The 57,671-nt window shown below is 69.5% G+C and carries 36 protein-coding genes (1 of these 36 running past the window's edge); 9 read left to right on the top strand and 27 right to left on the bottom strand.

The genetic code is table 11. From position 1 onward, the window contains the following. The 6 genes from ACFWP5_RS19940 to ACFWP5_RS19915 form a co-directional block, all read right to left on the bottom strand. Positions 1 to 3,147: the 5' portion of an alginate lyase family protein gene (locus tag ACFWP5_RS19940; protein WP_384157864.1), read on the bottom strand. The gene continues 96 nt to the left of window position 1, outside the view; 3,147 of the gene's 3,243 nt are visible here — the first part of the coding sequence; the start codon lies at positions 3,145 to 3,147; its stop codon lies off the left edge, out of view. Positions 3,148 to 3,476: 329 nt separating this feature from the next. Beyond that, positions 3,477 to 5,009: a glycosyl hydrolase family 28 protein gene (locus tag ACFWP5_RS19935; protein ID WP_384157834.1), complete on the bottom strand. Its 1,533-nt coding sequence runs from the start codon at positions 5,007 to 5,009 to the stop codon at positions 3,477 to 3,479. A 34-nt stretch (positions 5,010 to 5,043) separates the two neighbouring features. Continuing rightward, positions 5,044 to 5,901 carry a carbohydrate ABC transporter permease gene (locus ACFWP5_RS19930; RefSeq protein WP_384157831.1) on the bottom strand — a complete coding sequence of 286 codons (858 nt, stop codon included), beginning with the start codon at positions 5,899 to 5,901 and terminating at the stop codon, positions 5,044 to 5,046. After that, the gene (locus ACFWP5_RS19925) at positions 5,898 to 6,896 is read right to left on the bottom strand and encodes a carbohydrate ABC transporter permease (RefSeq protein WP_384157828.1); all 999 of its coding nucleotides are present in this window, start codon (positions 6,894 to 6,896) and stop codon (positions 5,898 to 5,900) included. The genes ACFWP5_RS19930 and ACFWP5_RS19925 overlap by 4 nt, the downstream gene beginning before the upstream one ends. After that, on the bottom strand, positions 6,893 to 8,242 hold the full coding sequence (locus ACFWP5_RS19920) for an extracellular solute-binding protein (RefSeq protein ID WP_384157825.1): 1,350 nt from the start codon (positions 8,240 to 8,242) through the stop codon (positions 6,893 to 6,895). Before ACFWP5_RS19920 ends, ACFWP5_RS19925 begins: the two co-directional genes overlap by 4 nt. 225 nt (positions 8,243 to 8,467) lie before the next feature. Then, a complete protein-coding gene (locus tag ACFWP5_RS19915; RefSeq protein ID WP_384157822.1) occupies positions 8,468 to 10,285 on the bottom strand; it encodes an ABC transporter ATP-binding protein in 1,818 nt (605 codons plus the stop codon). A gap of 143 nt (positions 10,286 to 10,428) precedes the next feature. Here ACFWP5_RS19915 and ACFWP5_RS19910 point away from each other — a divergent pair, with 143 nt between their 5' ends. Further along, on the top strand, positions 10,429 to 11,457 hold the full coding sequence (locus ACFWP5_RS19910; RefSeq protein WP_384157819.1) for a glycoside hydrolase family 43 protein: 1,029 nt from the start codon (positions 10,429 to 10,431) through the stop codon (positions 11,455 to 11,457). Between the two features lie 42 nt (positions 11,458 to 11,499). On the opposite strand, the gene ACFWP5_RS19905 is transcribed toward ACFWP5_RS19910, so the two are convergent. From ACFWP5_RS19905 to ACFWP5_RS19895, 3 genes are read right to left on the bottom strand one after another with little or no spacing between them, the layout of a single operon-like run. Beyond that, entirely contained in the window at positions 11,500 to 12,369 is an 870-nt protein-coding gene (locus ACFWP5_RS19905) for a carbohydrate ABC transporter permease (protein WP_384157816.1), read from the bottom strand. A 30-nt stretch (positions 12,370 to 12,399) separates the two neighbouring features. Further along, the gene (locus ACFWP5_RS19900; RefSeq protein WP_384157813.1) at positions 12,400 to 13,395 is read right to left on the bottom strand and encodes a carbohydrate ABC transporter permease; all 996 of its coding nucleotides are present in this window, start codon (positions 13,393 to 13,395) and stop codon (positions 12,400 to 12,402) included. Between the two features lie 9 nt (positions 13,396 to 13,404). Beyond that, complete coding sequence (locus tag ACFWP5_RS19895) at positions 13,405 to 14,895, bottom strand: ABC transporter substrate-binding protein (protein WP_384157810.1); 1,491 nt, start codon at positions 14,893 to 14,895, stop codon at positions 13,405 to 13,407. A gap of 323 nt (positions 14,896 to 15,218) precedes the next feature. Between ACFWP5_RS19895 and ACFWP5_RS19890 the strand changes: the two genes are divergently transcribed. Then, on the top strand, positions 15,219 to 16,256 hold the full coding sequence (locus ACFWP5_RS19890) for a LacI family DNA-binding transcriptional regulator (RefSeq protein WP_384157808.1): 1,038 nt from the start codon (positions 15,219 to 15,221) through the stop codon (positions 16,254 to 16,256). Next, the gene (locus ACFWP5_RS19885) at positions 16,253 to 18,214 is read left to right on the top strand and encodes a DUF2264 domain-containing protein (protein ID WP_384157805.1); all 1,962 of its coding nucleotides are present in this window, start codon (positions 16,253 to 16,255) and stop codon (positions 18,212 to 18,214) included. Before ACFWP5_RS19890 ends, ACFWP5_RS19885 begins: the two co-directional genes overlap by 4 nt. A 54-nt stretch (positions 18,215 to 18,268) precedes the next feature. On the opposite strand, the gene ACFWP5_RS19880 is transcribed toward ACFWP5_RS19885, so the two are convergent. Continuing rightward, entirely contained in the window at positions 18,269 to 19,288 is a 1,020-nt protein-coding gene (locus tag ACFWP5_RS19880; RefSeq protein WP_384157802.1) for a glycoside hydrolase family 6 protein, read from the bottom strand. A gap of 114 nt (positions 19,289 to 19,402) precedes the next feature. Further along, positions 19,403 to 21,703, bottom strand: coding sequence for a glycoside hydrolase family 9 protein (locus ACFWP5_RS19875; RefSeq protein WP_384157798.1), 2,301 nt, complete (start codon positions 21,701 to 21,703; stop codon positions 19,403 to 19,405). Positions 21,704 to 22,037: 334 nt separating this feature from the next. On the opposite strand from ACFWP5_RS19875, the gene ACFWP5_RS19870 reads away from it, so the two are divergent. From ACFWP5_RS19870 to ACFWP5_RS19860, 3 genes are all read left to right on the top strand, one after another. Next, positions 22,038 to 23,393, top strand: coding sequence for a GH1 family beta-glucosidase (locus ACFWP5_RS19870; RefSeq protein ID WP_384157795.1), 1,356 nt, complete (start codon positions 22,038 to 22,040; stop codon positions 23,391 to 23,393). 63 nt (positions 23,394 to 23,456) lie between these two features. Then, positions 23,457 to 24,458, top strand: a complete 1,002-nt coding sequence (locus ACFWP5_RS19865) for a LacI family DNA-binding transcriptional regulator (protein WP_384157792.1) — start codon at positions 23,457 to 23,459, stop codon at positions 24,456 to 24,458. A 122-nt stretch (positions 24,459 to 24,580) separates the two neighbouring features. Next, entirely contained in the window at positions 24,581 to 26,254 is a 1,674-nt protein-coding gene (locus ACFWP5_RS19860; protein ID WP_384157789.1) for a glycosyltransferase, read from the top strand. A 223-nt stretch (positions 26,255 to 26,477) separates the two neighbouring features. On the opposite strand, the gene ACFWP5_RS19855 is transcribed toward ACFWP5_RS19860, so the two are convergent. Then, a complete protein-coding gene (locus ACFWP5_RS19855; protein WP_384157786.1) occupies positions 26,478 to 28,655 on the bottom strand; it encodes an ArnT family glycosyltransferase in 2,178 nt (725 codons plus the stop codon). 117 nt (positions 28,656 to 28,772) lie between these two features. Continuing rightward, positions 28,773 to 29,603, bottom strand: a complete 831-nt coding sequence (locus ACFWP5_RS19850) for a transcriptional regulator (protein WP_384157783.1) — start codon at positions 29,601 to 29,603, stop codon at positions 28,773 to 28,775. 824 nt (positions 29,604 to 30,427) lie between these two features. Between ACFWP5_RS19850 and ACFWP5_RS19845 the strand changes: the two genes are divergently transcribed. Together ACFWP5_RS19845 and ACFWP5_RS19840 are read left to right on the top strand one after the other, a co-directional pair. After that, positions 30,428 to 30,829 (top strand): cold-shock protein, encoded by a 402-nt coding sequence (locus ACFWP5_RS19845; RefSeq protein WP_384157780.1) that lies wholly within the window; start codon positions 30,428 to 30,430, stop codon positions 30,827 to 30,829. Positions 30,830 to 30,838: 9 nt separating this feature from the next. Next, the gene (locus ACFWP5_RS19840) at positions 30,839 to 31,981 is read left to right on the top strand and encodes a prephenate dehydrogenase (RefSeq protein WP_384157777.1); all 1,143 of its coding nucleotides are present in this window, start codon (positions 30,839 to 30,841) and stop codon (positions 31,979 to 31,981) included. 162 nt (positions 31,982 to 32,143) lie between these two features. Here ACFWP5_RS19840 and dpgC read toward each other — a convergent pair whose 3' ends face one another. Genes dpgC through dpgA form a run of 3 tightly spaced genes read right to left on the bottom strand, consistent with a single transcriptional unit; the run spans position 32,144 to position 35,357 of the window. Beyond that, positions 32,144 to 33,478 (bottom strand): (3,5-dihydroxyphenyl)acetyl-CoA 1,2-dioxygenase DpgC, encoded by a 1,335-nt coding sequence (gene dpgC, locus ACFWP5_RS19835; protein WP_384157861.1) that lies wholly within the window; start codon positions 33,476 to 33,478, stop codon positions 32,144 to 32,146. Positions 33,479 to 33,495: 17 nt separating this feature from the next. Continuing rightward, entirely contained in the window at positions 33,496 to 34,188 is a 693-nt protein-coding gene (dpgB, locus tag ACFWP5_RS19830) for an enoyl-CoA-hydratase DpgB (RefSeq protein WP_384157774.1), read from the bottom strand. 11 nt (positions 34,189 to 34,199) lie between these two features. After that, positions 34,200 to 35,357 carry a 3,5-dihydroxyphenylacetyl-CoA synthase DpgA gene (gene dpgA / locus ACFWP5_RS19825; RefSeq protein WP_384157857.1) on the bottom strand — a complete coding sequence of 386 codons (1,158 nt, stop codon included), beginning with the start codon at positions 35,355 to 35,357 and terminating at the stop codon, positions 34,200 to 34,202. 202 nt (positions 35,358 to 35,559) lie between these two features. Here dpgA and ACFWP5_RS19820 point away from each other — a divergent pair, with 202 nt between their 5' ends. Further along, positions 35,560 to 36,102: a GNAT family N-acetyltransferase gene (locus tag ACFWP5_RS19820; RefSeq protein WP_384157771.1), complete on the top strand. Its 543-nt coding sequence runs from the start codon at positions 35,560 to 35,562 to the stop codon at positions 36,100 to 36,102. Positions 36,103 to 36,149: 47 nt separating this feature from the next. Here ACFWP5_RS19820 and ACFWP5_RS19815 read toward each other — a convergent pair whose 3' ends face one another. The 11 genes from ACFWP5_RS19815 to ACFWP5_RS19765 all read right to left on the bottom strand — a co-directional run. Then, positions 36,150 to 38,747, bottom strand: coding sequence for an aminotransferase class I/II-fold pyridoxal phosphate-dependent enzyme (locus ACFWP5_RS19815; RefSeq protein WP_384157768.1), 2,598 nt, complete (start codon positions 38,745 to 38,747; stop codon positions 36,150 to 36,152). Next, the gene (gene hppD, locus ACFWP5_RS19810) at positions 38,744 to 39,763 is read right to left on the bottom strand and encodes a 4-hydroxyphenylpyruvate dioxygenase (protein ID WP_384157765.1); all 1,020 of its coding nucleotides are present in this window, start codon (positions 39,761 to 39,763) and stop codon (positions 38,744 to 38,746) included. The genes ACFWP5_RS19815 and hppD overlap by 4 nt, the downstream gene beginning before the upstream one ends. 42 nt (positions 39,764 to 39,805) lie before the next feature. Further along, positions 39,806 to 41,389, bottom strand: a complete 1,584-nt coding sequence (locus ACFWP5_RS19805; RefSeq protein ID WP_384157762.1) for an MBL fold metallo-hydrolase — start codon at positions 41,387 to 41,389, stop codon at positions 39,806 to 39,808. Between the two features lie 106 nt (positions 41,390 to 41,495). Then, a complete protein-coding gene (locus tag ACFWP5_RS19800; protein ID WP_384157759.1) occupies positions 41,496 to 42,446 on the bottom strand; it encodes an ornithine carbamoyltransferase in 951 nt (316 codons plus the stop codon). Then, positions 42,364 to 43,515, bottom strand: a complete 1,152-nt coding sequence (locus tag ACFWP5_RS19795) for a pyridoxal-phosphate dependent enzyme (RefSeq protein WP_384157756.1) — start codon at positions 43,513 to 43,515, stop codon at positions 42,364 to 42,366. Before ACFWP5_RS19795 ends, ACFWP5_RS19800 begins: the two co-directional genes overlap by 83 nt. Before the next feature lie 77 nt (positions 43,516 to 43,592). Beyond that, positions 43,593 to 43,931, bottom strand: a complete 339-nt coding sequence (locus tag ACFWP5_RS19790; RefSeq protein WP_384157753.1) for a hypothetical protein — start codon at positions 43,929 to 43,931, stop codon at positions 43,593 to 43,595. A gap of 24 nt (positions 43,932 to 43,955) precedes the next feature. After that, positions 43,956 to 44,264, bottom strand: a complete 309-nt coding sequence (locus ACFWP5_RS19785) for a hypothetical protein (RefSeq protein WP_384157750.1) — start codon at positions 44,262 to 44,264, stop codon at positions 43,956 to 43,958. A 231-nt stretch (positions 44,265 to 44,495) separates the two neighbouring features. Further along, on the bottom strand, positions 44,496 to 45,272 hold the full coding sequence (locus tag ACFWP5_RS19780; protein ID WP_384157747.1) for an ABC transporter permease: 777 nt from the start codon (positions 45,270 to 45,272) through the stop codon (positions 44,496 to 44,498). Continuing rightward, entirely contained in the window at positions 45,269 to 46,822 is a 1,554-nt protein-coding gene (locus ACFWP5_RS19775) for an ABC transporter permease subunit (protein WP_384157744.1), read from the bottom strand. The genes ACFWP5_RS19780 and ACFWP5_RS19775 overlap by 4 nt, the downstream gene beginning before the upstream one ends. Beyond that, a complete protein-coding gene (locus ACFWP5_RS19770) occupies positions 46,819 to 47,772 on the bottom strand; it encodes an ATP-binding cassette domain-containing protein (RefSeq protein ID WP_384157742.1) in 954 nt (317 codons plus the stop codon). Before ACFWP5_RS19770 ends, ACFWP5_RS19775 begins: the two co-directional genes overlap by 4 nt. Before the next feature lie 136 nt (positions 47,773 to 47,908). Next, positions 47,909 to 57,671: amino acid adenylation domain-containing protein (locus tag ACFWP5_RS19765; RefSeq protein ID WP_384157738.1), on the bottom strand; the 9,763-nt coding region annotated here is incomplete at its 5' end.

Genomic DNA, 57,671 nt, shown 5'->3' with positions numbered 1-57,671 from the left:
ACCGAAGCCGGGGATCTCTCCGTCGGCGAGGAGGGTCCAGGTGACACCGTCATCGGTGGACTGGGCTGCGCTGAAGACGGTCCCGGCGCGCTTCAGCCGCAGCAGGACGGGGAGGGTGACGGCCGCGCCGCCGGTGAAGGCGGAGGCACCGGCCACGGTCTTGCGGAGCATGAGCTGGGCACTGGTCCCGCCGGTGACGATCGCTCCGGCGGCCTGGTCGAACGGCGACAGGGACTTCGCCATGAGCAGCCCCACCCGGTCGGTGGTCACGCCGCTACGGGAGACGATCCGGGCGACGACCTCGCAGTCACCGCTCACGGGCCGCCGTACGAACTGCCCGGTCATTCCCTGACCGTTGGTGTTCAGGTCGACGCCCGCGCCCCGCACGGTGAAGGTGCCGCCGTCGTACGACGTGTTGCCCGGGGTGGTGATCGCCACCACGCCCAGCGTCCCGAAGTCACGGTCGTCGAGCACGGTGTCGCCGAGATCGCCGTACGTCCACGGCGCGGGCGGCGCGGTGCCGACCGTGAGCGCGAGGGTGCCGGTCGCGGTTCCGGAGGCGTTGCCCGCGGTCGTCGCGACCGTGAACTCCCCTGTCTCCGTGGGGGTTCCGGAGACGAGGCCGGTACGCCGGTCGATGCGCAGACCGGCGGGCAGTCCGTCCGCGCTGAACCGCACGGGCTCGTGCGAGGCACGCAGCAGACGCCGGAACGCGGCCCCCTGGTTCGTGAACGCGGCGGTGGCCGAGGTGAGTCGGGGTTGCGCAGGGGTCGGCATCACCGCCTGCGCCCGCGCCGAACGCGGCCCGCGTCCACCGGCGTTGGTCTTCGCGACCGTGTAGTGGTACGTCGTTCCCGGCGTCCCCGTCGCGTCGGTGTACCGGACGCGGGTGCCGAAGCCGACCGGGCCGACACGGGTGGCGAGGGTCTCGTACGGTCCGCCGGTGCGCGTGGCGCGCAGCACCGTGTACTCGGCGGAGAGGTCCGGGTCGGTCCAGGCCAACTCGACGGCGTCGGCGCCGGTTTCGGCCCGTAGGTCGGTGGCAGTGCGGGCGGGGCGAGGCACACACCAGGCCGCGCCGGACGAGGAGGTCACGCTGACGTTGTCGAAGGCGCCGGTGCCGGTCTCGGCGTAGTCCTCGTCGACGCCGAGGCAGGAGGTGAGGGCGAGGCCCGCATACGCGGTACGCCCCAACTCGACCGCGGTGGAGCCGACTTCGGTCCAGTGGGTGCCGTCCGGCGAGATGGCGCCGGTGCAGCGCGCGCCCTTCCGGGTCACGCGCACCCAGTAGGGCGCCCGCAGTCGGTAGCCGTCGCCCGCGCCTTCGACGTACGGCGCCTCCAGCGGGGTCGCCGACTCGGGCAGCGTGCCGAGGTCGGAGATCGGGAAGGCGGCGGAGGTCGTGATCGCCTGCTGCTGGGAGGGCGGTACGGGTGTGCTGCCGGTCGCGGAGATCTCCGCGCCGGTCGACGAGCGTACCGTCCACACCCCGCTCCAGGTGTGCAGCGGCAGGCCCTGGATCAGCATCGAGGCGTGCGCCGCGTCCGCGTCGAGCGAGGCCCGGACGGTGACGCCGATCTTGGAGTACTGCGAGCTGAGCGGCCACACGATCCGCGCGGTGACCGTGCCGTCGCCGCGCAGCGGGACGTGGACGAGACGGTAGGTGTCGGCCGTGCCGCTCGCCTCCAGGACGAAGCGTTCGCCGTCGAAAGCGGCGGAACCGGGGATCTTCACGTCCCCCATGTCCCGGGTCGACCAGGGTCCGGGGAGACCGGCGGAGGCTGCTGCCCATGCCGAACTGCCGCTCCGGCCAAGGGTGTTGGAAGCGGCCACCGTGTAGTAGTACGTCCGTCCGGTGTGCACGTTCCGGTCGGTGTACGTCGGCCGGTCGACGCCGGAGGCGATCTTCTCGTAGCGGCCGTCCGCGTCGGTCGCCCGCAGCACCGTGTAGGAGTCGGCCCACGTCGACGGCAGCCAACTCACCGTGATGGAACGGTCGTTGCCGACCGCCGTGACACCGGCCGGTGGTGTCGGCACGGTCGGTGAGGGCGCCGTGGCGTCGGCGTAGGCGAAGGTGCCCCAGCTCGGCAGGTCGTCGTTGCTGCCCTCGACGACCCGGGTGCCGCCGGTGCCGCGGAAGACGGCGTTCTTCGTGTACGGGGTGTCCAGGCCGCGCACACCGGCGTAATGCGCGTACGCCATCTCGTAGATCGGCGGCAGGGTGCCGCGCGAAGTGGCCGAGACGGTCAGCTTGATGTACTTCCCGGTGCGGTCGAGGTCGGGGACGAAGGGGACGTCGCCGCCGAGGTTGTAGCGGGCGGCGTACTCGACGTTCGCGAGGATGCGGTTGCCGTCGTAGCCCCAGAGGTCGACGCCCTGGTTCCAGGCGACCTGTGCGGCGTCGGCGAGCAGGCCGACGGCGAGCTGTTCGTGGCCCTGGTCACGGCCACTCTCCTGGCCCTGGCCCGCGTCGGTGACGATGCGGTGGAGGACGCTGCCGTTGCCGGCGCCGGCCGCGGCGAAGCGGAGCGCGTCGTAGAAGAGGGTGGGTTCCTCGCAGAACACGCCTATGGCCAGGAGGGATTGAAGGGACGTCAGGTCCCAGTTGCCGTTGGCGTAGAGCGTGTAGCAGGACAGGGCCGGGTACCAGACGCGGAGGAAAGAGTCCTGGCAGCGTGCGATGTCGGCGGCGGTCCAGCCGTCGTAGCCGGTGTGGCGGAGGAGTTCGGCGGCGTTGACGAACTTGAACGCCTGGAGGCCCGCGCCGAGGGGGCCGTCGGCTCCGGTGATGGCGGTGAGCGAGGCGGACCAGGCGTTGAGGATGTCGCGGGCCTTGTCGGCGTGTGCGGTGTCGCCGGTGACGGACCAGATGAGGGCGTTCTGGTAGGCGGCGGCCGAGTCGGCGACGGCCTGGTTCTGGTAGTTGGCGGGGCCGCGTCCCCAGGTGGTGATCTGGCCCGTGTTCTGCACGGCGTACGACGACGAGGAGCGGGCGTGGGCCGCGAGCGCCAAGTAGCCGTCGTAGACCGGGGATTGCTTGGCGGCGACCGCCGCTTTCATGCGGGCGAGGTCGGCGGCGGTGTGCAGTAGGCCGGGGTGGGTGAAAGCCTCGGTGTGGTTCTCGGCGGCCCGGGCGGTGCCGGGCACGAGCAGTCCGCTCGCGCCCGATGCCAGGAGCAGGGCCGCGGTGCCGCCGAGGAAGCCCCGGCGGCTAGGGCCTGTCGTTCGGATCAGGTCGCAGGACAGTGGCGGCAACCCGTCAACACCGCTGAGCGGGGTCTGGTGCGTGCAGTTGCAAGGCGGAGGAGACGTTGTCATCAGCGGCTGCCGCCGCGGGCGACGCGGAGCGATGGGAGTCCCTCCCGGTTGAGCGAAGCCGAGACTGGGGGAGAGTGACGACAACGCGGCAGATGCGCGTGCCAGGCCCCGCGTCTGCGAAAGGATCCGAACGACAGGTCCGAGAGGTGCGGGGATGGTCATGACGCGGCGGCCGCCTCGGCTTCGGCGGTCGTGAGGAACTTCAGGTTCGTCACGTGCTCGTTGTAGAACCACTGGATCTCGTCGGTGGTGTAGTACCAGGAGGGCTTCTTCATCGAGTCGGCGACGACCAGCCCGTTGATCACCAGGTTCTCGAACGTGACGTTGTTGATGGCGTGTTCGGCGTCGTAGCCGAGGAAGAGGGACGGGTTGGCGCGGGTTCCCGTGTAGTTGAGGTTCTTGACGTACACGTCCTCGATGCCGCGGCCGACCGAGGTGTTGTACTTCGTGTTGAACATGACCTTCATGTAAATGACCTGGCCCCAGCGGAAGTCCTCGATCCGGACATCCTCGATGCGCACGTTCTTGATCAGGTTGGAGTCGCCGGGGTTGAGGGCGATGCAGCCCTGGTAGTTCATCTGGGGTTCGCGGTGGTCGAGGATGTCGATGTTCTTGATGACGAGGTTCTCGATCACCTCGGGGGCGTCGCTGTTGCCGTGCGTGCCCACGTTGATCGGGTGGGCGACGTCGGCCCACAGGGTGCAGTTCTTGACGGTGATGTCGCGGGTGTCCCCGTAGTAGTCCCAGCGGTGGCAGTAAATGGCGATGCAGTCGTCGGAGTTGCGCATGAAGCAGCCGTCGAAGGTGATCCCGGTCGAGGAGAAGACGTCGAAGCCGTCACCGTTGCCCTTCGAGCTGAACGCGCGCGCCTTGGTGACGTGGACGTTCTCGCTCTCGGCGAACGTGCCCGCGTAACCGGCCGGGTTGAGGATGATGACGTCCTCGATCCGGATGTCCTTGCTGCCCTCGCTGAGGATGGAGCCGCCGGGGTTGTTGTAGAGCACCCCGCGCCCGATCAGGCGGGACTTCTCGACGTTCTTGAAGTACACCTGCGCGGTCAGGACGGCGCCGCCCGCGAGGTAGACGGTCGTGCCGCTGGGGACGGTGAGGACGTTGCCGGTGACGGTGTGGACGCCTGGGCCGAAGTAGAGGACGTTCGGGTCGTCGGCGGACGGGACGTGGTGCTCGACGCGGTTGGTGATCAGGTGCAGGGCGTCGAACACCTCGTCGTTGATCTGGACGACGACGTCCTTCGGCTCGTCGAGGGTGAACCGCAGGGTGTCGCCGAGGAGTTCGGGCGTGATGCCCAGCGCGTCCGGTCTCACCCGGGCCTTGGTTGTGCCGCCCTTGAGGTAGGTCACCTCGATCTCGACCGAGCCGTTGAAGTCGAAGTACGCCATCGACGAGCTGTAGACCTTGCCCGACCCGGTGGACGCGTTGATCTCCTCGAACTGCGGCCGGTAGATGTCGAGGGTCTGCCAGGTGCCGTGCGCGGTGCTGCGCACCCGCACCTGGAAGCTGGTGTTGGTCGGCATGGTCGCGGGACGCGGATAAGTGACCAGCTTGGGGCGGGAGTTGTGGCCGCCGTCGGCGTGGGCCGCCGTGGCGGTGAGCCCGGACAGTCCGGCGGCGAGCGCCGTGGCACCGGCCGCCTGGAGGGCCGTACGACGGGACAGGGGGGTGTTGTTCACGGTGCGACTCCTTGCAACAGGTGGAGAAGAGGGCTTACTTGAGGCCGCTCGTCGACATCCCGGCGACGAACCCTCGCTGGGCGACGAGGAAGATCAGGAGGATCGGGACGACGTACATCACGGAGGCCGCGGCCTGGAGGTCGGCGACCGGGGTGCCGGCCGAGGTGACGTAGGTGGACATGACGGCGACCGCGAGGGTGGTGCGGTCGGTGGACAGCAGGAGTTGCGGGGCTATGTAGTCGCCCCAGGTCCAGGTGAAGGCGATCACGAAGCTCGCGCTGAGGACCGGCCAGGACTGTGGCAGGAAGATCCGCCAGAAGATGGTGGCGTAGCCGCAGCCGTCGACGATCGCCGCCTCCTCCAACTCCCTTGGCAGGCCCGCGAAGAACTGCCGGAAGAGGAAGACGAGATACGGCGTGGCGGCCAGTCCCCACAGCACCCACGGCCAGTAGGTGTCGACCATGCCGAGCTTCGCGAAGATGAGGTAGGTCGGCAGCAGGGTGATCATCTGGGGCAGCATCATCGACCCGAGCAGGATGCCGAACAGGGTCTTCTTGCCCGGGGCGGAGAGGCGGGCGAAGCCGAAGCCGACCCAGGCGGAGCTGAGGGTGACGAGGGTCGCGTAAGTCGTCGCGATGATCAAAGAGTTGCGGGCGTAGCCGAGGAAGTCGATGAGCCGGTAGGCGTCGGTGAAGTCGTGCCACTGGATGTGCTGGGGCAGCCAGTGCACGGGCGAGGCGGCGAGTTCGGCGGGGGTCTTCAGTCCGGCGAGGACGAGCCAGCCGAAGGGGCCGAGGAACAGGCCCGTGATGGCGACGAGGACGGTGTAGAGGACCAGGCGGCCCGCCCGCAGGCGGACCCGGGGCTTCGCGAACGGGCTGGTGGCGCTCACTTGTTGGCCTCCGGGTCGACGTTGTAGAAGACCACGCCGGACGTGAACCTGAAGATGAGTCCCGTCACGACGAGGATCAGGACGAAGAGCACCCACAGCAGTGCGGAGGCGTAGCCGTAGCGGCCGAGCGCGAAGTACTCCGCGAACACATGCATCATGTAGAGGTAGTTGGACTGCGGGATCGCGGTGACGCCGCCCGTGGTGCCGTCGGGCGCCAGCAGCAGCGGCATGATGGTCTGCACCGAGGCGATCACGCCGGTAACGGTCTGGAAGAGCAGCACCGGTGACAGCAACGGCACGGTGATGCTGCGGAAGGTCCGCCAGGCGCTCGCCCCGTCGATGCGGGCCGCCTCGTGGAGTTCGCGGGGGACGTCCTGGAGCCCCGCCAGCGAGATGATCATGATGTTTCCGGCGGTCCACAACACGCTCATCAGCAACACGTAGCGGGCGTACGGATCGGCCAGCCAGCCCAGGGCGTTGACGCCGAAGACGTTCAACACCCCGTTGGCGGCACCGGAGTTCTGGTCGAAGAGCTGCTTGAAGGCGATGCCCGCGCCCACCGGCGGGACCACGGCGGGCAGATAGAGCAGGGTGCGGAACAGACCGCGCACCTTGAGCGGCCGGTTGACCAGGACCGCGAGCCCGAGCCCCGCCGCGATCGACAACGGCACGGAGGTCACCGCGAAGAGGCCTGTGCGACCGAGCGCGGCCCAGGTCACCGAGTCGGAGAACAACTCGCGGTAGTTGCCGAGGCCGACATAGCGCCAGTGCGGCGAGATGCCGTCGAACGTGGTGAAGCTCAGCCACAGCGCGTACGCCATGGGGACGACGGTCAGCAGCAGGAAGCCGACGATCCAGGGCGAGGTGAACATGTAGAACGCGCGGTGCCTGCGCCCGGTCGCGGTGGTCCGCGGCTGCCGCACAGCCCGCGCCCGCTCGCCGCTCGTGGTCGCGCCGGACCGGCCCGCGACCGAGGTGATCTGATCGGCCGTCATCCCACTTGCTCCTTACCGCGCTTGAGCTGCTCGTTCATGGACGAGTTCAGCCGGCCCGCGAGGGTGTCGACCGAGATCCCGCCCGACATGGCGGCGGGGGCGGCCCGGTTGAAGAGGGCGGCGAGCGCGTCCGCCGAGGCATAGGGCGTGAAGGCGGTCACGGAGAAGTGCGTCAGCTCGGCTTCCTGCACCCTCAACGCCCTCTTCTGGTACGGCTCCTGAGCGGGCATCAGCGGACGCAGGGACTTCAGGCTCGGGATGCCCCAGCCGCTCGACGCGCGCGCCTTGGCCGGCGCCTCCCCGAAGAACCACTCGAAGACCCGCCACGCGGCGTCCTTGTTCTGTGCCTTCTTCGGCATCCACAGGCCGGTGCCGCCCTGGCAGGGGCTGCGTCGCGGGCCGCCCGCGAAGACCGGGGCCTGAGCGAGCCGGGACACCTGTGCCAGCTTCCTGTCGGTGTCGATCATGCCGCCGAGCCAGTAGCCGTCGCCCGCCATGGCCATCCGGCCGGCCTGGTAGGTGGGCCCGTCCCACGTGTTGGGGTCGGGCTGGATCAGGCTCGGGCCGACCTTGGCCCGGCAGTAGTCGATGTACCAGGCCAGCGCCCTGCGGGCCTCGGGGGTGGTGAAGTCGACGCGGGAGAAGTCGCCGCTGAACAGGCTGCCTCCGGCGGCAGCCGTCAACCCGGCGAGCAGACCAGGGGCGTTGAGACCGTTGTAGCTGCCGCCGAAGACCGTCGTCTGCCCGTTCTTGCGTTGGGTGAGCCGCTTGGCGTCCTCCAACCACTGTTCATAGGTGACCGGTTGGGTCTCCGGCGGGTAGGCGACACCCGCCTTGTCGAAGTGTGCGGTGTTGTACCAGTACATGGAGTCCTGGGAGAAGTCCTTCGCCATGCCGTAGCGCGGGCCCTTGCCCTGGGTGTGGCCGTCGTAGCGCCACAGGTCGTTGACCGGATCCAGGTCGCCGGCCTTGAGGACGCCGCTGCCGGCGAAGTAGGGGTCGAGGTTCTCGGCGACGTCCCGGGCCACGAAGTACGGGGCGTCCACGGCGCCGACCCCGCGCACCAGATCCGGTGGAGCGCCGGTGGTCATCATCGCGATCAGTTTGGTGAGGTCGTAGCGCACCAGGTGGATCTTGATGCCGAGGTCCTTGTGGGCCTGCGTGACCTGGTCGGTGGTGATGTCCCCGTCCTTGACCATCACCGTGACGGTCTCGCCCGCTCCGCTGACTCCGGTGGAGACCTGGAGGGCGCAGCCGTTGAGCGCCGCCGCGCCGGCCGCCGTACCGGTGGCCGAGAGGGCGAGAAATCGTCGGCGACTCAGGGGCGCACCAGCACGTGGGCGCATGACCGCACCACCTCCCATAGAAACCGGTTGTCACGCGTTGGGGCAGAGCTTCTTCCGGCTCGGAAACGGCGTCAAGACCTTGGGCGAACTTTCGAAAAGACTGGGTAACCTCGGCGAGACGGCTCTGGAACGCGGTCTGCCAGAAACCGGTTGTCCGCCAAGCATGGCCGAAGTCCCGGGAATCCGATCGCTGAACTCCCGGGAACCCGGCCGCTGTTCGGGCCGTCAGTGCAGGTCGGCGGCCTGCTCGGGGCTTTCGTCGAGGAAGCCGCCCGACTGGTGCCGCCAGAGCTTCGCGTAGGCGCCGTCCGTGGCGAGCAGTTCCTGGTGCGCGCCCTGTTCGACGATCCGGCCGCGGTCGAGGACGACGAGCCGGTCCATGCCGGCGACGGTGCTCAGCCGGTGCGCGACCACGAGTGCGGTACGGCCCTCCATGAGCCGCCACAGCGCTTCCTGGACGAGGATCTCGCTCTCGGAGTCGAGGGCGCTGGTGGCCTCGTCGAGCAGCAGGATCGGGGCGTCGCGCAGGATCGCCCGGGCGAGGGCGACCCGTTGGCGCTGTCCGCCGGAGAGTTTGATCCCGCGCTCCCCCACCATCGTGTCGAAGCCGTCCGGCAGCGCGTCGGCGAACTCGGTGACGTGCGCCGCCTCGGCCGCGCGACGGACCTCGGCCTCGGTGGCGTCGGGCCGGGCGAAGGTGAGGTTCTCCCGCAGGGTGCGGTGGAACATCGCCGGGTCCTGCGGTACGTAGGCGATCAGGCTGCGCAGGTCGGCCTGGCGCAGCTTGCTGATGTCCTGGCCGCCGATCAGGATGCGGCCGGCGTCGATGTCCGTCATCCGCAGCAGCAGCCGGCTGAGCGTGGTCTTGCCGCCGCCGGACCGGCCGACGAGGCCGATCTTCGTGCCGCTGGGCACGGCCAGGTCGAGCCCGTCGAAGAGGGTGTCCGCGCCGGCGTGGGCGAAGGTCACGTTCTCGAAGCGGACGTCGGTGGCGCGGGCGCGCAGCGGCTCGGGCGAGGCCGGGTCGACCACGGTGGGGGGTGCCATCAACAGCTCGGTGAACTGGGCGGCTTCGGTCATCGAGCTTTCCAGGCGCCGGTAGATCTGGTTGAACTCGAACATGATCCGGGTCGCGTTGGTGTAGTACGTGAAGGCGACCACGACCGCCTCGACGCCGTGTTCGCCGCCGCCGAGGGCCACCGCGAGAAGCAGGCCCAGCGCGTTGGTGAGCACGGAGAGCGGCGCGACCAGGGTGTCGATGCGCAGGTTGCCGTAGTCCCAGGAGCGCAGGGTGAGGCGCCTCGACTGGGCGACGCGGGAGCGGTGTTCGGCGGCCTCGCGTTCCTCGGCGGCGAACGCGCGGACCGTGTCCATGTTCATCAGGCTGTCGGCGACATGGCCGGACACCCGGGCGATGGCCTCCTCGCGCAGATCGACGAGTGCCTGACGGCGCCGGATGAGGGGCGCCACGACCAGGGCCGTGAGCGCGAGCATCGCCAACAGGCCTACGACGAGCAGCGGTTCGTAGCGCCACAGCACGACCGAGCCGAACAGCAGCGGCACCAGGCTGCCCACCACCTGGAACGTCATCGTGTCGACGAACTCCTCGAAGCGGGAGGCGAAGCTCAGCACCCGCTTGGTGAGCGACCCGGCGAAGTTGTCGTGGAAGAACGCGGCGTCCTTGGCGAAGAGTTCGTCCATGCCGATCACATACAGGTGCTCGATACCGAGCGCGTCCAGCCGGTTCAGACAGTGCAGTCCGAGCCGCCAGAACACCTCGGCGAGCAGCAGGACTCCGGCGAACCCGAGGACGTACGGCAGTGTCGTACGGACGCTGATGCCCGCGTCGCCGGCGATACGGCCGACGAGCTTGGCGATGATCAGCGGCGCGACGTAGTTGATGCCGATGTTGCCCACGGCGGGCAGCAGTGTGGCGGGCGCGGTCCAGCGGCGGAGCCGGGCCAACTCCCGTCCGTAGTACCGAAGTGCGAGTGACACCGAGCCTTTGCGCGGCCCGACGTCGCGCGATTCAGGCGATCCCATCCCCCACCCCGTGATGTCGACGGCAGCCTGGAATACGGGCAGGCCAGAAGTGGCAGTGTCCCGCGCCGACGCCCGTGCGGTCCAAGCGTTTTTCCCTCAACAGCTGTGATGCGCAAGAGGTTTGCGGGGCCTACGGTGACACCATGTCGACCGACGCAGTGAGCGAGCCCATGCGGCTTCCCGACATGCCGTTGCACGATCCGTTCGTCGTCGCCGACGACACGACCCGCATCTATCACCTCTACACGTCCAACGACCCGTCCGTGTCGGGTGTGGAGGGCGTCGGCACGATGGTCTACCGCAGCGATGACCTGCGCGACTGGACGCGTCCGGCGGTGGTGTTCCTGGCGGCGGAACAGGACAACCTCTGGGCGAGCGAAGGGGGTTGGGCGCCGGAGGTGCACGCATGGCAGGGCAGGTACTACCTGTTCACCACGCTGCACGACGAGCACAGCCCGCTTCCGGTGCCCCCAACCGGCCGTTGGGGTACGCCGTTCCAGCTCGCGAACCACCGGCGCGGCACGGTCACGGCCGTGTCCGAATCCCTGCTGGGCCCCTTCACTCCGGTCGACCCCGCGCGCCCCACCCCGCCCGGACACCTCATGACCCTGGACGGCACGCTGTACGTCGCCCCTTCCGGTCAGCCGTGGATGGTGTACGCGCACGAGTGGCTGCAGACCGTCGACGGCACGATGGAGGCGATCCGGCTCGCCCCGGACCTGACCGGGACGATCGGCGACCCGGTCTTCCTCTTCAAAGCCTCGGACGCGCCCTGGATCGGCGAGGAGATCCCGGCCGGTGTACCCCACCAACTCCCGCCCTACGTCACGGACGGACCGCAGGTGTACCGCACCCCGGACGGTTCGCTGCTCATGCTGTGGTCGACGTACGAGAAGAACGTGCTCGGCGCGGACGGCACCCTCACCGGTGGTTACGTGCAGACCTGTGCCGTCTCCAAGTCCGGTGAGATCAACGGGCCTTGGCAGCAGCAGCGACCGCTGATCCGGAACGACAGCGGTCACGGCATGCTGTTCCACACGTTCGACGGCCGGCTGATGATGATCCTGCACCGGCCGTTCGAGAACGCGCGCGGCAAGCTGTACGAGATGGAACTCGTCGGTCACGAACTGCGGGTGCTGCGGCAACGCACCGACCTCGACGGCGGCGGATGATCCGACGGCCGCTGCTCACTACTCCTTGACTGCCGCTCCCCGCTACTGCTTGACCGCGCCCGCCAGCCCGTTGATGAAGAACCGCTGCAGCACGATGAAGATCACGACGATGGGCAGCAGGGTGATGACCGACCCCGCGCACACCAGGGTCCACGCGGTGGAGTTCTGGCCGATGAAGTTGAACATGCCCACGGACAGGGTGTGCAGTTCGGGGCGGGAGAGGGTGAAGACCAGCGGGATGAAGAAGCTGTTCCAGGCGTTGATGCAGGCGAACAGGCCGACGGTGGCCAGCATCGGTCCGGACAGCGGGAGCATGATCCGCCAGAAGATCTGGTGGAAGTTCGCGCCGTCCACGCGGGCCGCGTCCTCAAGTCCCCGGTCGATCGTCGTGAAGTAGCCCATGAAGAGGAAGGTGCCGAAGACCATCCCGCCCGCCGACTGGACGATGACCACCGACCAGAGGGTATTGAGGAGATGGAGCCGCTGGATGAGGTCGAAGACCGGGATGATCGTGTAGCCGTGCGGCAGGAAGAGCGTCACCCCGACCAGGCCGAGCCAGAGTTTCTTGCCGGGGAAGTCGGTGCGGGCCAGGACGTAGCCCGCCATGGAGGTGGCGAGCAGCGTCACGATGACCGTGCCGGTCGCGAACAGGACCGTGTTGACGAAGAACCGGCTGAAGTCCGCCTGCGTCCAGGCCTCGCTGTAGTTGGACCAGTGGAATTCGGACGGGATCGGGTTCAGCCCGCCGGAGAAGAAACCGTCGGTGCTCTTGAGTGAACTGCCGAGCGCCCACAGGAACGGGTAGAGCCAGATGAGGCCGCCGCCGAGCAGCGCGAGATAGAGCAGCCCGCGTCGGCCTTGGCGCAGGCTCAACCTCGGTCGCGGGCGCGGACGTTGGGACATGGTGGACATCGACGTGACCCTTTGCTGGTTGGCGGCCGTTCAGTGGTTGGCGGCCGTGCGCCGTCGGCTGATCCCGCGCAGGGCGAGGACCTGGAGCGCGGAGAAGACGATGAGCAGCAGTCCGTAGAGGAACGAGGCGGCGGAGGCCAGGCCGATGTCGGGCTGGGCGGCGGCGCCGGCGGAGCCGCCGAAGGCCAGGTGGTAGATGTAGGTGTTGACGACCTCGGTGGCGAAGTAGGGGCCGCCGCCGGTGAGGACCTGCACCAGGTCGAAGACCTGGAAGCTGCCGATGAACGCCAACACCACGATGACGACGCCGACTTGGCGCAGCATCGGGATGGTGATGCGGAAGAAGGACTGCACCGGTCCGCAGCCGTCGAGCTTCGCCGCCTCGTACAGCTCGGCCGGGATGGTCTGCAGTCCGGCGAGGAAGTAGACGAGGTTGTAGCCGAGGGTGTGCCAGATGCCGATCGCGATGATCACGGCCAGCGCGGTGTGCGGGTCGCCGAGCCAGTCGATGTGCCCGTCGGTCACCCCGGTCTTGGCGAGCAGACTGCCCGCCGAGTCACCGAAGTTGGCGAGCATGAGCTGGATGACGACGCCGACGACCGCGGCCGAGGTGACGACGGGGATGAAGTAGACGGTCCGGAAGAACAGCGCGAACTTGAGCTTCGGGTTGTTCAGCACCAGCGCGAGCGCCAACGCCAGCAGGAGCTGCACCGGGACGAGCACGAAGGCGTAGACGAAGGTGTGCTCGACGGCGCCCCAGAAGATGCTGTCATGGAGGATCTGCCGGAAGTTGGCGAGGCCCACGTAGTCGCCCGGTTCACCGATGCCGTTCCAGCGGTAGAAGGTGTAGCCGAAGGACGCGAAGATCGGGTAGACCACAAAGGCCAGTAGGAGCAGCGCCATGGGGGCGAGATAGAGGTACGACCATTTGGCGGCGCGGATACGGCGGCCGAGGCCTGGGCGGGCGGCGACCGGGGGCGGAGTCGGGGGTGTTCGCCGGCGCGCGCGGGTGTCGAGGAGTGACATGGTGACGGCTCACGCCTTCTTCTTCGTGGTGTACGGCTTGGTCGGGTCCCAGTCCGCGAAGACGTAGTCGGACGTGCTGACCTTCTTGCCCTGCTTGGCCACCGCGGCGACCGCGTCGGACAGGAGCTGGAACTTCTTGTCGGCCAGGCCGCTCAACGCGCCCTGGACGTCCTTGATCTGCCCGGTGTAGACGCCGGTCACGACGTCACTGATGTCGGGCTTGGGAGCGCCGGGTGCCACGCCGGCCAGCTCCGGGTTGCGCACCAGGGGCACCGGGCCGCGCAGCACCTGCCGGGTCAGGCCGATGAAGGCGGCGAAGGGCTCGGAGTCGATGCCGGCCGGGTCGTTGTCGGCGGGGTGGGCGGAGACGCCGTTGAGGTCCTGTACCCAGCGGCGCCCGGCGGCTGGGGACGTCAGCGCGTCCAGCCACTGGAACGCCTGGTGCGCCTTCTTGCTCTTGGCGGAGACCGCGGCGAAGGAGCCGTTGCCGACCGGATCGGCGTAGTAGAAGCCCTTCGGGGTCGCGGTCGGCGAGGGCAGCGTGACCAGGCTGTAGTCGGTGAACTTGTGCTGGGTCCACTCGGGTTGGTTCCACACGCCGCCGACGGTCATGCCGAACTTGCCGCGCTCGAAGAACGCGCGGGCCGCTTCGTCGGACAGGCTCACGGAGTTGGGGTGGAAGAAGCCGCGCTTCTTCCATTCGACGAACAGCTCCAGGAAGTCGGCGTACGCCCGGTCGGTGCCGAACGTCCACTTGCCGACGCGGTAGTCCATGCCGGTGCCGGGCACGGTGGGGGCACCGCCCGGTGCGCCGGCGCCGCGGACGAACAGGTCCAGCCACCAGGCGAGGACGCCGATGCCGTCGGCGTTGCCGAAGCCGAAGCCGTACGACTTGCCGCCGCTCTTCTTGGTGATCGTCTGGGCGGCGCTGGTGACTTCGTCCCAGGTCCTGGGGATCTTGACGCTGCCGTCGGGGTTCGTCAGCCCGGCCGACTTGAAGACGCCGTGGTGGATGTAGAGCTGGAGCTGCGGGCCCGAGCCCTTCAGCGGGGCCGAATAGACCTTGCCGTCAAAGACGTTGGCGCCTTCCAGGAAGGTGCCCTCGGGGAAGCGTGACTGCCATGCCGGGGTCGCCCACTCGTCGAGCGGGTGCAGCCAGCCCTTGGCGACCTGCTCGGCGACGCTGGGGACCTGCGGGATCATGAAGACGTCCGGCGGGTTGCCGCTGCGGTTGGCGAGCGCGACCAAGTCGGCGTACTTGGCGTTCTGTTGGGTGGTCTTCTTGACGCTGACGTCGCCGTGGCCCTTCTCGAAGAGCTCGATCTCCTTGTCGACCCAGGGGGCTTGGGTGACGTACCAGTCCCAGTAGGTGAGCGCGTCCGCCGACGAGGAGGGGGAGCCGGAGCCGCATGCGCTCAGGCCGCCGCCCAGTGCGAGGGTGCCGGCGCCGAGCGCGGCGGTGCGCAGGAGGCCGCGTCTGGAGACGTACGACGAAGTCATCTGGTGTTCCTCCGAGGCGGAGAAGAGGGATGCGGTGGGATGCGAAGGGGATGCCGAGGGATACCTAGCGATGCCCAGCGGCATGTAACGTTCACTGAACCGTTTACAGTAACCGGGACGTTAAGGGGACCTCTCACCGTCGTCAAGAGGTTCGGCAATCCTGGAGAAGTTCCGACAGGTACCTGCAACCGGGCCGTAGAGAAACCCTCGCCAGTTGTGTAACTTCTTCATCGGTGTTACTTACATCGGCTGTTCACCGGGGCGAGGAGAAGCAGAGCATGGCTCAAGGTCGGGGTTCCGCAGGCCGGGCGACGATCCGTGACGTGGCATCACGCGCGGGCGTGTCCGTCGCCACCGTCTCGCGGATTCTCAGCGGGGCGTACACAGCTCCCCCGGCGACTCACGAGCGGGTCATGCAGGCGGTGCACGACCTCGACTACGTGGTCAACGCCAACGCCCGCTCCCTCAACACGACTTCGGGCTTGATCGCGATGGTGGTCAACGACATCACCTCGCCGTTCTTCATGAACGTCGCGTCCGGAGTGGAGGAGCAGGCCGTCGCCGACGGCCGGGTCTGCCTCGTCTGTTCCACCCAGGGCGTCCCGGAGCGCGAGCTGTCGGTGATCGACCTGATGCGCCAGCGCGGGGCGGAGGCGATCATCCTGGTCGGCGGCATGGCCGAGACCGAGGAGCATCTCGCCCAACTCACCGCCGCCGCCGAAGGGTTGGACCGGGCCGGGGCCCGCCTGGTGCTCTGCGCCCGGCCGTGGAAAGGCGGCGCGAAGGCTCCGGTGGACGTGGTGGAGTGCGACATGGAGAGCGGCGCCTTCGCCGCCACCAGCCATCTGCTCTCCGCCGGCCACACCCGGGTGGCCCACCTGGCGGGCCCGCACGAGTTCAGCGTGGCGGGCCAGCGCCTCGAAGGGTACGAACGGGCGCTGCGCGCACACGGCGTCAAGCCCGACCCGGCGCTCGTCGCCGAGAGCGACATGACGCGGGAGTCCGGCTACGAGGCGGCCTGCCGCCTCCTGACCGACACCGACGCCACCGCGATCTTCTGCGCCAGCGACATGAGCGCGGCCGGCGCCATCGCCGCCGCCCGCGACCTGGGCCGCTCGGTCCCCGACGACCTCTCCGTGGTCGGCTTCGACGACATCCCGCTCGCCGAGGACCTCTACCCCCGGCTGACCACGGTGCACGTCCCGCAGCAGGAGCTCGGACGCTCCGCGACCCGTCTCGCCCTGCACCGCCGCCCCACGGATCCGCCGAGCCGCCGTGTGGTGCTCGGCTCGCACGTCGTCGTACGCCAGTCGGTGGCGCCCCCGGCCCGCCTCAACACCGTTGGAAGGGTGGACAGTTGATACCGGAGGACCGGCTCCTCTCCCCGCACACCGGCTGGACCCGCGCACACTGGGAGGCGCTGGCCGACGCCCAACTGACCGCCGTGCGCCCGTACGCCACCGACCGGCACGCCCTGCTCCGTCTGCCGGGCCCCGCCAGCCGCAACGGCCGGCACAGCGACGGCCTCGAAGGCTTCGCCCGCACCTTCCTGCTCGCGGGCTTCCGCCTGGCCCACTCCGGCGACAACGACCCGAACGGCCACGCCACTTGGTACGCCGAGGGCCTGACCGCCGGCACCGACCCGCACTCCCCCGAGCACTGGCCGAGCATGCGCGAGTGCGGGCAGGCCAAGGTGGAGTGCGCGTCGGTCGCGATCGCACTGCACGAAACGCGCCGCTGGATCTGGGACAGGCTGGACGACGGCGTACGGCAACGGATCGTCGCCTGGATGACGGACCTGCTCGGCAGTGCGGTCCCCGACAACAACTGGGTCTGGTTCAGGGCGATCACATCGGCGTTCCTGCGTTCGGTCGGCGCTCCGTGGAGCGCGCCCGACATCGACCACGCGATCGCCCGCACGGAGGCCTGGTACGCGGGCGACGGCTGGTACTCCGACGGCGGCGGCACCGGCGGCGCGCTCCGGCACTTCGACTACTACTCGGGCTGGGCCATGCACTACTACCCGCTCTGGTACTGCCGCGTCTCCGGCGCCGACGCGGACCCCGCCCTGCTCCCCCGCTACCGGGCCCGGCTGCGCCGCTACTTGGACGACGCCCAGCACCTCGTGGCCGCCGACGGCGCCCCGCTGTACCAAGGGCGCTCCCTGACGTACCGCTACGCGATGCTCTGCCCGCTGTGGGCAGGCGCCGTCTTCGACGCCACTCCCCTGCCGGCGGGCCGTACCCGCCGCCTCGCGAGCGGAGTCCTACGACACTTCACCGAGGCCGGCTGCTTCGACGGGCGCGGGCTCCAACCACTGGGCTGGCACGGGGAGTTCACAGCCATCCGGCAGCCGTACTCCGGGCCCGGCTCGCCGTACTGGTCGAGCAAGGGCTTCGCCGGGCTGGTGCTGTCGGCGGAACACCCGGTGTGGACGGAGAAGGAGGAGGCCCTGCCGATCGAGACCCGGGACGTACGGCGGACGTTGACCGCCCCGGGGTGGCTCGTCTCCGGCACGGCGGCGGACGGGGTCGTACGCGTCGTCAACCACGGCAGCGACCACGCCGCCGGTGACGGTGTCGACCCCGAGGCGGACGACCCGGTCTACAGCCGCCTCGCCTACGCCTCCCACACCGCCCCCGACAGCACGGAGGCGAGCCTGAACGACCCGCTCGACTCGCACATCGCGCTGCTCGACGCCGACGGACGCCCTTGCCACCGCCGCCCGTTGACCCGCCTGCACCTCGGCGTGCGCACCGCCGTCTCCCGCCATCGCGCGCACTGGCCGGTCGGCCCGGTGCCCGCCCCGTACGCCCACGATCCCGCGCCCGAGTTCCGTACAGGTCCATGGATCACGACGGCGTCCGTGCTCAACGGGCCGCTGGAGGTACGGCTCGCCCGGGTCGACGGTCCGGTGCAGGAACCGTTGCGGCTGCGGGTCGGCGGCTACTGCCTGGCCGACACCGAACCGCCGCTCGTGCACGAGGAGACCGGACCCACCGCCTGGGTGCACTGCCCAACGGGCCTGTCCAGCACGGTGGTTGGCCTGCGTGGCTTCGACGAGGGGGGCATCGTCACCGCGCGGGACGCCAACGCCTTCGGGCCGCACTCGGCGACGCCCTGGGTCGCCACGGCGGCGGAGGTCCAACTGGGCACGGTGTACGCCGCGTTGGTCTGTCTCTCCGGGGTCGTCGAGGGGCCGGGTGCCGCCGAGGCCGTACGTCTGGAGGTCTGTCGCGACGGTGACGGCACCGCCCTCGCCTCCGTCACCTGGCCGGACGGGACAAAGGACAACGTCCGCCTGGAGCCGCCGAGTTGAGGAACGGAACGGCGTGGGGCGCGGGCTGTCAGGGGCCCACACCCCACACCGGGATCACGTGCCGTCGATGAGCCTGACGGCGAGATCGGGGCTGAACTGCCCGGCGGCCACGGTCGGGGCGATGCCGCACTGCCCGTCGGAGTTGCCCGGTGTCTTGACCCACAGCAGGAGGTCCTCGGCGCCGCCGACACGTGGGGTGACGCCGAGTTTGCGTCCGGCGGGGTTGCACCATTCGCCGTTGGAGCCGTTGCCGTTGCGGCTGGTGTCGACCGCGAAGTGGGAGGTACCGCCGAGCGCCGAGTTGATCGAGTTGCCGTAGGTCTCCGAGGACGGGGTGGTGTAGAAGTTCGAGACGTTCAGGGAGAAGCCGCGGATGTTGGCCACGCCGGCTGACCTCAACCGGCTCGCCATGGTCGCCGGGTCGACCCAGTTGGTGTGTCCGGCGTCCAGGTAGGCCCAGGTGTTGGGGGCTTTCTGCTGGAACATCTGGCTGGCGTAGGAGAGCATCGCGAGGCGGTCGCTGATCTGTGCGCTGGTCAGGCAGCTGAAGTCCGAGAGGGCGTCCGGCTCGATGACCACGACGGCGGGGTGGGCGCCGACGGCTGCCGCGAAGGTGGAGATCCAGGTGCGGTAGGCGGCCACGCTGCCCGCGCCGCCGGAGGACTCGCCGCCGCACGCGTCCCGGCCCGGGATGTTGTACGCGACCAGGACCGGCAGTTTGTCGTGGCTGTCGGCGGCGCCGACGTAGCCGGACACGGCCGGTCCGATCCCCGCACTCTCGTTGGCGAACCAGCGGGCGATCGGCTGGGAGGCGATGGCCGACTGGATGCGCGCGGCGCGGGAGTCGGAGGGGTTGTTGCGGACCCAGACGGCCGGGCCGGAGTCGGGGTTGGAGTAGAAGCCGCTCGTCAGGGAGACCGGGCTGGCCGCTGCCGCCGAACCGGCCGCGAGGAGCGGCAGCGGCGCAACGAGCAGACAGATCAAGGCAGTTCGGAGCGAGACGGTCTTGAGCGAGGCGGTTTTGGACGAGACGGTCCCCAGGGGGATGGTTTTGAGCAGGGCTTTCCAGCGCATGGTGCGTCCCTATCTCTCGGGGCGGGGCTGCCGCGGGCCCCTCGGCTCGGCCCCGTCCGCGCTCGTCCAAGCGCGGGCGGAGCCACGGCGGTGCGGTCGTTCGGACCGCGGTGCTCAGCGCGCGGAGTCGGCGGCGAAGGTCGCCACCCAGGCGAGCGCGGAGTTCCAGTTGATGGCGATCTCGTTGGTCGAGTACGAGTAGATGTCGTCGATGTAGCAGGTGGCGGGGGCGCAGCCGACCAGGTTCTGCTGCGCGACCGGGTCCTGAAGGGCTGAGTCGGGGCCGCCGGCCAGTGAACCGGGGGGCGGGCTGGGCAGGTTGGGGTCGATCTGGTGGGCCCAGACGCGGTTGTGCTGGTTGTGGCTGACCTGGGTGCCGTAGCCGGTGACGAAGGACTGGTTCAGGGCGTTGCGGCCGAGGAGGTAGTCCAGCGACTCCAGGACGGCGCTGCGGTAGCTGTCCCGGTGGGTGAGGTCGTAGGCGGTCGCGATGACCATGGCGTTGTTCGCGGTGACGCTGTTGGAGCCCCAGACGTAGGCGCCGTCGGTGGGCAGGTTGGGGTTCGGGTAGCCCTGTGACCGTTCGTCGCGTACGAAGCCGTCGGCGACGGCGAGGACCCGTTTGCGGGCGGCGGCGACCATGCGGGCGGGGAAGCGGCCCGGCAGCCGGACGACGGTGAGGTCGGCCAGCGCGCCGGTGTCGCGCCAGGAGAACCCTGCCGGGGTGATCTCCGTGTCGATGCGGAACAGGTAGGCACGGTCGTGCGTGGTGGCGTACAACTCCGTTGCGGCCCAGGACAATTCGTCGGACACGTCCGTGTCGGCGTACGCACCGCCGCCCACGCTGTCACTGCTCGGGGCGTACACGTCGGGGTGGGCGAGCGCCGCCTTCCACGCGGTCTCGGCGGCTGTCAGGCAGGTGTGGGCGAAGGCCGCGTCGTAGCGGACCCAGACCCGGGCGCACTGGGCGCCCGCGGCGGCCAGGTTGAGGGTGGCGGCCGTGGACGGCGCGTGCAGGTAACGGGGTTGGGAGTCCTGGTCGGGCCGGGTGGGCAGGGCGGTCCAGGCCAGGTCGTGGACCTTGTGGTGGACCATGCCGGCCAGCGGTTCGCCCGCGGGCACCTGCATGCCCAGCAGGAACTCCGTCTCCCAGCGGGACTCGTCGAGCACGTCCGGGACGCCGTTGTGGTTCTCGGGGATGCTCAGCAGTCCGTCGCGCAGCCCGGCGGTGTCACCCTCGGCACGGGAGCGTTCGTAGGAGTCCATCAACTGCCAGTCGGTGAGTGCCCCGTTGACGACGTACTTGCCCTGGTCACCCGCGTCGTACCAACCGCCCTGGACGTCCAGGGAGTAGTCGCAAGTGCCGGGCAGGCAGGGCACGTCGGTGTCGCCCTTGTTGGGTGCCACGCCGACGTGTCCGGCGGGCCGGGCGTAGGCGTCGCCGGCGTACTGGGCCTCGATGGGCGTGCCGCTGCGGACGTCGTAGAAGTAGCCCAACGCGTCCTTGCGCAGGGACGTGTAGGGGTTGTCCTCGACGGCGAACGGGTGGCTGGTCGCGTCGCCGACCACCAGCGTGTATCCCGTACCCGCCTTGCGCACCGAGCTGAAGTCGGCGATGTGCACATGGTCGCCGGAGGCTGCGTCCGTGCCCTGGACGTGGGTGCGTCCCGTCCTCACGGCCTCACCCGAGTCGTCGAGCAGACGCCAACTCACTGGCTTCGACGAGGCGTTGATGATCGACGCCTTCTTGGGGCCGTCGACCGCGTAACCGTACTGGTTCGTCCGCACCGGAGATCCGAAGTCGCGTCCGCCGCCGGGGGCTGTCGCGCCGCCGGTGAGGGAGACGTCGTCGAGGCACAGGGTGAACGCCTGGGCGGCGCCGCCCTGTTGGAAGGAGAGCTGGGCATGCAGGTTGGCCGCGGTGGAGTTGCCCGTGAACTGGAAGGTCTTCGGTGTGGTGGTGACGGCGGCGGTCTTGTTCAGGGTGGTCGTGAACGGGGCGGCGGGGAGCTGCAGTACGGCGTGGATCGACACGTCCCGGGTGGCGGAGGCGGTGAAGCGCAGGGTGTAGGGCTGGCCGGCCTCCAGCGGGATGTCGTTCTGGCCGATCATCGAGTCCCAGACGTTGACGGTCCCGGCGGGGACATCGGCGCACAGGCGGCCCGAGTTGACGGTGGACGGCGTGTTGCCGCTGCTCCACCAGGAGGTCTTGCCGTTGTCGAACGTGCCGTTGAGCACCCGTTCGTAAGGCGCGTCGGCGGCCTGCGCGGACGCCACGGGAATCCCGGGAAGCACGGGGGTCGCGGCCAGGGTGGCGACGGTCAGGGCGGACGCGAGGAGGATCGCGCCCCATCTGGTCCTGCGGAATTCGGTCCTGCGGAATGCGGCTCTGCGGAAGCTGGTCCTGCGGAACATACCGAGCCCTTCTCGGTGACAGGGTCGGCTCGGTGCGGCGTCAGTGCCAGATGGTGGGTGGGGGCGGCGAAGCTGTCAAGTCTTCACGCACAGGAGTCTTTTCCGCGTCCGGACCCTTCACAGACTGAACGTCCCGCTTCTAGTCTGCGACTGTTAGCGCTTCCAGTTTCCATCGGAGGCATCGCACAGGAACCGGCCGAACTGTGGCGTCAACCCAGTTCCATCCCAGGTCAGCACCGACACGCACGTCGAGGACGAGGGCACTCCGTTTGTCACCGCTCTCGGTTCCCCGGGTCAGTTTCCCTCGGCTTCTCGAAGACGGAGGTTCACCTCAGTGAGCACGTTCGATCCCGGCTTCCTGTGGGGCGCCGCCACATCGAGCTACCAGATCGAGGGCGCGGTCACCAAGGACGGCCGGGGCCCCTCCATCTGGGACACCTTCGCGGCCACCCCGGGCGCCGTCCGGGGCGGTGACACCGGAGCCGTCGCGGCCGACCACTACCACCGCTTCCCCGGGGACGTCGCGCTGATGGCCCAACTCGGCCTGCGCGCCTACCGGTTCTCCCTCGCGTGGCCCCGGATCCAGCCCACCGGCTCCGGCCCGGCCAACCAGCGCGGCCTCGACTTCTACCGCCGTCTCACAGACACCCTCCTCGACCACGGCATCCAGCCCTGGCCCACCCTCTACCACTGGGACCTGCCCCAGCCGCTGGAGGACGCCGGGGGCTGGCCGGTGCGGGACACGGCCGAGCGGTTCGCCGAGTACGCCGCCCTCGCGCACGAGGCGCTGGGCGACCGCATCGCCCGCTGGACCACCCTCAACGAGCCCTGGTGCTCGGCCTTCCTCGGCTACGCCACGGGCCGCCACGCCCCCGGCCGCCGCGAACCCGCCGCCGCCGTACGCGCCGCGCACCACCTGCTGCTCGCCCACGGGTTGGCGGCGGAGGCGATACGGGACGGCGACTCCCACATCGGCATCACACTCAACCTCACCCACGTCACCCCGCTCGGCACCGAGCCCGCCGACCTGGACGCGGCCCGCCGTATCGACGGCATGCAGAACCGCCTCTTCCTCGACCCGCTGCTGCGCGGCACCTACCCCGACGACGTGCTCGACGACCTCGGCGAGGTCACCGGCACCGGCCACATCCGCGACGGCGACCTGAAGCGGATCGGGGCTCCGCTGGGCCACCTGGGCATCAACTACTACGCCCCGATGCTGGTCGCGAGCAGCACGACACCGGCCCCATCCGCCTATGTGGGCTCGCCGTTGGTCCGTGTCGCCGACGGCGGCCGACCCCGGACCGCGATGGGCTGGGAGATCGACGAGCGGGGACTCCTGGGCCTCCTCCTGCGGCTCAAGGCCGACTATCCGGCCGTACCCCTGTACATCACGGAGAACGGCGCCGCCTTCGACGACGTGGTCGAGCACGACGGGGTGCACGAGGCGGTGCACGACGCGGACCGTATCGCCTACCTGGACGGCCATCTCCGTGCCTGCGCACAGGCGGTCGGCCACGGTGTGCCGCTCAAGGGCTACTTCGTCTGGTCGTTCCTCGACAACTTCGAGTGGTCCTTCGGCTACGGGCCCCGCTTCGGCATCGTGCACGTCGACTACGCGACCCAGCGCCGTACGCCGAAGGACAGTGCCCACTGGTACGCCGAGGTCATCCGGCGCGGCGGCCCGTGACTCCGTCAGCGCTTACAGTGCTGCTACCGCCCACCCCGTCCCTACGAACTGGAGTCGCCCCACATGACCACACGGCCGCCGACGCTCGACGAGGTGGCGCTGCGCGCCGGGGTGTCCGTCGGAACCGTCTCGCGTGTGATCAACAACCGGCGGCACGTCAGCCAGAAGGCGCGGCAGGCGGTGGAGAGTGCCGTGGCGGAGCTGGGCTACGTGCCCAACGTGGCGGCCCGTTCGCTCGCCTCGCAGCGGCGCGGCGCGGTGGTGCTGGCGATCTCCAGTGACGATCCGGCGCTGTTCGCCAACCTCTTCTTCGCGGAGGTCATCACCGGCGTGAACGCGGTGATGGAGGAGACCGACCTCGAACTCCTGCTGATCCTGGCCGCCAACGAGCGGGGGCGGGCCCGGCTCACCCGCATCCTTCAGTCCCGGGGCGCGGACGGCGTCATGCTGCTGGCCCTGCGTGAGAACGATCCGCTGGCGAAGGTGGCCGAGGCGGGGAACGTCCCCGTCGTGCACGGGGGCCGCTCCCTGGAGCGGGGCCCGCGCTGGTACGTGGACGCCGACAACCGGGGCGGGGCCCGCGAGGCCGTGGAGTACCTGATCTCGAAGGGCCGCCGTGCCATCGCCACCGTCACCGGCCCGCTCGACATGCACGCGGGTGTCTCCCGCTACCTGGGCTTCCGCGAGGCGGTCGCCCTGGCCGGCCTCGACGACCACCGGGTGGCCCACGCCGACTTCAGCGAGCTGGGCGGCGCCGCGGCGACCGCCCGTCTCCTCGACGAACACCCGGACCTGGACGCGGTGTTCGTCGCCTCGGACGCCATGGCGGCGGGTGCCCTGCACGTCCTGCGCGAGCGCGGCCGGGCCGTCCCCGAGGACGTCGCGGTCGTCGGTTTCAACGACATCCTCACCGCCCGGCACACCCAGCCCACCCTGACGACGATCCGCCAGCCCATCGTCGCGCTCGGCAGCGAGATGACCCGGATGCTGGTGCGCGTGCTGGCCGGCGAGGAGCCGACGCCCCTCATCCTGCCGACGGAGCTGGTGATCCGGGAATCCGCGTGACACGGCGGTCGCGACCGTCCGGTCCCTCGCACGCTCCGTAAGGCGCACACCAAGAGCCGTACAACTAATCCCCAACAACAAGTGTCTCGTAGGGCAACAACACTTGTCCCGGGGGGGATATTTTGATCAAGGTAAGCGTTGTCGTACCCGTCTACAACGCCGGTTCCTACATTGACCGTTGTGCGCCGTCGCTCGTCAACCAGAGCCTGGGGGCCGACGCGTACGAGGTCGTGTACGTCGACGACGGGTCGACGGACGACTCCGCCGAACGCCTCGAACGGCTGGCCGAGGAGCATGCGCACGTCCGGGTCTACCGGCAGGAGAACTCCGGCTGGCCGGGCAAGCCGCGGAACGTGGGGGTCGACCGGGCCGAGGGGAAGTACGTCCAGTTCGTCGACCAGGACGACGAGTTGTCGTACGAGGCGTTGGAGCGGCTGTACGCCCTGGCGGAGCGCAACGGTTCGGACATCGTGCTGGGCAAGGTCCACGGGACGATGCAGGGACCCAGCAATGTGTTCAAGCGGACGGTCGAGCGGTGTACCGCCGCCGACGCCCCGCTCTTCGAGAGCCTGACGCCGCACAAGATGTTCCGCCGGGACTTCCTGCGGGAGCACGGGATCCGCTTCCCGGAGGGGCGGGTCAGGCTGGAGGACCAGCTGTTCATGGCGCGCACCTACGTACGGGCCAAGACGGTGTCGATACTCGGCAACTACCCCTGCTACCGATGGAATCGGCGCGAGGACGGCGGCAACAACAGCAGCCGCCGGATCACCGCCGACGACTACTACGGCCACCTGGACAAGGTCGTGGAGGCGATCAAGGAGGGCACTCCGCCGGGCGACCTCCAGGACCGGCTGCTGCGCCGTTCGTACCGCGTGGAGCTGCTGCGGCCGGTGAGCGAGCCGCGGGTGCTGCGGCGCACCGGGAAGGACTTGGAGGAGTACTTCACCACCGTCCGCCGGATGGCGATGACGAGCTATCCGCCGGGGGTGAGCGAAGGGCTCCCGGCGATCAGCCGGCTGCGGGCGGAACTGCTCGTGCAGGACCGGCTGGAGTCCCTGGTCGAACTCGCCCGCCGCACCGAGCAGATCAAGGCGCACGTCGAGGTGGACGACCTGCGCTGGCGGAACGACAAGCTGGTGATCCGGACCCGGGTCGGCATGGTCCGGGCCGACGGCGAGCCGCTGACCGTCGTGGAGCGCGGTGGCCGGATGCTGCTCGACCCCGAACTCCTCGACGGCATAAGGGGAGCGGAGAACTGGGAGGTCCCCGACCCCTTCTCGCACGCCTACGGGGAACTCATCGTGCACGACACCGCCGACAACCACTGGTGGTATCCCGACGGGGAGTTGACCCCGACCCTGGAACCGCTCGGCGGAGACCGCCACCGGGTCGTGGTCACCGGCGAGACGGTCATCGACCCGCTGACCCTCACCGGAGACGCGCCGATGAACCCCGGTTCCTATCAAGTCTGGGCCAGCGCACAGCTGTTGGGCGTCGGGCGCCGCCCTCGGCTGGCCGCCGCCCCAGGCAGTACCCGCATCCTCCTCGGCACCGTCGCCGTCGGCACGCCCTCGCGTCTCGTCTCCCCCACCTGGGCCGGCCCCGGCGGCCAACTCCGGCTCACCGTCGGCACACCCGGCCGGATCGGCACCACCCGCCGCGTCCTGCTCCGCACCACCGCCGACCACCGCCTCCGCCACGGCGTCCGCGAGGTACTGCGCCGCCTGCCGCCCGGCGCACGCCGGAACATCCGCGCCACGGCGCGGCGGGCGGAGGGGTGGATGCTGGGGTAGCGGGGGCGGCTGCCGGAAAGGCGCGAGGCCGAGGTGGTCATCTGTGGCCGTACCGCCACCGGCAGCCCTCCGGTCCGGTCGGCGCCCGGACTGCGCAGGTCGTGCGCGCCGCGCGCCGCGCCGGGGCTGGCAGGCGCCGATTCGGATTCCGATCTTCGGTTCCCCCGCTCGCCGGAGACCGGGTAAACCTGGTCGGCGCCGGTCGAAGACCTGGTGGCACGGTTCAGGCGCACTTGTACAAGGTCAGCATCGGCTCGTCGGCGGACACGGTGACGCCGTAGGTCGCGGGGGCGACCGCGGTGCAGTCCGAGTACACCCAGCTGTTGATCTTCAGGGTCTCGGAGGCGTCCTTCCCAAGGGCGGGGGGACTTTTGGGTCTCGGCTCGCCGGCTGCCGGGCGGGGGCCGCTCAGCAGGGCGAAGCGCAGACGGCCCTCCGCCACGAGGTGCTTGTACGCGGCGAGGGTGACCGGACTGGTCGTACCGGAGTAGCCGCCCAGCGGGAGGACGGGCAGGCCCTTGGCGTAGATGTAGGGCGCCGCGGTGCTCCAGCTGTCGGCGGAGAGCGTGAACTCGGCGTTGCCGTTGTGCTGTTCGACGTAGGCGAGGAGTCTGCGCTGCCCGGCGGTCAGCGAGGTGGAGTCGGGACCGTCGGCGGCGCCGATCGCGACGGGAGGCCCCGCGTTCGCCTCGAAGGCCGATCCCGCGTACCGCTCGTCCAGTACCGAGAGCGACCACGCCGTCGGTGCGGCGAACATCGCGACGCATCCGGCCAGCAGTCCGGTGACTGCAATTCCTGGGCCTCCGACACGTAGGCCTCCGATCCGTATGCTCCTGGACGCGCGGCCCAGGGCCATGACGGCGATGAGCGCGGCCGCACAGACGACCGGGATGAGCCAGGGCGCGAAGTCGGTGTGGTCGGACGCCAGATGAACGGTCCAGGCCGCCTCGGCGGCGATGACGGCAGGCAGCACCCAGAGACGCCAGCCGGCGCGTGCGGTGCGGTGGGCACGCCAGAGTTCCACGGTTCCGGCGGCGGACAGGGCGGCGATCGCGGGGGCGAGGGTGGCGAGGTACGCGTTGTGGGCGAAGGAGAAGGAACTGAGCACGGCGGCCGTCGTGGCCAGCCAGACGCCCCACATCAGGTAACCGGCGCGGGCCTGATCGGTGCGCGGGCCCTTGCGGTGCCGGACAAGACCGGCGATGAGGCCGAGCAGTGCGAGCGGATACAGCCAGCCGATCTGCGTCGTGTACGAGGCGTCGCGGAGCAGCTTGAGCCGGCCACTCGACCCGGTTGCGGGGGCCTCGGCCATCCGCGCGGCATCACCGCCTCGCGTACTCGGGCCCTGGGCTGCCGAGTTCGGGCCTTGCGATCCGCTCGCGGCCTCGGAGGACGGAGGTGCCTGCCCCTGCCCCTGCCCCTGCCTGGAGCTCTGGCCGGCGCTCCCCTCGCGCTGGTCGCTCCGACCGTCGCGCGGGGACCCGCTCCCGGGCCCCCCTGACGTTCCGTCATCCGCGCCACTGATCAGACCAGGATCGAAGCGGTTGAAGCCGTTGTAGCCGAAGACCATCGAGAAGGCGCTGTTGCCGGTGGAGCCGTCGGCGTACGGGCGTGCGTCCTGCGGGGTGAAGGTCATCAGGGCCACCCAGGACAGAGACACCGCGAGCATCACCGCACCCGCGGCCAGCAAGTGCCCCGTCCGTCGGCGCAGAGTGACCGGCGCGGCCACGAGGTAGCCGACGAGCAGCGCCGGGACGATGATCCAGGCCTCCATCATCTTGGCCTGGAAGCCCAGTCCGATCCACAGGCCGCTGAACAGCAGCGGACGCAGCCGGGCGGTACCTACGGCTCGCTGGTACTGGTCCGCCGCGAGTGTCAGGCACATGACAGCCATGCCGTCGAGCATCGCGTGTCCGAACATCGAGACGGCCACCGGTGTCAGTGCGAGCGAACCGGCGGCCAGCAGTCCGGCCGCGGGCCCCTGCCAACGACGGACCATCCGGTACATCGCCAGCACCGAGACGACGCCCTCGACACACTGCGGCAGAGTCAACGCCCAGGCGTGGAAGCCGAAGACGCGGGCGGAGAGGGCCTGCGGCCACAGGAATCCACCGATCTTGTCCAGCGTGATCGTGGCCGACGGGTCCAGCGCCGTGAACAGGAAGGCCTTCCAGCTCACCGACATACTGCGGGCGGCGACCGAGTAGTAGCTCGCATAGCCGCTGCCGGTGATGTTCCAGGTGTACAGGAACGCGGCGAGGGCGGCGATGCCCAGCAACGCGGGCCGGGCCCATCGCGGCTGGTCGGCGGGTGACCGCCAGACATGTCGGCGGGGGCGGGATAATCGGTCGTCGGATTCGGTGACGGTGGACGTACCGGATTCGGTGATCGAGGTGGTCATGATCGCGGCCAGTGCCTTTCGACTGGGACCGAAGCCAGGCGCGCAAACGTTGTCATTGCGCGCCTGGCACCGACGCTCCTACACGAAGTCACTCCCCCGCGCGAGCATCACGCGAGGTCACACATCACGCGAGATCACATCGTCCGTTCGACGACCTTCGATGCGTACGCGCTCATCCAACAACTTGGCGAAATTCGCCCAGATCTCGGCGTATTGCAGGGCGAGATCCACAACCAGGGCTCCGCAATGACTCGGTACGGCGGCCGTCAGGTCCGCCCACTCCCTCGTCGCAATCTCGTTCTGCTGCAGCAGGCGCAGAAGATGCCGCCCCTCCTCCTTGTGCCGTAACGAAGGATCTCTCAACAGCTTTTCCACTACAGAGGCGGTGTCCGCCGAAGCCTGGTGCGGGAAACGGTCCGCCCGGGGCTTGGTGATGTGTGCCATCGCCTCGGATCGCGCCTGTCCATCGGTGGTCTCGTGGCGCTCGGCGACCGGGGCCCGACCGGATTCGAGCCGTTTACGGACGTCGCTGACCGTCGCGGGCGAGATGCCCGCGTACCGTGCCACCTCGCGCAGAGAGGCCTGCGGGCGTTCGGCTATCAGTTCGGCGGCCCGTCGCCTGCCTTCCACGCTGCTCAGAGGGCGCACCTTCCCGTCCCTGCCGACGCGCGCGTCGAGTTGGGGGGCGATGCCACTCGTACGGCGCCGGATCGCCGCGACAGCCTTGGCCCCGAGGCCGGCCGCGCGTGCGATCGCGCGGTCCGACATCTGCGGATGCGAGGCGATGATCCGACCGGCGGCGGTGCGGCGATCGGCCAGCGACAGGGGAAGACCGTGCGAGACGTTCGATGCGACCGAGCGCAGGAACGCGTCCTCCGGTGATCCGTCGAAGAACTCGACTTCTATGGTGTGCTGACCGCGCAACCGGGCAGCCAGCAGTCGGTGCATTCCATCGACGACCCTCATGGTGTGCCGGTCGACAAGAATTGCGGGAATGGGTGAGTCAAGCTCTGCGAGTCGCGCTACATGCTCTTCGTCCTGCCCCTGAGAACGGGGAGAATCTGCGGGCTTGAGTGATGCGATCGGAACAGGGAATGAACTCCTCTTTCGTTCAATTGGATCCCATGTCGAGCCGCTTTCTACGGCAGGGCTTTCGGAATTTGACTCCAGTGTGCGGACTGACTGAATCAATGTATTCACCCCGTTGTATTTCGGCTTGCCGTATGCCTGTCGCCCTCTACGGGCGCGTTCACCACCTTCGGCCTACCGCTCCCCCAGACGTTCGTCCCGCTCACTCCCATTCAGAACCGGCCCGCGCGGGCCGCGGACGGGGCCGAACGACACGCACCCCACACAGCCCTCCGCATCCCCACGGTCACAGAGCACCGGTCCTCTGACATCGTCCGGTTTCCACTGCGCGCTGTCGACCGTACGAACGAAGAAAAAAAGTGTCGACCAAGTCTTGACTTATCCGACCTGAACCCTCTGGCCGCGCATCGCCCGATGAGTGAAGGCCGGACGGGCACAAGCGAGGTACACAGGCGGTAACGGAACTCCTGATTCAACCGGCCGGAGGCGCCCAAGACATTTCAGCGGAATTTAATATTCCTTCCGCTTCCCCGGCCCTTCACTTCCCGTGATGACCCGCCCGAACCGGTGCGGTGGATTCTCCGTATCGGCGAAGTTGCGCAGTCGCTCGATCGGCGTGGCTCTGCCTACGATTCACTCCAGGTTTTCGGGCAAGGGGCCCGGGTCCGCAGGGGGTGGTTGGGATGGTCGCTGGTCGTGTGGTGCGCTTCGACAGCTCGCGAGGTTATGGATTCATTGCGCCCGCTCACGGCGGGGAGGATGTCTTTCTGCACGTGAACGACTTGCTGTTTTCCGAGCCCTATCTACGCTCCGGCATGATGGTTGAATTTGAAATCGAAGACGGCGAGCGCGGCCTCAAGGCAACCGGCGTACGGCTGGTCCAGGACCCGGGCGAGGGTCCGCCGGCTCCCCGCGCGGCGGACGAGGACGACTCCCTGTGCGATGTGCTCGCCACCGAGGAGTTCGCCCGGGAGGTCACCGAGATCCTGCTGGCGGAGGCGCCGTCGCTGACCGGTGAGCAGATCCTGCAGATCCGTGGCGGGCTGACGCAGTTCGCCAAGAACCACGGCTGGACCGAGGGCTGACGCGACCCGATGAAGGCTGTCAGCGTCATCGGAACGGGTGCCATCGGCACCTCCGTCGCACTGGCCCTGACCCGTCGGGGCATCACAGTGCACCTGGAAGACGTGAGCGCGACCGCCGCCAGGACCGCCGAAGCCATGGGAGCGGGTTCGGTACGCGCACCGGACGGGCGCGTGGATCTCGCCCTGATCGCCGTGCCTCCGGCACACACCGGCGCGGTGCTCGCGGACGCCCAACGCCGTGGCCTCGCCCGCGCCTACACCGATGTCGCCAGCGTGAAGGCGCAGCCGTACGCCGAGATCGACTCGGCCGGTGCCGATCCGTCGACCTTCATCGGCGGCCACCCCCTCGCGGCCGCCGAACGCTCGGGACCGCTCGCCGGGCGCGCCGACCTGTTCGCGGCACGGCCGTGGATCCTCACGCCGTCCGCGCGCACCGACCAGTCCGTGCTGAACCGGGCCCTGGAGCTCGTCTTCCTGTGCTCGGGTGTGCCGGTCATCATGGACGCCGCCGTCCACGACCGCACGATCGCCCTCACCTCGCACGCCCCCCATCTGATTTCCACGCTCATGGCGGCCCAGCTGGCGCAGGCGCCGGAGGCCGACATCCGGGTGTCGGGTCAGGGGCTGCGGAACGTCACCAGCATCGCGGGCGGCGATCCCGTGCTGTGGCGGGACATCCACGAGGCGAACGCGGACGCGCTGGCGGACGTGCTCGACGCTTTCGCCACCGATCTGACCCTGGCCGTCGATGCGCTGCGCGCACTGGGCGGTTCGGACCCGGTGTTGCGGAAGCGGGCCGAGGCCGGCCTCGACGCACTCCTCGAACACGGCAGTCGCGGGCGCGCCCGGGTGGCGGGCAGGTCGGGTGCGCCATCGGCGGAGATCGCCCGGCTCTCCGTGACCGTGCCGGAGCAATCCGGCACGCTGACAAGGCTGTTCACCGCCGTCGACGCGTTCGGGGGCCGTATCGAGGACGTACGGCTGGAGCAGGCCCAGGAGCTGCCGTACGGAAAGGTCTCCCTGTTCGTACGGCGGACGTCCGCCTCCGAGCTGTCCCGGCTGCTGACCGCGGACGGCTGGGCCGTCACCCTCGCACCCGCCGCGGCGTCCTCGCCGGAGAGTGCCGCGCGTTCCGCTTCCCTCAATTCCTGAGCCGCGTGGGCCGCTGAGAGTACGCCCGGTCGTCAGCCGCGGCCAGCCCGCCGGAGCACATGCCGAAGCCCCGCGCGGGGCCGTGGAAGCGTGAACTGTGGCTCCGCGCGGGGCCGTTGAAGCACTGATCGGAATGCGGGGGTGTTCAACCGCAGCACTGCCTCAGTTGAACACCGCGGTCCTCTTCGCAGCGGTGAAGCCGCCGACCTTGTCGATGACGTCGGGGCTGTAGAGGCGGAGCGCCTGCTGGAGGGCGAACTCCGCCATGTAGCACCGGAAGTCGTCGACGGACTCCTCGGCGAGGTTCAGCATGTGGCGGTTGGCGAGGACGGCGGGACTGCGCAGTCGGTCGAGGCTCCGCTCGACCGCGATGTCGAGTTCCTCGCCCTCGTGGACCTCGTCGAACACCAGCCGCGCCTCCGGCTCGGTGGCCCGCAGGCGTCGTCCGCCCAGGATCAACTGCCGGGCGAGGCGCGGGCCGACGGCCCTGATCAGCCGGAAGTCGGAGGCGCCGGGAATGATCCCCTCCTTCGCCGCCGGGAGGCTGAAGAAGGCGTCCGACGCCGCCAGCACCTGGTCGAACACCAGGAGGATCTGCGCACCGCCACCGATGGCGAAGGTGTCCACCGCGGCGATCCAGGGCTTCTCGACCGTGCGGGACCACCGGGTCGTCGCGCCGTCCTCGACGAGGACCCCCCGAAGGATCTTGTGGATGTAGCCCAGTTCACGCCGCAGCAGGAAGTCGACCAGTGAAATGCCGCCGCCGTGCAGGGACTTGAGGTTCACTCCCGCGCTGAACACCCTTCGGCCCCGGTAGCGGGGGTGGATCATCTCCCCGCCACGCAGCAGACAGACCTCCACCGAGGGGTCCAGCAGCGCGAGGTCGACGGCGGTCTCCATGTCGTCGATCTGCCGGTCGTCCTCCGCGTTCAGACAGTCGGTACGGCACATGGTCAGACGCGCCGCACCATCGGTCCGCTCCAACCGCACGGAGCCCAGGTCGGCCGTGCCGGTGGCGAGGAAGCCGGGCAGCAGCCCGAGGGCGCGCGGGGTGGGACGCAGCATGGCGTCGAGCAGGTGCCGGCCGGCCGACGGAGAGTTCAGGACCGCCCGGAAGAAGATTCCCTGGTCGATCTCGTCTCCTTCCTTTTCCGCCTGCGGCCGGCCCCGCTCGGTCGCGAGCCGCTCGGCGGTGGGCACCAGGCCGGGAAAGGCGGTGGCGGCACTCGACGCGAGCCGGTCCAGCCGCACGGAGCGGGTCCGGCCATCGGTGAGCTCGTCGTAGACGGCGTCGGCGTGCGCGTCCATGAACGCGGCGCGCAGGCTCCGGGCGGTGTCCGTCGCCGACGCGGCGGCGGCGCGCTGTCCGGGTGTCCTGAGGGCCGGCTCGGGCAGGGCGGCGAGCAGGTCGTCGGTCCGCGCGCCGGCCTTGGCGAGCACTTCGCGGGCCCGCGCCGGCTCGGCCCGTACGTCCCGGAGGTCGTTCCCGGCCTCCATGTCCCCGTGGTCCGCGCTCACGAGCGTGCTCCGACTGCGGCGGCACGGCGCAGCGCTCGGTCACAGGCCGCGAGGTGCACGCCCAGGGCCTCCTCGAAGGTGGTCGTGGGCGCGTCGAGCAACAGCTGTCGGCGGATGGCGAGTTCGGTGCCAGAGACGGCACCGGCGCGTTCCTCCGCGGTGGTCGCCGCGGTCACCGGGTCGTCCGCCAGTTCGTCGACGAGTTGCAGTGCCAGCGCGTCGGCCGCCTCGACGGGAGTGCCGAAGAGCACCGCCCGGCGGATGGCGGCGGCGCTCGCCCCGTACCGGGCGAGCCGGTAGAGGGCCATGCCGGGCCAGGTCGCGCCGTCCTCCACGGACACCACCAGGCGCGCCGAGCGCGTCGCGATGCGGTAGTCGGTGGTCAGCAGCGCGTCCAGAGCCGCTCCGCCGCAGTTGCCGTCGGCGACCGCGATGGTGGTCGCGGGCAGCCGCTCCAAGCGGCGCAGCACCCGCTCCCACTTGTTCACCAGCGGCACCGTCACCTCGCGCGCCCAGGACCCCTCGGGTACGCCGGAGACGTGGATGGTCGCGTTGCCGTGGCCGGCGAGGTCCTCGACTCGGTCGCAGAAGGCGCCGACGGCCGCGATCGTCTCGGTGGACAGGGGACGCCGTCCGTCGACGCACAGGACGCGCTCCGAGGTGTCTGCCGTACCTGTGGTGCTGCTCATCCGCTTCTCCGTCACCACTGCACCAGGGCAGTCTCGATGGTCGAGCCAGGGCCCATGGTCATCAGTACGCCGTAGTCCCCTGCCCGGGTCACCCGCTCGGTGAGCAGCCGTTCGTAGGAGAACAGGAAAGAGGAACTCGACACGTTGCCGTAGTCGCGCAGGACGCCGGTGGTGTGCCGTACGTCGTGGCGGGTCAGACCGAGGTTGATTCGTACGGCGTCGATGACCTTCTTGCCGCCCGAGTGCACCAGCCAGTGCGCGATGTCGCTGCGGCGCAGTCCCGCGCCGTCCAGCAACCGGTCGATCACCTGCTCCGCGTTGGCGCCGACGACGTACGGCACCTGGGGGTCCAGGTAGAAGCTGAACTTCCCCTGGTCGTCGTCCCAGTCGTAGCGCATCGCGTCGACCGCCTCGGTGATGAGATGGCTGGCGAAGCCGAGGATGCGGGGACTGCCCGCTGCGGAGGGCGGGCCGCCGGGCGCGCCGGAGGTGACGTACGCGGTGTCCGGGGTGTCGGCGATCAGGGCGATGGCGGCCGCGCCGTCGCCGAACAGGCTGTTCACGACGGCGGTGCGCAGCGTCGAGTCCATGACGTACGCCGCCGAGCAGGCCTCGGTGCAGAGCATGACGGCGACCTTGCCGGGGTTGGCGACGGCCCAGCCGGCGGTGGCGTTGAGCGCGTTGAGTCCGGCGTTGCAGCCCATGCCCACGACGTCCACACGGCTGGTCGCGGCGCTGATTCCCATGTCCCGGATGAGCAGGGCGCTGATACCGGGGGTGAGGAAGCCCGTAGTGGTCACGCAGCACAGGTAGTCGATGTCCGACAGCTCGATGCCGGAGTTCTCGAGACAGGCCGTCACGGCCCTGGCTCCCATGTCGAGGGCGACTCGCTTGTGCTTGGCGAGGAGCGCGCCCTGGGCTTCCGGAGCACGTGTGCCGTCGGCGGCCTCGGGCGGGATGGTGAGGTGGCGCCGCTCGATGGCGCTGTTGAGGAAGACGGAGCGGACCTTGGGATCCGTGATGCGGAAGAGGTCGAGCAGTTCCGGCTGACTGTACGAACGCTCCGTGGTCGCGGTGCCGACGCCCGCGATCCGGGCGGAGCCCGTCGTGGGTTTCGCGGCGAGATCCGGACGGTCCAGAACGGCGGTGCCCGGAAGAATCGTTGTGATGGTCATCGGAAAGTCCACCCCCACATACGGGTTTTGCTGTGGATGAGATATTTCGCTGTGAACACCGCTGCTCCTTCCGGTGCGTTGAAGGGCCACCACTGGCAACTAGTAACTATGACCCGGCGACAGGGAAATAGGAGAGTGTTCAACTGCGGCAATCCCGGACTGAACGCACACGCTGGAATCATGGGATCCTCTACCTGTGCTGATCGATACTGCGCGTCTTCGACTTCGACGTTTCCAGTCTGCCGACATACCGGCGTTCGCGGCCTATCGCTCGGACCCCGAGGTCGCCCGTTATCAGGAATGGGACTTTCCGCTGTCCTTCGAATCGGCGGGACGACTCGTGCGCAGATACGCGCGGAGCGATCCCGCCGGGCCTGGATGGTTCCAGTACGCGGTCGAGCTGAAGGCCGACGGATGCCTGCTGGGAGATGTCGCGGTGAACCGGCAGCCCGGCGGCGGTGAGGCCGAGATCGGATTCAGTCTCGCCCGTGACCGGCAGGGACACGGGTACGCGAGCGAGGCCGTACGTGCTGTGCTGGACGACCTGTTCGGCACCGGCCTGCGGACGGTTTCGGCGGAGTGCGACGTACGGAATCAGCGGTCCGCACGGCTGCTTGAGCGGATCGGTTTCGAGTTCGAGTCGCAGCGGGCCGTCTTCCTACGGGGAAAACGGGAATGGACCGACCTCCAGATGTTCACCCTGTCCGCCGAGAAATGGGAAGGCCTCGACAAAGGCTGAACACCTGGAGATCGGTGATGACGGTCAGAGCATTCGGAGAGCAGTGATCACGGCCGTCCCGTCTGCGCTTTCACAAAGCGGGCCAGCCGCGTTATCCCCTCTTCTATCTCCTGATGCGAAAGATAACTGACGGACAGGCGAAGGCTGTTGTCGCCGGCGCCCCCGAGATGGAAGTACGACATTGGCGTCCAGATGACCCCGAATTCCTCTGCCGAGCGAATCAGTGCCGCGTTGTCGACGCTGAACGGCATGTCGACCGCCAGGAAGAATCCACCGCTGGGCTCGTTCCATCGAATACCGAGCGCGGTCCGCTCGTCCTCCGGGAAGTTCCGTTCGAGCTCACGGAGGGTGACTCGCATCGCGTCCCCGTAGTACGCGGCGGTACGGGTGTTGAGCTCCGAGGTCCGCCCGTCCACGGACAGGAGCATGCCCGCCGTGACGGCCTGGCTGACCGGGGAGGTGTTGACGGTCACCATGCTCTTGATCTTGGTGAGTTCGTCCGCCAGCAGCCCGCCGTCCCGCGCACCGTCGACGACGGGCTGGTCGGCCACGACGAAGCCCACACGGGCACCGGGGAAGAGGGTCTTGGAGTACGAGCCCAGGTGGACGACCCTGCGTCCGTGGTCCAGGGACTTGAGGGTCGGCAGCTGGTCTCCGGGGCTGACCATCCGGTAGGGGCTGTCCTCCAGGATCAGGATGTCGTGCCGCTCCGCCAGGTCGAGAAGCTCCTGCCGCGTACTCAGGGGCATGGTGGTACCGGAGGGGTTCGAGTGGTCGGGGATGACGTAGAAGGCGCGAGGGCGTCTGCCGCGTGCCCGCTCGGCGAGGAGCGCCACCTCCAGATCGGCGCACTGGAACCCCTTCTCGCCCTCGTCGACCGCGCGTACCTCGACGTCCAGCAGCCGGGCCGCGCCGGTGATGCCGACGTAGCAGGGGCTGGAGACCAGCAGGACGTCGTCGGGTCCCGAGATGAGCGCCCGTACCGTGAGGAACATCGCCTCCTGACAGCCGACGGTGACCACGATGGACTCGGCCGGCACGTCGATGTTCTCGTCCTTGCGCAGCGAGTCGGCGATCAGTTCCCGGATCTGGCCGCCGGTGGGGCCGTACTGGAAGAGGGCGGAGCGGATCTCGGCCGGTGACGCACCGCCCTCCTCCAGGTGGTCCAGGTAGCGGCGGAGGTAGGTGAAGATCTGCTCTGTCTCGAAGAAGCCGTCGTAGGGGCGGCCGGGCGCGAACGAGATCGCGTCGGGGTAGCGGTGGGTGATCTCGTTGAGGAAGTTCATCGTGTCCAGCACGGGGTCGGACACGCTGCCGTGCAGGTCCTGCTTGCGCAGGGCGGAGGCAGGGCGGTTGTCCCATGCCGTGGCCGGGACGGGGTCCGACGGTCCGTGGACCCCTGCCGTCGCCCGGCCGGGTGTCTCCCGCGTGTACGACGGTGTCATGGCCGGTGCCCCGGTCGGCCCGGATCCGCTCGCCGATCGTCCACTCACCGGCGGTTCACCCACCGGCGACCGACTCACCACAAGCTCACCCACCGGGGACTCGCCCGTCGGCAGCTCGCCACCCGGAGGCCTGCCCACCCGTCGAGGGACCGCTTCCGCGACCGTCGCCGTACCGGTGAGCAGCATCGCCTCCTTGAGCTCGTCGACGACGATGCCCAGCACCCGCCGCACGCCCTCGGCCTGTCCCACGGCCAGGCCGTGCAGCACCGGTCGGCCCAGGAGCACCGCGTCGGCGCCCAGGGCCAAGGCCGCCAGCACGTCACCACCGCGGCGGATCCCACCGTCTATCAGCAGGAGGCAGTCACCGGCCACCGCCGCCGCGATCTCGGGCAGCACGTCCAGCGTGGCCGGGGCACCGTCCAGCTGTCTTCCGCCGTGGTTCGACACGACGATGCCGTCGGCCCCGGCTGCCAGGGCGCGCCGCGCGTCGGACGCCGTGAGTACGCCCTTGACCAGTACCGGGAGCGAACTGATGGAGTGCAGCCACTCGATCACCGACCAGTCGAGGGCCGGATCGAACTCGGCCAGCGCGTGTCCGCCGGGCGAGGCGAAGCCGTCCCCGGCCAGGTTGGCCGACGCGATGCCCTCCGGCAGCCGGAAGCCGTTGCGGATGTCACGCAGCCGGCGGCCGAGGCGGGGCGCGTCGGCCGTGAGGACCAGTGCCTCGAAGCCGGCCCGCTCGGCACGCTCGACGAGACCTCGTGTGACATCGCGGTCCCGGAAGCAGTACACCTGGAGCCAGAGCGGGGCGGAGCCGGCCCGGGCGATGTCCTCGAAGGTCCGCCCGGCGAAGGTACTGACGATCAGCGGCAGGCCGGCCAGACCCGCGGCCCGGGCGGTGGCGACCTCACCCGCCGGGTCGGCGAGCGTGTGGTAGGCGAGGGGCGCGATGCCTACCGGTGCCGCCCAGTCGCGCCCCAGGATCCGGGTGCCGGTCTCGGGCCGGTGCACACCGGTGAGTACGCGCGGACGCAGCCGTACCCGGTCGAAGGCCTCCTCGTTGGCGGCGAGGGTCCGCTCCCGGCCCGCGCCGCCCTCGATGAAGTCCCAGACAGCGGGCACCAGTTCCGCACGGGCCAGGGCTGCGTAGTCGCCCAGGGTGTGCGGTCCCCGCGGGCCCTCGCCCGGCCGCTCGCTCACCCGGCGGCCAGCCTGTCGCGTTCGACGGCCTCGTACAGGGCCCGGATGTTGGCGCTGCCGAAGCCTCGGGAGCCCTGGCGCTGGATGAGCTCGAAGAAGAGGGTGTTGCGCTCGTAGGGCGACCGGCTGAACAGCTGGAGCAGATAGCCCCATTCGTCGCGGTCGGCGAGTATCCGGGTGGCACGCAGCTCCGCGATCCTCTCGCGCATTCCGGTGAACCGGTCGGCGAGCATCTCGTAGTAGGTGTCCGGCGTGCTGAGGAACTCCACACCCCTGTCCCGGAATTCGCGTACCGCCGGGATGATCTCGTCGACCAGGAAGGCCAGGTGCTGGACACCGGGGCCGCCGTTGCGGTCGAGGAACGCGTCCAGCTGTCCGGGGCTCTTCGTCGGGTCCGGTGCGACCAGGGTGAAGGTGACCCGGCCGGACGCGCTGCGCACGACGATCGAGTCCATCGCCTGGTCGCCGACCGCGACGTACTCGGAGGAGTAGGGGGACATCCCGAAGGCGGCCCCGTAGTAGTCGGCGTAGTCCTTCAGCGCGTTTCCCTCGACGCAGACCGCGACGTGGTCGAGCAGCCGGACGCGGCCGGTTTCGGCGTTCTGCGCCACTGGTGCGGGCTCCCAGGCGGGCCCGGCGGGCCAGGCGTCGGGATCCCGGGGGTGCGGCACCAGCGTGTGGGTGACACTGCCGAAACCGGACACGACCGGGTTGCCGTAGGCGGGGGCGAACGACTCGGCGCCCGCCGCGAGGGCCGCGTCCCGGGTCTCCGTCACGTCGTCACAGGTCAGCGCGATGTCAGCGATGCCGTCCCCGTGCTGGTCGAGAAACTTCCAGATCCCGCGGCCCGAGGTGACGATCAGCCGGGTCTCCCCCTGCCGCAGCAGGATGGAGCTCCGGTCGGCCTCCACGCGGTCCGCGACCCGCGTGAAGCCCATTCCCGAGACGAAGTAGTCGATGGTGGGCGGCGCATGACTGGTGTACAGCTCGATGTGCGCCGTGTCGTGCACTGGCATGGGGGTACCTCCTCAAGGACCGACGGCCCGGCTGTCGTTGGGCTACCAGCGCCATTCCTGCTGGCCGTAGAGGTGTCCGGCCTTGACGCCGCGGTCCTTGCACCAGGTCATGAACTCGTCGATCTGCTTGATCTGGTACGTGTCCTCGGTGTACGTCGTCGCCATGACGTGGCCCAGCCAGGGCTCCTCGCCCATGGCGTACACGTATGCCTCCTTGGCACCGAGTTCGACCATGATGTCGGCGGCCTGCGCGGCGTTGGAACCGGACAGTTTGCGGGAGTTGCTCATCTTCTTCGTCACCGGCTTGGTGAGCAGCGCCTGGTAGAGCCAGGTGAGCGGGGCGCCGTCGCACTCCATGCCCAGGAAGGCCATGTCGGCGGTGCCCAGGTGTCGCTTGACGTAGCGGTAGAGCAGCGGGTCGATGCCCGAGGAGTCCGCTCCGATGAAGACCTTCTTGCCCGCGAGCTCCGCCCAGTACGTGGACTTGCCGCGGATGTCGAGGTCGCAGTGCTCGCCGAGGAACGGGGTGGCGGTGACCTTGCCGCCGGGGAACTCCACCTCGTCGAAGTCGTCGACCTCGATGACCGGAAAGCCCTGGTGCTTGAGCATCAGCGCCATCGACGGGTCGGCCAGGTTGCCGCGCGAGGCGCGCGGCACCACGACCGATCCGACGCGGCCCCGCAGTTGGAGCAGCGTCTCCAGAACGATGTGGTCCTGGTGGCCGTGTGTGATCACCACGAGGTCGATGAAGTCGGGCAGGTCGTCCAGGGTGTACCGGTCGCCCGCGGTGTTGTCCGCGCTGATGAACGGGTCGGTCACGATGGCGGCTTCGGGAGTCTGCAGCACCAGGCAGGCGTGTCCGAAGTAGCGGATCCGGCCGCCGGCGTCGATGTGCCGGTCCTCGGCCAGGCTCGGCTGCTCGCTCAGCATCCCGGACAGCCGTGCGGCCTGGGCGTCGTCGAGTCCCAGGGACTCGCGCAGGTGGGACAGTGTGGTGGGCCGTACCCGGGACGTGAACAGCTCTTCCAGGCCCGCGTGCCGGAAGGGGATCGCCAGCTCCAGCACGTCCGGGGAGGGCAGGCGCGGGGTGCTGAGGATGAAGGGGCGCTCGATGCCGGTCTCGAAGGACAGTTGCACCGACTGGCGCTCTTCCTGGTAGACGCCGCTGTGATAGGCCAGCGGTTCCAGGAAGCGCATCTGCGCCTGGTTGTCGGTGTCGTACGCCAGCTCCACCAGGCCGCCGAGTTCCTGCGGCAGCTTCGAGTACAGCGGGGTCAGATCGAAGCCGGACGCGTTGGCCCTCAGCAGTTCCTGTCCCTCGGCGATGGCTTCGGCGAACCGCAGCATCTCGGCACGCTCACGCTTGATCGTGGCGAGCAGGTCGCGCACCTCGTCGGCGCGTTCCTCCGGGATGTTGATGAAATAGCCGCCGCGCAGTTCGGGGTTGTGGCTGGCCGCGACATGCACCCTCGGGGACTGGAGATACGACTCCAGCAGCGGAACCTGCAGGAATGCCAGGTTCATAGCCGCCTGAATCGGAGCCAGCGTGTGCGGCCAGACGTAGAACCTGTCCACAAGCGGCTCGATTATGACCTTCGGCCGCAGAAACAACTGCTCATCAGCCATCAGACTTCCGCCCCTCCAGGCATTCCGAACGAAAAGGAGTTCCTTGTGCGTGCTGGTTTCTTGGACATGCCGGGACGTTCCACGACCGGATCTGCCGGGGAGTGCGTCAGTCGCGGCTGCGGCCGGGGTCGTCGGCGACGCTCCGCTCCAGGACTGCCATGGCGCTGGTGAGTTTCATCTTGGCCTGCGCCCAGGCGATCGAGCCCGGCCCTTCGAGTACGGCGCCCGACACCTCCTCGCCGCGGTGTGCGGGCAGGTCGTGCATGAACCTCGCGTCGGGCCAGCGCCTCATGAGGCGTTCGTCGATGTGGAACGGCCGGAACTTCTCCCGCCAGTCCGGGTCGGCCTTGACGGTGCCCGTCGTCTGCCAGCGGGTCGTGTAGACGACGTGCGCCTCGGCCGGCAGGTCGTCGAGGTCGTGGATCTGGGTGACCGTCCCGCCCACCGCCGCCGCCCGTTTCGCGGCGTCGTCCAGGATCTGGGAATCCAGCCCGTATCCGGGCGGGGTGGCAAAGGTGAGGTGGCAATTCGGCATACGGGAGAGTCCGTACGCCAGCGCCGACGCCGTGTTGTTTCCCTCGCCGAGATAGAGCAGCGACAGTCCGTCGAGCGAGCCGAATTCCATGAGCATCGTCGCCAGGTCGCAGATCCCCTGGGTCGGGTGTTCTTCCGCGGCCATCGCGTTGATGACGGGCAGATCACCGGCCCGGGATATCTCCCGCAGTTCATCGACGGGTCCGGCGGTGCGGACGACGAGCGCGTCCAGCATGGAACCGAATACGCGCCCGGTGTCGTGGAGGGACTCCCCCGTGGCCGTCTGCAGATCGCCCGGCCCGTACATCAGGGGGAATCCGCCCAGTCTTACGGTGCCGGCACCGAAGGCGGTTCTGGTCCGGGTCGACGTCTTGGTGAAGAGGACCCCGACGACCTTGTCCCGCAGGGGCCGGTCGTGCGCGTTCAGGTCGTGGTACAGGTCACGGGACCGGGCCGCCAGGCGTTCCAGGTCCTCCCTGGTCAGGTCGGACAGCGTCAACAGCCCCCGCTGCGGTGCGAACATGATCCCCCGTTCTCGTTCGGAGTAGGCGCTTCGCGTACTGCTCGGCGGGGTCGGAACACCGGCCGCGTGTCAGCTCGACGCCGGCGCCGATCCCGACATCCGTGACGCCGTGGGCCGCCCGCCAGTCGGCCCGGTAGATCGTGCTCCGATAGCGGTCCGCGCCGTCGGGGCACAGGCAGATCAGTTCATCCGTCCGCGGGTTCTGCCGGAACATGCGCAGAGCGGCGGCGACGGTCGCGCCGGAACTGCCGCCGACGCCGATCCCGGCTTGCTCGGACAGCCACAGGCAGGTGGAGATTGCCTCGGTGACGTCGACGTGCAGAGCCTCGGTCGTGGCGGGATCAAGGAAGTTGGACGGGCAACTGGCCCCGATCCCGGACAGGAGCCGTCGGCCGGGGTCCCCGCCGAGCGCCGCGGAGCCGTGCACGTCGACCCCGACGAGCCGCCAGGGCGCACCCGTCGATCCGACGAATCTCGACAGGCCGGCGAGGGTGCCGCCGGTGGAGACCGGCACCAGGATCGTCGCGGGGCCGGGCACCTGCGCGCGCAGTTCGGGCGCCGTGGTCTTGAAGTGGGCGTCGGGATTCGCCTCGCTCCGGTACTGGTTCGTCCAGACCAGACCGGGGCGGGCGCGCAGCTGTTCCCTCACGTACCGAATGCGGTTCAGCAGAAAGCCCCCGGAGAGATCCGGCTCGTCGACGACCGTCACCCGGGCGCCGAGCCCGCGCATACGGTCGATGAAGAACGAGCTCGTCCGGGGGTCGACGACAGCGTTCAAGGGAATTCCCCGAGCACCGCACTCGGCCGACATCGCGACCCCGAGATTTCCCGATGTCGATTCGATGATGCCGATTTCCTTGTCGATCCTGTCAGCCACGTGATCGATGAGGGAGGCGGCGATCCGGTCCTTCAACGAACCGAAGGGATTGGCGGATTCGAGTTTGAGCCGCAGTCGCCGGTCGATTCCGTCGACCTTGACGTACAGATCGACGATCGGGGTGGTTTCGAAGATCCGGGTTTCCCCGACGAGTGGTTTTCCTATCGGTCCGGGAGAGCCTGCAGCTCCCATGTACCAGTCACATCCGATCTTCTTGAGTGCTCGTGACGGATCTCCTCACGGCCCCCGAAGCGCCGGATGGAAAACGGTCAGCCGGCAACCTCGGACAGTTCCACGACCACCAGGCGGCCCGTTCCCTCCAGCGTCGCCAGATCGATGTCGGCGACGCAGCGAACGGGGTCGTCGTTGAGGATCAGCGTTCCCTCGATGTGGACGGTGCCGCTGCCCTTGTCGAAGTCGGCCCCGGCGAGGTCGGATGCCTCGCGGTCCAGGCGTATGCCCAGGTCGGTGCCGCCGCGGGTACCGGTGAACTTGACGAACACCGTCCCGATGTCCTCCAGGCGGACGCGCAGCTCCTCCAGGGTGGGCTTGGGGCCGCCGACCACCACCGGCTGTTCGTCGCTCAACCGCTGGGTCAGTTCATCCATGGGTCACCTCTCGGGGGCTCGGTTCTACTCGGACTCGGCATACGCGAAAGCCAGGTCTTCCGGTATTCGGAACTTCAGCGTGGTCTCGCAGAATTCCCGCCACTCCGGAGTGTCCTCCGTGAACAGCCTCTTGTCCTTGTCGACTCCGACAGGACTGACCATGACGGTGAATTCGTCACAGAGGAACACCGTCGTGTTGTCGGTCAGTTCACGTTCTTCCGGTCGCACGCCGGCCGACCAGCCCGGAAAGCGACGCAATTCACCCAGCAGGTAGGACTTGCAGTACTTCCTCACCGGAACCTCCGAAAGCGGGCCGACGGCGAAATCGACCACGTGCGGCGTCGGACGAACCGAAAAGAGATGGTCCATCGGAATGCCGCGAAACGTGGTGTCGCGTTATTAGGCGCTCTCAGAGTACGACAAGCATGCGTGCTGATCTATAAGTGCACGGTGACAGGAACGACGGTCTGCGCGTTCAACTGCGCCTGTGCGCCGGTTGAACGCGCAGACCGCCGAATATCCTTCCCCGGGGGGTTGTGGACGACGGACTTCGCTCCTCGTCGCTTACGCGTCCCGTGCGCGGAGCAACCAGCCGCCGGCCGCCATCGCGCCCAGCGCCCACAGGGCCAGGACGCCGAGGCCCTGCCAGGGGCCGATGGGCAGGTCGTCGACATGGACGGTCGTCTGGACGGCAAGGCCCGCCGTCATCGGGGAGATCTGCTGGAGATGGCGCTGCCAGTCGGGATCGGCGACCACCTGGGCGAGGATCGGGAAGATGAACAGCAGGGCGAGAACGATGCCGATGGCGGTCGCCGAGTTCCGTACGACCAGGGCGATACCGAGGCTGAGCAGGCCGATCAGCACGAGATAGAGGACCGAGCCCACCGCGGCCCGCAGCGTCGCCCCGTCGGTCAGCGACAGCGGTGAGAAGCCGTGTGCCTTCGTGAAGCCGCGCCCGGGCTGCACGAGACCTCCGATCAGCAGGGAGCCGAGGACGGAGACCGTTCCCGCCACCAGCATCACCGCCGTGAGTACGGCGGACTTCGAGAAGAGGACCGTCAGCCGACGAGGCACGGCGGTGAGCGTGGTGTGCATCATGCCGGTGCTGTACTCGTTGCCGACCATCAGCACCGCCACGATCGCGACGACGACCTGGCCGACCAGCACGCCGGTGAGGCTGAGCCGCGTCGGGTCCCCGCCGCAGCCGCTGGCGTCACACCTGGACGTCATGGCCACCGCGGCACCGACCGCGAGGGTCAGCGCTACCACGCCGAGCGTCAGCCAGGTGTTGCTCGCGTCGGTCCGCAGCTTCGTCCATTCGGCACGTCCGGCGAATTTCATACGTCCCTCCGGCGGAGCAGGACCACTGCGGCGGCGAACGAGACCGCGGCATAGGCGCACAGGACCGCGAGGCCGGCCCAGGGGGCCAGCGGGAAGTACCCGGACGAGGGCGAGTAGACGGTGACGACCTGGTCGTAGTGCGCGATGCTCTGCTGGATGGCGAATCCGGCGGCGGGAGTGACCCTCAGCAGCCACTGCGAGGCCCCGTCGGGCAGCACGGACGCGGTCGCGAGGAGGTAGGGCAGCACCATGCCGACGACGACCACGGTGATGGCCACGGCGCTGCGCCTCAGGATGGTGCCGACGGCGAGGGCGAAGACGCTCGCGGCGGCGAGCAGCAGGCCCGTACCGACGATGACGCGCAGTTCGGTGGCCGTCGGTACCGTCAGCACGGGGAAGCCGTTGGACTCCGACCGGCTTCCCCCCAAGGGGACCATGACCGCGGCGGAGACCACTCCGACGGCGAAGGCGACGGATCCCACCACGAGGCCCTTGGCCACCAGGACGCGGCCCCTGCGCGGGCTGGCCGCCAGGGTCAGGCCGATCATGCCCCGCCGGTACTCGACGGTGATGTAGCCCGCGCTCACGACGACCATGATGATCAGCCCGGCGAACGCGCCGACAAGGAAGTTCTCGATGGTCCGTACGCCGCTGGTGGCGGGGCCGCCGACGACGGGCGCGATGTCGCCCGCGCCGGTCACCTTGAAGCCGCTGCCGGAGGGGGTGGCCCCGCCCTTGGTGTCCTGGCTGTAGCTGGCGGAGGTGCCGGCGTCCTTGCCGACCTGATCACTTTCCCAGGAACCGCCGGTCCACTGGCCGCCCAGGGCGATCTGGTCGAAGGTGCCGGTGGCGACGGCCGGGGCGAAGCCCGTTCCGGTTCCGGTCTCGTCCTTGATGGACGGGGAGGTCACGAACAGCCCGACCTGCGGTGTCTGCGACAGCCCGGAGAGATCCGCGTGGCCCACCTCGGTCCACTTGGACCCGTCGGCCGACTGATATCCGGTGAGTGTGTCGCCGGTGCGCTGGAGGCGCAGCCAGCGCGGCGACGCCTGGGAGGCCGCGCCGGCCGTCCCGGCGGTGTCGTGCGTGTAGTCGTACTGCATCCGCACGCCGTGGCTGCCGGTGACCATCATCGCCGCGTACGACGACCCTTGGTCGAGGCTGTCCTTCACGATGATGCCCGCCTTCGCCCAGGGGGCGAGGCCGCCTTTGCTGTCGTTCGGGCTCGTCGAGACGACTCCGGCCAGCGAGGACACCGAGACGGTGATGCTGCCGTCGCCCTGGAGCTTCTGGTGCACGAAGTAGAAGCTGTCGTTGACCGCTTGGCCGCCGGGACCGACGGGCAGCGCTGAACTGCCGTCCGCACCGCCCTTGTTGCCCGCTGCCGTGGCGAGCAGGCCCACCACGCAGATGATCAGCACCGCGCCGACCGTGCTCTGCACCCAGCCCCGCACCGTACGGAACTTGGTCCATTCCGCGTGCAGCAACTGCCCGAAGCCGCCCCGTCCCGGCCGCGCGGTCGCGCGGGGCGGCGTCATCGTGGACGTCATCGGCCGGCCTCCTCGGGAACGACGCCGCGGTACTGCACGGCATCCCGGGTGAGCTCCATGTACGCCTCTTCCAGCGAGGCGCGGTGCTCGGAGATCTCCGAGAACGGCACCGCGTTCCGGCTGAGCAGCGACACCACGTTCTCCGCGGGCAGCCCGGTCACGCTGATCGTGTCGGCGCCGGTGGAGCTCACGGTCGCGCCCGAGCGCGCCAGGACCTCCATGGCCTGGGCGAGCGCGGACGTCCGCAGGGTCACCCGTCCCTGGGACATGGACGCCAGCAGGTCGCGCACGCTCATGTCGGCGACGACCTTGCCGCGCCCGACGACCACCACGTGGTCGGCGCTGTCCTGCAGTTCACTCATCAGGTGGCTGGAGACCAGCACGGCCCGCCCCTGTTCGGCCAGCGAGGCGAGGAAGCCGCGCATCCACATGAACCCTTCGGGATCAAGGCCGTTGAAGGGCTCGTCGAGCATGATCACCGGGGGGTTGCCGAGCAGGGCGGCCGCGATACCGAGGCGCTGCCTCATGCCCAGCGAGAAGCCGCCGGCCTTGCGCTGAGCCACGTCCTGGAGGCCGACCTGCCGGATCACCTCGTCGACCCGCCCGGCGCTCAGCCCCTGGGAGTGGGCCAGCCACAGCAGATGGTGGCGGGCGGTACGGCTCGGCTGCACAGCCGCCGCGTCCAGCAGCGCCCCGATGTGTGTGAGCGGGGTCCGCAGATCCTGGTAGCGGTGTCCGCCGACCCGTGCGGTCCCTTTGTCGGGCTTGTCCAGGCCGAGGATGACGCGCATGGTCGTGGACTTGCCGGCGCCGTTCGGACCGACGAAGCCGGTGACCTGCCCCGGCCTGACGTTGAACGTCATTCCATCCAGCGCCTGGGTGCTTCCGAAGCGCTTGCGCACGTCCGTGACTTCGATCGTCGCGTCCGACCCATCGATCGTTTTCTCCATACCCGCAGCCTAGGGAGAAGGGGGTGGCCCGGTCGTCACGGTGAAGAGCCATGTTCTACGCCACTCACAGGAGCCAGACCGCGGACCGCCCGTCCCTCGCAAGAGGGACGGGCGGGGTCCTACCTGAGGATGACACCTACAGTTCGAACGCCTCGTACTCCTCGCCGTCGTCGGCTCCGACGGCGGCCGCGATCGCCGCGATGGTGGGCTCTTCGAAGACAGCGGCGAGCGTCAGGTCCACTCCGAAGACGTCACGGATGCGGGAGACCAGCCGGGTGGCCAGGAGCGAATGCCCGCCGAGGTCGAAGAAGTTGTCCTCGACGCCGACGCGTTCCACGCCCAGGAGTTCGCTCCACGTCTCGGAGAGGATCTGCTCGGTCCCGGTACGGGGTGCGACATACGCCCGTGCCGTCGTCGCCCGTGGCCCGCCGTCCGGCTCCGGGAGCGCCGCCCGGTCCACCTTGCCGTTCGTGGTGAGGGGCAGCTCGGCCAGTTCGACGAACACCGACGGCACCATGAACGCCGGCAGACGATCGCCCGCGTAGGCCCTCAGTTCCTCGACGGAGGGGATGCCGTCGGACTGGTCGGCGGGGACCAGGTAGGCGAGCAGCCGCCGGTCGGTGTCCTGACCGCTCGCGGTGACGACGGCCGTCCGCACCATCGGATGGGCGGTGAGCAGCGCCTCGACCTCCCCCGGCTCGATCCGGAAGCCGCGGACCTTGACCTGGTCGTCGGCGCGGCCGAGGAACTCCAGCTGCCCGTCCGGCAGCCACCGCACCCGGTCGCCGGAGCGGTACATCCGCGTGCCGTCGCCCATCAAGGGGTCGGGCAGAAAGCGTTCCGCGGTGAGCGCCGCACGACCGAGGTAGCCGCGCGCCAGCTGCGCACCCGCGATGAACAGCTCCCCCGCGACGCCGACCGGCACCGGCCGCAGCCGCGAATCCAGCACGTACACCCGGGTGTTCGCGATCGGCCCGCCGATCGGCGGCGCCTGCCCACGGTCCCCCTCGCAGACGGCGACCGTCGCGCACACCGTCGTCTCGGTCGGACCGTAGGCGTTGAACAGCCGCCGGCCGGCAGCCCACTGGGCGGCCAACCGCCCGTCGAGCCGCTCACCCGCCGTGATCAGGGTGGACACACCGCTGAACTCGGCAGGGCTCAGGGCATCCAGCAGGGACGGAGGCACGGTGGCCACGCTCACTCCGGTACGGGTGGCGAGCGCTGCCAGGCGGCCGGGTTCGGCACGGTCCGCCGCCTCGGCGACAACCAGGGTGCCCCCGGTCGCCAGCGCCATCAGCAGCTCCCACACCGACGCGTCGAACCCGAACGGCGCGAACTGCAGGACCACATCGCCCCGGCCGGTGCCGAGCGCCTCCCGTTGGGCCGTCACCAGACTGACCGCTCCCGCATGGGTGACCTGCACGCCCTTCGGCCGCCCCGTGGATCCGGACGTGTAGATCACATACGCCGACTGGTCGGGATGGACAGTCACTTCGGGCGGGGCCGAGGGCAGTGCCCGCAAGGAGCTTCGCAGCGCCGGATCGTCCATGACGACCGTCCGCAGCCTGCCCACGGGCAGGTCGTCGACCACCTCTTCAGTGCCCAGCAGCACACCCGCTCCGCTGTCGGCGAGCATGAACTCCAGCCGGTCCACCGGGTATTCGGGATCCAGCGGCAGATAGGCACCGCCTGCCTGCCATACCGCGAGGACGGCCACGATCATGTCGACGCCGCGCGGCAGGCACACCGCGACCACGGTCTCGTCGCCGACGCCCGCACCGCGCAGATAGTGCGCCAGCCGCCCCGAGCGTTCCAACAGCTCGCCGTAGCCGACCGACGTCTCACCGAACTTCACAGCGGTCGCACCCGGCTCCTCCGCCGCGGCAGCCACGATCAGCTCGTGCACGCCGCCCACCGCGGGCAGGGCCTCGGCCGTGTCGTTCCAGCCGCGGACCAGCGCGTCGTGCGTGGGGCCGTCCAGCAACGGCAGCTCGCCGAGCCGCTGTTCGGCGTCCCTGGCCACCGCGCTCAGCAACGTGCCGAGGTGTGCCGCCATCCGCTCGACCGTGCCGGGGTCGAACAGCGCGGTGCTGTACTCGATCTGCCCGTTCAGAGCGCCGCCCGCATCCGTCAGCACCAGCCGCAGATCGAAGCGGGTGGTCATGCCGCTGCCGGTGTCACCCAGGAACGAGCCGGCGTCCGGCCCGTCGTCCGGGTCGTCGTCGGCAGGCGCCTGCCCGTCCTCGGTGAAGTAGTTGAACAACACCTGGAACAGCGGGCTGCGGGACCGGTCCCGCTCGACGACCAGGTCGTCGACCAGCTGCTCGAACGGGAGATCCTGGTGCGCGTACGCGTCGAGCGCCATGGAACGGACGCGACCGAGCAGCTCCGTGAACGTCGGGTCGCCGGACAGGTCGGCCCGCATCACCAGAGTGTTGACGAAGAACCCGATCAGCTCCTCGGTCTCGGCGCGGTTCCGGTTCGCCACCGGTGTGCCCACGACGACGTCGTCCGTGCCGGCGTACCGGCTCAACAGGACGTCGAACGCGGCCAGCAGCGTCATGAACATCGTCGTACCACCGCGCCGGGACAGCGCCCGCAGCGACTCCGTCGTCTCCGCCGCGACGGTGAACCGGGTGTACGCCCCGGCCGGTGACCACACCGCGGGGCGCAGGCGGTCCGAAGGCAGTTCCAGTACCGGGGCACCCGACAACTGGTCGCGCCAGTAGGACAGTTGACCATCCAGGACGTCACCGGTCAGCCACTGCCGCTGCCAGACCGCGAAGTCCGCGTACTGCACGGCCGGGGCGGGCAGCGAGGGCGTCCGGCCCGCGCGCAACTCGTCGTACAGGTGCGCCAGTTCGCGCTGGAAGATCCGCGTGGACCATTCGTCGGACACGACATGGTGCATCGACAGCGCCAGCACGTGCTCGTCGGGCGCCAAGCGGATGAGCATGGCACGGATCAGTGGACCGTCCGCCAGGTCGAACGGTGTCGCCTCGTCGGCCGCGACCAGCTTCCCGGCCGCGTGCAGGGGGTCGCCCTCGGTCGAGACGTCGATCAGCGGGAGCGGGAAGACCGACGGCGGATCGATCAGCTGGTACGCCACGCCGTCCGGACCGGCCACGAGCCGGGTCCGCAGCACCTCGTGCCGGGCGACGATCGCGCTCAGCGCGTCCTGGAGGGCGCGGACGTCCAGGTCCGGGCCCATCCGAACCCGCATCGGAAGGCTGTATTCCAGTGATCCGGGCTCCAGCCGGTCGAGGAACCACAGGCGCTGCTGGGCGAAGGACAGCGGCAGTTCACGGTCCCGGCCGACCGGCGTCACCGGTCGTACGTCGACCCGCTCCGACGACTCCGCGATCGCCGTCGCCAGTCCGCGCACCGTCGGGTGGTCGAACAGCGTGGAGAGCGGGAGTTCCACTCCGAGGACGTCCCGGATCCGGGAGACGATCTGGGTGGCCAGCAGCGAGTGCCCGCCCAGCTCGAAGAAGTTGTCCTCCGCACCGACCCTGTCCACGGGCAGCAGCCGGTCCCAGATCCCCGCGAGCAGTTCCTCCACCACACCCGAGGGAGCGACGGACCCGGTCACGTCGGTGCGGACGGTCTCCGGAGCCGGCAGGGCGGCCCGGTCCAGCTTCCCGTTGGGAGTCAGCGGCAGGGCCGCCACCTCGACGAAGACCGACGGGACCATGAACTCGGGGACGCTGCGCCGGACATGCTCGCGCAGGTCGGCGGTCGCCGGGATGCCCTCGGCCGGGTCGTCCGGGACCAGATGGGCCACCAGTGCCCGGTCCGCCGCCTCGCCCCACGTCGTCACGACCGCCGACCGTACGGCGGGGTGGCCGGCGAGGACCGCCTCGACCTCGCCGGGTTCGATGCGGAACCCGCGCACCTTCACCTGATGGTCGACGCGGCTGAGGAATTCCAGGCGTCCGTCGGCCCGCCAGCGCACCTGGTCGCCGGAACGGTACGCCCGGGACCCGTCACCGGCGAACGGATCCGCCACGAACCGCTCCGCCGTCAGCGCGGGCCGGCCCCCGTACGCCCGGGCCAGGCTCGCCCCGGCGATGAACAGTTCTCCCGCGACACCGACCGGCACCGGGTTCAGCCGGTCGTCCAGCACCAGCAGCCGTACGTTGGTGAGGGGTTGGCCGATGGGGACCAGGCCGCCCGGCGACCAGTCCGCCGTGCCGTCCGGACGCGGGCACACCGTGCTGGCCGCGTCGACGGTGTTCTCCGTCGGGCCGTACAGGTTCGCCACGACGGCCGTGTCGTTCCTCGCGTAGAAACGGGCCACATCGGCAGCGGACAGCGCCTCGCCACCGCAGAACACGGCACGCAGCGAGGGCAGCGACGTCGGCCACGTATGGGACACGAACAGTTTGAACAGCGAGGGCACGAACTGCGCCACCGCGATCTGCCGGGACTCCAGCAGCCCCACCAGATAGTCCAGGTCGCCGTGGCGTCCCGGCTCGGCGATCACCAGCTCGGCGCCGTTCGACAGCGGCCAGAACAGCTCCCACACCGACGCGTCGAACGTCAGCGGCGTCTTGTGCAGCACTCGCTCCGACGCATCCAGCCGGTGCCGGTCCTGCATCCACGACACACGGTTGAGGACACCCCGGTGGGTGATCTGGACGCCCTTCGGACGTCCGGTCGAGCCCGAGGTGTAGATGACGTACGCGAGTTGCTGCGGGTGCACCGACACCCGCGCCGGCGTGGACGGCAGCGCCGCGAGGGCCGTCCGCGTCCTCGGGTCGTCCAGCCATACGACGGTGTCCAGCGCGGCGCCGTCGGCCAGGTCGGCGGCCACCGCCCGGTGACCGACGAGCGTCGACGCGCCGCTGTCGGCGAGCATGAACTCCAGGCGCTCCTGCGGGTATTCGGGATCCAGCGGGAGGTACGCGCCACCCGCCTGCCACACGGCCAGCACCGCCGCCACCATGTCCGGACCACGCTCCAGGCACAGCGCCACCACCGACTCGGTCCCCACCCCCGCGCCCCGCAGGTGGCGCGTGAGCCGATTCGCCCGGCACATCAACTCGCCGTACGTGAGGGTCAGTTCACCCAATACGACGGCCACCGCGTCCGGGGTCGCGGCCGCCCGCCCGGCAATCAGCTCGTGCATGCCGGCCGCCGCGGGCAGCTCCACGCCGGTGTCGGTCCACTCGTGCAACAGCTGGTCCTGCTCGGCCGCGGTCAGCAGCGGCAGCTCGCCCACGCTCCGGTCCGCGTCGGTGGCGACGGCCTGGAGCAGCGTGACCAGGTGCCCCGCCATCCGCTCGATCGTGCCGGCGTCGAACAGGCCGGTGCTGTACTGGATCTCACCGGCCAGGGCGCCCTCGTTCTCACCCAGGTTCATCATCAGGTCGAACTTCACCGGCAGGGATCCGGGAACGGACGCCGAATCGCCGTCCGCGCCGGTGGTCGCGCGCGGGCCGCCCCTCTCTTCGGCGGTGTAGCCGAAGAGTGCCTGGAACAGCGGCGTACGGGACCGGTCGCGCTCCGCGACCAGATCGTCCACCAGTTGCTCGAACGGCAGGTCCTGGTGGGCGTACGCGCCCAGCGCCGTCTCGCGCACCCGGCGCAGCACCTCGGTGAAGGACGGGTCGCCGGACAGGTCCGTCCGCATGACGAGGGTGTTGACGAAGAATCCGATCAGTTCCTCGGTCTCGGCCCGGTTCCGGTTCGCGACCGGTGTACCGACCGCGACGTCCTCCGTACCGCCGTAACGACCCATGAGGACGTCGAAGGCGGCCAGCAGCGTCATGAACATCGTCTTGCCGTGCTCACGCGACAGCGCCCGCAGGGCGTCGGCGGTCTCCACCGGGACGCTGAACCTCACCACCGCGCCATCGGTGGAGCGCACGGGCCTGCGGGGCCGGTCGGTCGGCAGGTCCAGGGCCGGGACGTCCGCCAACTTCTCTCGCCAGTAGCCGACTTGGCTGTCCAGGACATCCCCGGAGAGCCAGTTCCGCTGCCAGGCCGCGAAGTCGGCGTACTGAAGCCGGAGCGGCGGCAGCGGGTCCGGATCCCCGGCCCTGAACGCCTCGTACAGCGCCAGCATCTCGCGCTGGAGGACGCGGTCCGACCACTCGTCGAAGACCACGTGATGCATCGCCAGAGCCAGTACGTGGTCGTCCGGGGCCAGTCGGACGAGGGTCGCGCGGACGAGGGGGCCGTGGGCGAGGTCGAAGGGAGTCAGTGCGTCGTCGACGATCAGGCAGTTGGCCGCGCCCTGCGGATCCTCGCTGTCGGACACGTCCAGCAGCCGGAGGTGGGTCGGTACCGGAGGGTCGATGAGCTGGTGCGGTACGCCGTCGGCGTCGGCCACCAGTCGGGTGCGCAGGACCTCGTGCCGGGCGACGACCGCGTCGAGCGCCGCGCCCAGGGCCGGGAGGTCGACGTCGCCGGTCAGCCGCAGCCGGGTCGACATGTTGTATTCCGGCGACCCGGGTTCCAACTGGTCCAGGAACCACAGCCGTTGCTGCGCGAACGACAACGGCAGCACCTCGTCCCGGGCGAGGGGCGCCATCGGAGGTGCGGCGTCCCGCGCGGAGCTGTCGATCACCGAAGCCAGGCCCCGGACGGTCGGGGCGTCGAACAACGCGGCGAGAGACACCTCGACGCCGAACGCCTCCCGGATCCGGGAGACCGCCAGCGTGGCCAGGAGGGAGTGACCGCCGAGGTCGAAGAAACCGTCGGTGACACCGACCCGCTCCACACCCAGCACCTGCGCCCAGATACCGGCGAGCAGTTCCTCGGTCGCCCCCGACGGCTCCGAGAAACCGCTCAGGCCCGTGCGGGAGGTGTCCGGCGCCGGGAGGGCAGATCGGTTGATCTTGCCGTTGGGGGTCAGGGGCAGGGCGCTCAGCTCGACGAACAGGGACGGGATCATGTAGTCGGGCAGGAACTGGCGCAGGTGCTCGCGCAGTACTTCCGGGGCGGGGATGCCGTGGGTGTGGCCGGTGGGGACCAGGTAGGCCACCAGGCGCCGTTCGGCTCCTTCACCGTGTGCGGTGACCACGGCCGCGCTGACCTGCGAGTGGCCCGTCAGAGCGGTCTCGATCTCACCCGGCTCGATCCGGAAACCGCGAACCTTCAGCTGATCGTCGGCCCGGCCCAGGAACTCCAGACGGCCCTCTGCCAGCCAGCGCACCCGGTCCCCCGTGCGATACAGACGCGCACCATCGGCGGCGAACGGATCCGCCACGAACCGCTCGGCCGTCAACGCCCGGCGACCGAGATAGCCACGGGTCACACCGGCACCGCCGATGAACAACTCGCCTGCAACTCCGACCGGGACCGGGTTCAACCGCACGTCCAACACATACACCCGCGTGTTCGCGATCGGCGCGCCGATCGACGGGACACCCCCGGACACGTGCTCACACGCCGACCAGACGGTGGTCTCGGTGGGCCCGTACATGTTCCACACGCCGGCCGTCCGATGAACCAGCGCCTCCGCCAGCGAGGCGGCCAACGCCTCACCACCGCACAGGGCACGCAGACCCGGCAGACCCTGCCAGCCGTCCGACACCAGCATCTGCCACGTCGCCGGCGTCGCCTGCATCACCGTCGCACCCACCCGCACCAACTCACCCGCCAGCGCGGCAGGCACACCCGCCACATCCCGACCGGCCACCACCACCCGCGCACCCGACACCAACGGCAACCACAACTCCAGCCCCGCAATGTCAAAGCCCAGCGTCGTCACCGCCAACACCACATCCGCGCCATCGAGCCCAGGACGCTCGACCATCGCAATCAGGAAATTGACCAGGTTGCCGTGCGAGACCTGCACACCCTTCGGCCGACCCGTCGACCCCGACGTGTACAACACATACGCCAACTGCTCCGCCTGGACGGGTACTTCAGGGACGGTGGCGGGAAGCCCGGCGAGCGTGTCCGCCGTCGCCGAATCGTCCAGCCAGACTGTCGACTCGACCTCAGCCGACACCACCAGACCGGCAGCAACCGCCCGATGCCCCACCAGCACCGACGCACCACTGTCCGCCAGCATGAACTCCAGCCGCTCCACCGGAAACTCCGGATCCAACGGCAGATACGCACCACCCGCCTGCCACACCGCCAACGCGGCAACCACCATGTCCACCCCACGCTCCAGGCACAGCGCCACCACCGACTCCGACCCCACACCCACGTCCCGCAGGTGCTGCGCGAGCCGGTTCGCCCGCTGAAGCAACTCGCCGTACGTCAGAGCCAGTTCACCCGATACGACAGCCACCGCATCCGGCGCCACCGCCGCGCGCCCGGCGATCCACTCATGCACGCCGACCAGCGACGCAGGCAGCACCACCGCCGTGTCGTTCCACTCCCCCACCAACTGATCCCGCTCCACCGCGGTCAACAGCGGCAACTCCCCCATGGGGCAGTCCACATCGGCGACGACAGCCTCCAGCAGCGTCACCAGATGCCCCGCCATCCGCTCCACCGTCACCGCATCGAACAACGCGGTACTGAACTGGATGCCTGCCTTGAGCGTGCCATCGCCGGCTTCCTCGACCATCACCCACAGGTCGAACGGCACTGCGACCTGGCCTGCCTGTGCGCCAGGCTCTCCCTCGGCATCGACATCGGCGGCGCCTCGAACGGCTCCGCCGTCTCCGGCGCCGTAGCTGAAGAAGACCTGGAACAGCGGGGTACGGGAACGGTCCCGCTCGGTGACCAGTTCGTCGACGAGCTGCTCGAACGGCAGATCCTGATGCGCGTACGCACCCAGCGCCGACTCCCGCACCCGCCGTAGCACCTCGGAGAACGAGGGATCACCGGACAGATCCGCGCGCATGACAAGGGTGTTGACGAAGAACCCGATCAAGTCCTCCGTCTGGGCACGGTTCCGGTTCGCCACCGGCGTGCCCACCACCACGTCCATCGACCCCGCATACCGCCCCAGCAGGACATCGAGCGCGGCGAGCAGCGTCATGAACATCGTCGTGCCGCGCTCGCGGGACAACGCCCGCAGCGCGTCGGCCGTCTCCGCCGGGACGGTGAACGGAGCCATCGCTCCTTCGGCGGACCGTACCGGCGGCCGAGGTCGATCAGTGGGCAGCTCCAGTACCGGAGCGTCGGCCAACATGTCTCGCCAGTAATCGAGTTGGTCTTCCAGTACCTCCCCGTCCAGCCACTCCCTCTGCCATGCCGCGAAGTCCGCGTACTGCACCGGCAGCGGCGGCAGCGGATCCGGCTCACCCGCGCGGAACGCCTCGTACAACGCGGACAGCTCACGGCGCAGGATCCGCGCCGACCACTCGTCGGACACCACGTGATGTGTCATCAGGGCGAGCAGGTGCTGCTCTTCGTCGAGCCGGATCAGTGTGCCCCGGATCAGGGGACCCGCCGCCAGATCAAAGGGTGCCGTCGCGTCCGCCAGCGCCAGCCGCTCCGCCTCACGCACGGGGTCGGGGCAGCCGGACACGTCCACGACCGGCAACGGGAACACTGTCGCCGGATCGATCACCTGGTACGGCGCGCCGTCGGTACCGGTCACGAGACGGGTCCGCAGGACCTCGTGCCGCGCCACCACCGCGTCCAGGGCCGCGGCCAAGGCGGAAACGTCAAGTTCCCCGTCCCAGGGCACGTACAAGGGCAGGTTGTACTCGACCGAGCCGGGTTCGAGCTGGTCCAGGAACCACAGCCGCTGCTGAGCGAACGACAGCGGCAACGGTTCATCCCTGCTGACGATCGTCCACTCCGGCTCTGCCCCACCCGGTGCCACGGCATCGAGGGCCGCTCCGAGCCCGGCGATCGTCGGGCGATCGAACAGGGTCGTCAGGGCCAGGTCGACGCCGAACACCTCCCTGACCCGGGAGACCACCTGAGTGGCGAGCAGCGAATGCCCGCCCAGCTCGAAGAAGTTGTCCGTGGATCCGACG

It is taken from the genome of Streptomyces sp. NPDC058469 (assembly GCF_042721125.1).
GTDB lineage: Bacteria > Actinomycetota > Actinomycetes > Streptomycetales > Streptomycetaceae > Streptomyces.
The sequence above is the reverse complement of the archived record's forward strand: the minus strand, read 5'-3'. Positions and strand labels throughout refer to the sequence as shown.

Bases quoted from the DNA above. Each gene is read 5' to 3' on its own strand.
- dpgC (WP_384157861.1), bottom strand. From the start codon at position 33,478: ATGGAGGCCGGGAACGACCTCCGGGACGTACGGGCCGAGCCGGCGCGG.
- ACFWP5_RS19790 (WP_384157753.1), bottom strand. From the start codon at position 43,931: ATGGATGAACTGACCCAGCGGTTGAGCGACGAACAGCCGGTGGTGGTC.
- ACFWP5_RS19775 (WP_384157744.1), bottom strand. From the start codon at position 46,822: ATGACGTCCACGATGACGCCGCCCCGCGCGACCGCGCGGCCGGGACGG.
- ACFWP5_RS19875 (WP_384157798.1), bottom strand. From the start codon at position 21,703: ATGTTCCGCAGGACCAGCTTCCGCAGAGCCGCATTCCGCAGGACCGAA.
- ACFWP5_RS19895 (WP_384157810.1), bottom strand. From the start codon at position 14,895: ATGACTTCGTCGTACGTCTCCAGACGCGGCCTCCTGCGCACCGCCGCG.
- hppD (WP_384157765.1), bottom strand. From the start codon at position 39,763: ATGCCAGTGCACGACACGGCGCACATCGAGCTGTACACCAGTCATGCG.
- ACFWP5_RS19910 (WP_384157819.1), top strand. From the start codon at position 10,429: ATGTCGACCGACGCAGTGAGCGAGCCCATGCGGCTTCCCGACATGCCG.
- ACFWP5_RS19770 (WP_384157742.1), bottom strand. From the start codon at position 47,772: ATGGAGAAAACGATCGATGGGTCGGACGCGACGATCGAAGTCACGGAC.
- ACFWP5_RS19795 (WP_384157756.1), bottom strand. From the start codon at position 43,515: ATGGGAGCTGCAGGCTCTCCCGGACCGATAGGAAAACCACTCGTCGGG.
- ACFWP5_RS19880 (WP_384157802.1), bottom strand. From the start codon at position 19,288: ATGCGCTGGAAAGCCCTGCTCAAAACCATCCCCCTGGGGACCGTCTCG.
- ACFWP5_RS19865 (WP_384157792.1), top strand. From the start codon at position 23,457: ATGACCACACGGCCGCCGACGCTCGACGAGGTGGCGCTGCGCGCCGGG.
- ACFWP5_RS19925 (WP_384157828.1), bottom strand. From the start codon at position 6,896: ATGACGGCCGATCAGATCACCTCGGTCGCGGGCCGGTCCGGCGCGACC.
- ACFWP5_RS19915 (WP_384157822.1), bottom strand. From the start codon at position 10,285: ATGGGATCGCCTGAATCGCGCGACGTCGGGCCGCGCAAAGGCTCGGTG.
- ACFWP5_RS19800 (WP_384157759.1), bottom strand. From the start codon at position 42,446: ATGTTCGCACCGCAGCGGGGGCTGTTGACGCTGTCCGACCTGACCAGG.
- ACFWP5_RS19905 (WP_384157816.1), bottom strand. From the start codon at position 12,369: ATGTCCACCATGTCCCAACGTCCGCGCCCGCGACCGAGGTTGAGCCTG.
- ACFWP5_RS19845 (WP_384157780.1), top strand. From the start codon at position 30,428: ATGGTCGCTGGTCGTGTGGTGCGCTTCGACAGCTCGCGAGGTTATGGA.
- dpgB (WP_384157774.1), bottom strand. From the start codon at position 34,188: ATGAGCAGCACCACAGGTACGGCAGACACCTCGGAGCGCGTCCTGTGC.
- ACFWP5_RS19840 (WP_384157777.1), top strand. From the start codon at position 30,839: ATGAAGGCTGTCAGCGTCATCGGAACGGGTGCCATCGGCACCTCCGTC.
- ACFWP5_RS19920 (WP_384157825.1), bottom strand. From the start codon at position 8,242: ATGCGCCCACGTGCTGGTGCGCCCCTGAGTCGCCGACGATTTCTCGCC.
- ACFWP5_RS19780 (WP_384157747.1), bottom strand. From the start codon at position 45,272: ATGAAATTCGCCGGACGTGCCGAATGGACGAAGCTGCGGACCGACGCG.
- ACFWP5_RS19850 (WP_384157783.1), bottom strand. From the start codon at position 29,603: ATGCACCGACTGCTGGCTGCCCGGTTGCGCGGTCAGCACACCATAGAA.
- ACFWP5_RS19805 (WP_384157762.1), bottom strand. From the start codon at position 41,389: ATGGCTGATGAGCAGTTGTTTCTGCGGCCGAAGGTCATAATCGAGCCG.
- ACFWP5_RS19900 (WP_384157813.1), bottom strand. From the start codon at position 13,395: ATGTCACTCCTCGACACCCGCGCGCGCCGGCGAACACCCCCGACTCCG.
- ACFWP5_RS19855 (WP_384157786.1), bottom strand. From the start codon at position 28,655: ATGACCACCTCGATCACCGAATCCGGTACGTCCACCGTCACCGAATCC.